The sequence below is a fragment of the Microbacterium sp. SA156 genome (assembly GCF_049065455.1).
In the GTDB taxonomy this organism is placed as follows: domain Bacteria; phylum Actinomycetota; class Actinomycetes; order Actinomycetales; family Microbacteriaceae; genus Microbacterium; species Microbacterium barkeri.
This window is the reverse complement of record NZ_JBAKGU010000003.1, coordinates 54462-111609: the sequence shown is the minus strand read 5'-3', so window position 1 is coordinate 111609 and position 57148 is coordinate 54462. Positions and strand designations below refer to the sequence as shown.

The following is a 57148-nucleotide window of genomic DNA, read 5'->3' as shown; positions in this document are numbered from 1 at the left end:
GTCACACCCGATGCCGAGAAGGTCTTCCACATCGCGGCACAGGCTCAGCGCGCGATGCGCGCGGGCGTCACGACCGTGCGGGACCTCGCGGGCGACGCGCTGCAGCTCGCCGTGAGCCGGGTCTTCGACGACGGGGTGCAGATCGGCCCGCGCGTGCGGGTCCACGGCCAGGTCGGCATGACGGCCGGGCACGGCGACCTCTTCATCCCGCCTCACTACCCGCATCGCGCTCCCGTGGCCGACAGCCCAGACGAATGCCGCAAACTCGTGCGCCAGTGGGCTCGCCAGGGCGCGCACGGCATCAAGATCTACGCGTCGGGCGGCGTGCTCTCGATGGGGGACCGGGTCGGATGGCGGAATCAGACCGACGAGGAGATCCGCACGGTCATCGACGAGGCGCACGCACTCGCGATGCCCGTCGCGGCGCACAGCCATGACGCCGCGAGCGCACGCCGCGCGCTCGAGGCCGGCGTCGACTCGATCGAGCACGGCACGGGGCTCGTGCCGGAGCTGTGGCCCCTGGTCACCGGCCGCGACGTGCCCGTCGCCCCGACGCTGCTGATCAACGACCGGCTCGCGGATGGCACGGTGCCGGTGAGCGCCGAGGCGCGCGAGAAGGCGGCGGCGGTCGTCGCCGAGCGCGACGCGAACTTCGCGGGCGCCGCCCAGGCGGGCGTGCGCTTCGTGCTCGGCACCGATGCGAACGGCGTCATGGTGCGCTTCGGCGAGCAGCACGCCGAGGTGCGTCTGATGGCGCGCATGTTCGGCTGGTCTGCTGAGCGCGCCCTCGTGTCCGCGACGAGCGACGCGGCCGACGCGATCGGGATGGGTGACCGCATCGGCCGTCTGCGGCCCGGTTTCGCCGCCGACTTCGTCGTGGTCGACGGCCGTCCGTGGGAGGACGCCTCGCACATCGACGTCGACCGCATCGTCGCCGTCGTCTCCCGCGGACGCCTCGTCGCCGGCTCCCTGCCCTCCTGACCCCCCTGCACCACCTCCCCTCGAGAGGATCCACCGTGAACTCATCACCTACGCGCCGCGTGGCGCTCGTCGCCGGCTCCGTCTTCGCGCTCGGCGCGCTCCTCGCCGGCTGCGCCGCGGGCGGCTCTGAGTCCCAGGGCGGCGGCACGCTCGTCTTCGCCGTCGAGACCGACCCGAGCTGCATCGACCCCCAGCAGCCCACGGTGACCCAGGCGCTCTACATCGGGCGCCAGGTCGTCGACTCGCTCGTCGACCAGGATCCCGAGACGGGCGAGATCGTCCCGTGGCTCGCGGAGTCGTACGAGTCGGCCGACGACATGACCTCCTTCACGTTCACCCTGCGCGACGACGTCACCTTCAGCGATGGGACGGCGCTGACGAGCGACGTCGTCAAGGCGAACTTCGACGCGATCGTCGAGATGTCGGCGGACGGCTCGACGGCGACGCTCGCCGGCCAGTACCTCGCGGGGTACAGCGGCACGGAGGTCTCCGATGACCAGACGTTCACCGTGTCGTTCGACGCTCCCAACGCCGCGTTCCTGCAGGGAGCGAGCACGATGAGCCTCGGCATCGTGTCTCTCGCCACCACGGAAGAGACCCCGGAGGCGCGCTGCCAGGATGGCGTGATCGGCACCGGGCCGTTCGTCTACGACTCCTACGCACCCAACAGCGAGGTCTCGATGGATCGTCGCGAGGGCTACGCCTGGGCGTCCCCGCTGCGCGGTCACGAGGGCGACGCCTACCTCGACCGCATCGAGTTCGCCGTCGTCACGGAGGACAGCGTGCGCGTGGGCGGGCTGCAGTCGGGCGAGTTCGACATCGTCGGAGAGCTGCCGTACGCCGATGAGCCCCGCATCTCGGAGGAGGGCTACTCGATCTACGCGAAGGCGAACCCGGGCATCCCGACGAGCCTCATCCCCAACCTCGAGAGCGCCGTCCTCGCCGACGACGCCGTGCGCCAGGCCATCCAGCTCGGCATCGATCGCTCCGAGATCACCGAGACGCTCGGCTATGCCGGCGGTGACGTCCCGACCAGTGCGCTCTCGAGCGGCACCTCCGGATACACGAGCCAGGCGGATGCTCTCGCCTATGACCCGGACGCCGCCATCGCGGTGCTCGAGGCGGCAGGCTGGACGGAGGGAGCGGACGGCATCCGCGAGAAGGACGGCCAGCGTCTCACCTTCACGGCGACCGGCTTCTATGAGCAGCAGATGATGGAGCTCATCCAGCTGCAGCTGAAGGAGATCGGCGTCGACATGCAGATCGACTTCACCGACGCAGGCGGGTTCTTCGGCGCGATTGCGGAGCGCAGTTACGACGTGCTGTTCGCGGCGCTCACGCGCACCGGCCCCGACGCGCTCGCCGTGATGTTCGAGCAGGCAGCGCCGTCGCACTGGGCCGTCGTGGACGACGCCGACCTGGAGGCGATGCTCGTCTCGCAGGCGGCGACGAGCGACGAGACCGCGCGTCAGGCCATCCTCGACGACATCCAGGCGACCGTGATCGACCAGGGCTACCTCTTCCCGATCCTCGAGGTCTATCAGCTGCACGCGTCCCAGCCGGAGGTGACGGGCTTCGCGTTCGACTCGGCGTCGCGCTTCCACCTCTACGATGTGGAGCTCGGCTGACATGACCGCGGCGGGAACGTCACGGGGCGCCGACCTCCTCAGGCGGATCGGCGCGCCCCTCCTCCAGTTCGTCTTCGTGGTCTGGGCGACCTACACCGTGACGTTCCTGCTCATCCGCGTCCTGCCCGGCGATCCCGTGCTCGCCGCGCTCGCGGTGCAGTCGGGAGATGCGACGACCGTCGACCCCGAGCAGCTCGCGGCGCTGCGTGAGGAGGCCGGGCTCGCGGGCGGCCTCCTCGAGCAGTACCTCTCGCAGCTCGGCGGACTCCTCACGGGAGACCTCGGCACGTCGCTCGCCACGGGGCGGCCGGTCGCGCAGATGATCGCGGACGTCGTGCCGGGCACACTCGTCGTCGCGGCGCTCGCGCTCGTCATCGGGGTCGCGATGTCATTGGTCATCGGCTTCCTCGCGTACCTCTCGCCGTGGCGCTGGCTGCGCGAGACCCTCGTCCAGCTGCCGCCCCTCGGCGTCGCCGTGCCTGCGTTCGTCACGGGGCTCGTGCTCATCAGCGTGTTCTCGTTCGGGCTCGGATGGCTGCCCGCCTCGGGCGCGCGCTCGCCGCTCAGCGTCGTGCTTCCCGCCGTCACGCTCGCCCTCCCCGTCGGCGCCATCTTCTTCCAGGTCTTCTCCGCGGCCATCCGCGAGGCCGAGTCGAGCGCGTACGTCTTCACGGCCGATGTGAAGGGCCTCTCGCGACTCGCCGTCTTCGGGCGGCACATCCTGCGGAACGCGCTGCTGCCGTCGGTGACGAGCATCGGCCTGCTCATCGGCTTCCTCGCCGGTGGAACGGCGGTCGTCGAGACAGTGTTCTCGCGCGACGGCATCGGGCGCGTCGTCGTCGCCGCCGTGCAGGCGCGCGACGTCAACGTCATCCAGGGCGTCATCATCGTCGTCGCGGTGGTCTACGCGCTCACGGCGCTGCTCGTCGACCTGTCGTACCCGCTGCTCGATCCGCGGCTGCGCCCCCGCGGGCGGACACGCTCCGTGCGCGCGGAGCCGGCTTCCGCGGTCGCCGCGGTCGACACCCCCGCTCGGAAGGAGGAGCTCCGATGAGGGCCCGCCTGCTGCGTCCGACGACGCTCCTTTCTCTCGCGATCGTCGCGCTCGCCGCGGTCATGGCCCTTGCGCCGCAGCTGCTCGCGCCCGGCGATCCGCTCGCGGGAGATCCGTCCGTCCGTCTCCTCGCGCCGGGCGGCGGGCACCTCTTCGGCACCGACGCGCTCGGCCGAGACGTCTACACGCGCGTCGTGCACGGGGCCTTCCTGTCGCTCGCGGCCGCGACGGCCGCGGTGCTCGTGGGAGGTCTCGTCGGGGGAGCGGTCGGCCTCGTGTGCGGCGCCCTGCGCGGACGCGTCGGGCGCGTCGTCGACTTCATCGTCATGCGGTTCGTCGACGTGCTCATCGCCGTGCCCGGCATCCTGCTCGCTCTCATCGTCGTCGCCACGCTGGGGTTCGGCCCGTGGAGCATCGCGCTCGGCGTCGGCCTCGGCGCCGCCGGCAGCTTCGCCCGCGTCATGCGCGCGCAGGTGCTGCGCGTGCGCGGCGAGGAGTACGTCGAGGCGGCGGCGACGCTCGGCGTGAGCCCTCTCGCCGTCCTCGGCCGGCACATCCTGCCGAATGCGATGCGTCCTGTGCTCGCGATGGCCGCACTCGAGCTGGGCACGGCCATCCTGTCGGTCTCGACGATCAGCTTCCTCGGGTTCGGCGCGCAGCCGCCCGCGCCGGAGTGGGGCGCCCTTGTCAGCGACGGCCGCGACTACATCGCCACCGCCTGGTGGCTGACGGTGCTCCCGGGTGCCGTCATCGTCTGCGTGGTGCTCGCCGTCACCCGCATCGCGCGCGTGATCGGAGTGGAACGATGAGCGACGACATCCTCCGGGTAGAGGGCCTCCAGGTCGCCTACCGCACCGGGCGGCGCGAGGTGGAGGCGGTGCGCGGCGTCGATCTGCGCGTGCCGCGGGGAGGCATCGTCGCGCTCGTGGGCGAGTCGGGCTCGGGCAAGAGCAGCGTCTCGCAGGCGCTCGTGCGCCGACTGCCGGAGAACGGACGGATCGCGGGCGGTGCGGTGCGCTTCGCGGGCCTCGACCTCGCGCGGGTGCGCGAGCGAGAGCTGCGGCGCATCCGCGGCGGACGCATCGGCTTCGTGCCACAGGACCCCAACGCCTCTCTCAACCCCGTCCTGCGCATCGGCGAGCAGATCGCCGAGGGCCTGCGCCTGCACGTGCGGATGACTCGGGCGGATGCCGCCGCGCGCGCCGTCGAGATCCTCGGCGAGGTGGGTCTGTCGCGGCCGGAGCTGCGCGCGCGCCAGTACCCGCATGAGCTGTCGGGCGGCATGAAGCAGCGCGTGCTCATCGGCATGGCGTGGAGCTGTGACCCGGAGCTCGTCATCGCCGACGAGCCCACGAGCGCCCTCGATGTCACCGTGCAGCGTCGCGTGCTCGACCAGATCGAGGAGCTCGCGGCATCTCGCGGCACCGCCGTGCTGCTCGTGACGCACGACCTCGGCGTCGCGAAGGACCGCGCTGACCGCGTCGTCGTGATGCAGCAGGGGCTCGTCGTCGACGAGGGCACGACCGACGAGGTGCTGGGATCCCCGCGCACCGGCTACACGCGCGAGCTCGTCGCGGCGGCGCCGGGGCTCACCAGTCGTCGCCTCGAGCCGACGATCGTCGGCGACTCGACGCCGGCGCCCGACGGGCCGCCGCTCCTCGAGATCGAGGGCCTGCGGAAGACGTTCGGCGACGTCGTCGCAGCCGACGGCGTCTCCTTCGCGGTGCCGGAGGGCGAGACGGTCGCACTCGTGGGCGAGTCGGGATCGGGCAAGACGACGACGGCGCGTATGGCCGCGCGCATTGTCGACGCCGACGGCGGGCGGATCCTCTTCCGAGGCGCTGACATCACGGCCCTTCGCGGCGCGGGGCTGCGCGAGTGGCGGCGCGAGGTGCAGGTCGTCTATCAGAACCCGTTCGGCAGCCTCGACCCGCGGATGAGCATCGAGCGGATCGTCTCCGAGCCGCTGCGCGCCTTCGGCATCGGCAGCAGGGCGGAGCAGGCTCGGCGCGTGCGCGACCTCCTCGCCTCCGTGCGGCTCCCCGGTGACGTGGCCGAGCGCCTGCCGGCCGAGCTCTCGGGGGGACAGCGGCAGCGGGTCGCGATCGCCCGGGCGCTCGCGCTGCAGCCGAAGATGCTCGTGCTCGACGAGCCCGTCTCGGCACTCGACGTCTCGGTGCAGACGCAGATCCTGCAGGTTCTCGTCGACCTGCAGGCGCAGCTCGGGCTCGGCTACCTGTTCATCACGCACGACTTCGGCGTCGTCCGGCAGATCGCCGACCATGTCGTGGTGATGCGGGCGGGGCGCGTCGTCGAGCAGGGACCCGCGTCCCGAATGCTCGTGACTCCTGGTTCGGATTATGCCCGCGAGCTGCTCGAGGCGGTGCCGGGGAGCGTGCCGTCGCGACGATGACCTGAGGCGCTCAGTCGTCGTCGCGGTTGCGGCGGATGTACTGCCAGACGAACGCGACGAGGGTGCCGGCCGTGATGACGAACGTCGCGGCGAAGAGCAGGTCGCGCTCGGACATCCTCACACCCCCGCGTCGAGCTCGGCGCCGCCCTCGCCCTCGACCTCGGGGTCGAGCAGCTCCGCGACCGAGGTGACGATCTCGTCGGGCCGGAACGGGTACTGCTCGATCGAGGTCCGCGTGCTGATGCCGGTCATGACGAGCACGGTGTGGAGCCCCGCCTCGATGCCCGCGACGATGTCAGTGTCCATGCGGTCGCCGATCATGCCCGTGTTCTCGCTGTGCGCGCCGATCCGGTTGAGGGCCGACCGGAACATCATCGGGTTGGGCTTGCCGACGATGTAGGGCTCCTTGCCGGTCGCCTTCGTGATGAGCGCGTTGATCGCGCCCGTCGCGGGCAGCACGCCCTCAGCGCTCGGCCCGGTCGCGTCGGGGTTCGTCGAGATGAAGCGGGCGCCGTTGTTGATGAGGCGCACGGCCTTCGTGAGCGCCTCGAACGAGTAGTTCCGGGTCTCGCCGACGACGACGTAGTCGGGATTCGTCTCGGTCATGATGAACCCGGCCTCGTGCATCGCCGTGAGGATGCCGGCCTCGCCGATTACGAACGCCGAGCCGCCGGGGCTCTGCTGCTTGAGGAACGCCGCCGTCGCGAGGGCGCTCGTCCAGATGTGCTCCTCGGGGACGTCGATGCCCGAGCCGCGCAGACGGGCCGCGAGGTCGCGGGGCGTGAAGATCGAGTTGTTCGTGAGCACGAGGAACGGCGTGCCGGTGTCGCGCCACTGCGCGAGCAGCTCGGACGCGCCGGGGATGGGCTGCTCCTCGTGCACGAGGACGCCGTCCATGTCGGTCAGCCAGCACTCGATCTCGTCGCGTCGCGCCATGGCATCAGCCTAGAGAGCGCGCGGCTCGGCCGCGACGCTCCGCGCGCCGGACGCGGTTTCCGGCGCGCGCTCGCGGCATGCTCCCGAAGGCATGCCGTTCGGCGTATCTTCGTCTCGTGACCGAACACGCGCCCCGGAGCTGGGATCCGGCGCGCCTGCCGGATCAGACCGGCCGCACCTACCTCATCACGGGCGCCAACGCGGGTCTCGGCTACTTCGCGAGCGAGCAGCTCGCGCGCGCAGGCGCCCACGTCATCCTCAGCGGGCGCAGTCCCAACAAGCTCGCCGCAGCGCACGACGCACTCGAGGCTCGGGTGCCCGATGCCTCGGTCCAGACCCTCCTCCTCGACGTGAGCAACACCGGGTCGATCCGCGCGGCGGCCGCGAGCGTGCGCGGCGGCCTCTTCAAGCGGCAGCGCCTCGACGGCGTGCTGCTGAACGCGGGCATCGTGCACACCCCGCGGCAGCGGGAGACGACCCGCGACGGCCGCGAGCTCGTCCTCGCGACGAACGCCCTCGGGCACTTCGTGCTCGCTGCCGAGCTGCTGACGACGCTGTCGAAGTCGGCGAGCCGCACCTGGACGCCGCGCATGGTGTGGCTCGGCAGCATGTCGACGCGCATGGGCGCATACGACCCCGTCGACATCCAGCTCGAGCGCGGGTACCACGCGTATCGCGCCTATGTGCAGTCGAAGGTCGTCGTCCAGGCGCTCGGAATCGAGGCCGATGTCCGCCTGCGCGACGCCGGAGTGCCCGTCGAGAGCGTCGTCGCGCATCCCGGGTACTCGATCGGCGGGCGCACGCCGCGCGTGCAGGGCGTGAACGAGCCGAGTGCGTGGAAGCGCTTCAAGGATGGCCTCCAGGCCCCGATCGCGCAGTCCAAGGAGCGCGGGGCGGCCTCGCTCGTGCGCGCACTCGTCGATCCCGCCATCACGGGCGGCGAGTACTGGGGGCCGCGCCTCATCACGCGGGGTGAGCCCACCCGGCAGCAGCCCTCGCGCACGTCGTCGGACCCCGAGGTGCGCCAGCGGATCTGGGAGACCTGCGAGCGGCTCTCGGGCATGGAGTGGCCCTTCGCGCGCGCGGCGCGCCTGGCCGGCCGCTGACGCGTCAGCTGCCCGCGATCCCTGCCTCGTAGGCGAGGATCACGAGCTGCACGCGATCACGCGCCCCGAGCTTCTGCAGGAGCCGCCCGATGTGCGTCTTCACGGTCGACGACGCGAGGTAGAACCGCGCGGCGATCTCGTCGTTCGTGAGGCCCTCGGCGATGGCCGCGAAGATCTCGCGCTCTCGCGGCGTCAGCGCGTCGAGCTCGGCGGATGGCCGCGGTGCGGCGTGCGCGGTGAACTGCTCGATCATCCGGCGGGTGACGCTCGGCGCGAGCGCGGCGTCGCCCGCGTGCACGGCGCGGATCGCGCCGAGGAGGTCGGCCGGCAGCGCGTCCTTGAGGAGGAAGCCGCTCGCTCCTGCGCGCAGGGCGGCGAACGCGTACTCGTCGAGGTCGAAGGTCGTGAGCACGAGCACACGGGGGAGGGGCCCCGCGGCCGCGATCCGCTCGGTGGCTGCGATCCCGTCGAGCTGCGGCATGCGCACGTCCATGAGGATGACGTCGACCCTGCCGTCGCGTGCCACGGCCACGGCGTGCTCGCCGTCCTCGGCCTCGGCGACCACCTCGATGTCGGGCTGGGCGTCGAGCACCATCCGCAGCCCCATCCGCACGAGCTGCTGGTCGTCGGCGATCGCGACGCGGATCCGCTCCCCGGTCATCCCTGCTCCTCCTTCAGCTGCGCGCGCAGCAGCCATCCGCCATCCGCCGTCGGCCCCGCGTCCACGTGACCCGCGTACAGCGCGGCGCGCTCCCGCACCCCGATGATGCCCGTCCCGCGCCCGGGAGGCGCGGTGCTCTGTCGCGCGGGCGCGTCGTTGCGCACCTCGACGGTCACGATCCCGTCCTCGCGGCGGATGGTCACGGCCGCGTACCGCGCGCCCGGCGCGTGCCGGAGGGCGTTCGTGAGGCCCTCCTGGACGATCCGGAAGACCGCGAGCTGCAGGGCGCGGTCGGCGATCGGCGTGCCGATCCGCGTGAGGCGGACGGGGAGGCCCGTCTCGCGGAAGCGCTCGGCGAGGAGCTCGAGATCCGCGTCGCCCGGCTGCGGGGCGAGCTGCGCCGCCTGGTCGGGCGCGCGCAGGACGCCGAGCAGACGCCGCATCTCGGCGAGCGACGACCGGCCGGTCTCGGCCACGAGGCGCATGGCCTCGGCGGCGCGCGGCCCGCCCGTCTCGGCCTGCGCCGCCGCCCCCTCGGACAGGGTCACCATCACCGTGAGACTGTGCGAGACGATGTCGTGCATCTCGCGCGCGATGCGCGCCCGCTCGTCCGCGACCGCGAGCTGCGCGCGCTGGTCGCGCTCGCGCGCGAGGTCGGCGGCCCGCGCGATGATCGCGTCGATGTACCGGCGGCGGTTGCCGACCGAGAGCCCGAGCAGGGTCGGGACGAGGTAGACGATCGCGTTGGGGACGGCCGTGGCCGCGGGGCTGATGTCGGGGTCCTCCGGGAGCACGGCACCCGAGAGGGTGAGCCACGTCGCTACGCCGGAGACGATCACCGTCACCGCCGCCACGATCCCGTAGCCGATCCAGGTGCGCCGCGGGGTGCTGTGGACGCCCAGCGCGTAGAGCGCGACGAAGACGGCGAGATGGCCGCCCATGCTGAAGGGGAGCGGCAGGACGGCCAGGCTGCCGCACACGATCGCGGCGATCAGGGGGCGCTCGCGCCGCACCACGAGCGCGACCGAGCCGACGGCGATGGAGGCGGCGGCGCCCGCTGCCGACCATCCGTCGAGAGGGAAGTCCTCCGGGACCGCGGCCGCGAGGACGAGCGTGAGCAGGGCCGGCGCGATCTGGCACGTGAAGACGATGAGGACGTCGACGATCCGCGGATGGCGATCGACCCATCGCCGGATGACGCCGGGAGGGCGGGGGAGGGCGAGGTCCAGCCCGCCCGTCCTCGTCCCCTCTGCGCTGCTCACGTCTCCGACCCTATGCGGATGGCCCCGTCCCGCGCGGGACGGGGCCATCGGTCCGATGAGCGGATGGTCACGCGTCGCGGCGGCGGACCACGGCCATCCCGGCGACGAGTGCCGCGATCGGCCACACGAAGGCGATCGCGATGTCGCGGACGGTCTCGCCGTCGACGTCTGCGTTCGGCGTCATGAGGGCGTCGCCGGCGGGTGCCATGAGCGCGTCGTGGATCGTCGGCGCCCATTCGAACGGCAGCGTCAGCAGCACGGTCGGGAGCACGAGGAGGAACACGAGCACGAGCGTGACCGACCAGGTCTCGGAGCGCAGGAGCGCCGCGACGCCGAGGGACAGCACGCCGACGAGCGCCGTGAACAGCGCCGCGCCGACGATCGGCAGCAGGATGGCCGTGAGCGCGTCGTCGAGGGCGGGCTCGACGCCCCAGACGGCGCCGACGGCGACGACGCCCGCGAACGACAGGAGCAGCGAGGCGAGCGACCACGCGAACGTGCTCACGGCGACGACCACGGCCTTCGCGCCGACCGTCGCGACGCGGCGCGGTGCCGCGGCCAGCTGGGTGCGGAGCGAACCCGTCGCGTGCTCCTTCGCGAAGACGCCCACGCCCACGAGCACGGCGATGATCTGCGCGACGGTCGCGGCACCGAGGGTCATCATGAGCGCGGGCGGCGCGCCCGCCGGGTCGCCGTTCACGGCGAGGAGCAGGGCGGTCATGCCGACCGAGACGGCGAGCACGAGCACGGTCCCGACGACGAGCGAGGCGATCGTGCCGCGCAGACTCGTCAGGCCGATCCACTCGGCGCGGACGAGGCGGGAGAAGGTCAGGCGCGGGGCGCCGAGAGAGGCGGTGCGGCGCGGAGCCGCGGCAATGGCGGTCATGGGAACTCCGTTCAGGCCGCGAGAGCGGCGGGGTCGCTGCGGTACTCGACGGCGTCGCCGGTGAGAGCCAGGTAGGCCTCCTCGAGCGAGCCGCGCAGGGGGACGAGCTCGTGCACGTCGATGTCGGCGTTCACAGCGACGCGCGTGATCTGCGCCGCGGGCAGGCCCTCGACGTCGAGCGTGTCGGCGGCCGCCTGGGTGATGGCGACGCCCGGGTCGGCGAGGAGAAGCCCCAGCCGGCGCGCGTCGGACGAGCGGACGCGCGTGCGCTCGCGCTCGGATCCGCGCAGGAAGTCGCCCACGGGCGCGTCCGCGAGGATGCGGCCCTTGCCCAGGACGATGATGTGGTCGGCGGTCTGCGCCATCTCGCTCATGAGGTGCGAGGAGAGGAAGATCGCGCGCCCCTCGGCCGCGAGCGAGCGGACGAACCCGCGCACCCAGTGCACGCCCTCGGGGTCGAGGCCGTTGACGGGCTCGTCGAGGATGAGCGTGTGCGGGTCGCCGAGCATGGTCGCGGCGATCCCGAGGCGCTGGTGCATGCCGAGCGAGAAGCCGCCGATGCGGCGCTTCGCGACTCCGGCGATGCCCGTGAGCTCCATGACCTCGGCGACCCGGGCCATCCCGATGCCGTGCGTCGCGGCGAGCATGCGCAGGTGCGCCTCCGCCGTGCGCCCCGGGTGGACGGCCTTCGCGTCGAGGAGCGCTCCGACCTCGGTCATGGGAGCGGCGTGCTGCGCGAACGGGCGCCCGTTCACCGTGACCGAGCCGGCGTCTGGCCGGTCGAGGCCGACGATCATGCGCATGGTGGTCGACTTGCCCGCGCCGTTGGGCCCGAGGAAGCCGGTGACCTGCCCCGGCCGCACCTCGAACGAGATGCCGTCGACGGCGGTCTTGGCGCCGAAGCGCTTCGTGAGGTTCTCTGCCGTGATCATGCCTCCGACGCTACGGAGGACAGGTGCCCTGCCGCGTCGGCGCGGAGGCGGATGTTCGCGGGGCGGTGCGGTACTGCGGTACTACGCCGTCAGCCAGATCACGTCGGCCGCACCTTCGGGCAGCACGACGTCGTCGCCGTCGAGCAGCACGCCGCGCTCGGTGACCGCCACCTCGCGGCCCACGTCGATGCCGGCACCCTCGATCTCGCGCAGGAGCTCGGGGTCGCGGTCGCGCACGCGCAGCACCCGGCCGACGTGCCCGACCGGGGCATCCGCGAGCAGGACGAAGGCCTCGCGCTCGATCTGGCCCTCGGCATCCGGGATCTTGTCGCCGTGCGGATCGAGCGACGGGCGCCCGAGGCGCTCGTCGATCCGCTCGAGCAGCCGGTCGCTCAGCGCGTGCTCGAGGACCTCGGCCTCGTCGTGCACCTCGTCCCAGCCGTAGCCCATCTCGCGCACGAGCCACGTCTCGATGAGACGGTGCCGGCGGATGATGCCGATCGCGCGACGCTCGCCCTCCTCCGTGAGCCGCACGGCGCCGTAGGGCACGTGCGAGACAAGGCCGGCTGCCGCGAGCTTCTTCACCATCTCGGTCACGCTCGACGGGGCGACGCCGAGCTTCCCGGCGAGCACCGACGGCGTGATGGGGTCGTCCTGCCACTCGGTGTGCGAGTACACCGTCTTGAGGTAGTCGTCCGCCGCGGGTGAAGCCACGCGATCAGCCTACGGCGGCGCGCTGCGGTCGTGAAAGAGCTAATGTCTTGACAAAAGGAATGAGCGATCGTAGCGTGGTGTGGTCCCGTTCCCGCGACGTCGTCGTCGCCCGTGCCCCGGAGGTCGTCGATGACCGCATCCCCCGTCCGCGAGATCGGCGTCGGCCTCGTCAGTGTCGGCTGGATGGGCCGGCTGCACAGCCGCGCCTACCGCGCGCTCCCGCTGGTCTATCCTGAGCTCGGTCTGCGGCCGCGCCTCGTCCAGGCCGCGGATACCGCGGAGGCGGGCCGCTCGTACGCGACGGATGTGCTGGGCTACGAGAGCGCCGTCGCGGACTATCGCGAGGTGCTCGCGAACCCCGACGTCGACGTCGTCTCGATCTGCGCGCCGAACTTCCTGCATGCCGAGGTGGGCGTCGCGGCCGCGCGGGCGGGCAAGCACATCTGGATCGAGAAGCCCGCGGGCCGCGGCGCGCACGAGACCGCCGCCATCCGCGACGCCGTCGTCGACGCGGGCGTGCAGTCGGCCGTGGGCTTCAACTACCGCCAGCCGCCGGCCATCCAGCGGGCACGCCAGCTGATCGGGGAGGGCGCCCTCGGCCGGATCACGAACGTCCGCGGCCGCTTCTTCGGCGGGTTCAGCGCCGACCCGCAGTCGCCGCGTGCGTGGCGCTTCGTGCGCGAGACGAGCGGATCGGGCGTGCTCGGCGACCTCATGGGTCATCTCGTCGACCTCGTGCACTTCCTGCTCGGCCCGATCGGCTCGGTGACCGCGTCGACCGGCACATTCATCACGGAGCGCCCGGGCCTTGCCGGGACGCCCGACGAGGGGCGGATGCTCCCGGTCGAGAACGACGACTACGCGAACATGCTGCTGCGCTTCGACGACTCCGCGCTCGCCGCGGGGGCGCTCGGCACGCTCGACGCCTCGTGGCTCGCGGTCGGACCCAAGGCCGAGTACGCGATCGAGGTGTTCGGCACCGAGGGCTCGCTGCGCTGGGACTTCGAGCGCCTCAACGAGCTCGAGCTCGCCATCCGCCGCCCCGGCGAGAGCCTCGGGTACACCCGGCTGCTCGCCGACGAGACCTTCCCCGAGTTCGCGCGCTTCCAGCCGGGGTCCGGCACGTCGATGGGCTACGACGATCTCAAGACGATCGAGGCGAAGAAGTTCCTGCTCGCGGTGGCGGGTCAGCCATCCGACACCTCGACCATCCACGACGGGCTCGCGTCGGCGCAGGTGCTGACCGCGGCCGAGGAGTCGGCCGCCTCGGGGCAGTGGGTCGAGACCCCCGTGGTCCCTGGACACACGGGTCACGTGCGCTGAGCGGGCTCGGGCAGCGGCCCGTGTTGCGTGGGTGTGCGTGTGCGTGTGCGTGTGCGGATTCGGATGGCTGGGGCTGGTGTTGTCGGGTGGGGCCGACACGCGCACACGAGCCCCACGGGTCCGACAGGAGGACCGGGCGCCGGGCCGTCCGTCCGTGTGCGGATTCGGATGGCTGGGGCTGGTGTCGCCGGGTGGGGTCGACACGCGCACACCAGCCCCACGAGTCCGACAGGAGGACCGGGCACCGGCCGCTGTGCGCTGACACCCGGTAGCCTCATCCGGTGACGGACCCGCAGCCCGAGCCCCACCGCGAGGCGTCGACGCACGGCGTCGGGCCCTGGCCCGGCGCGTGGCCAGAGGGCGATCACTACGACCCCGAGCTCCTCGTGAACGGCGATTCGCGCAATGTCGTCGACCGGTACCGCTACTGGCGCATGGAGGCGATCGTCGCCGACCTCGACACGCGCCGCCATCCGTTCCATGTCGCGATCGAGAACTGGCAGCACGACATGAACATCGGGTCGATCGTCCGCAGCGCCAACGCGTTCCTGGCCGAGTCGGTGCACATCATCGGCCGCAAGCGCTGGAACCGGCGCGGCGCGATGGTGACCGACCGCTACCAGCACGTCGTCCACCATCCGGATGTCGCGTCGTTCGCGGCCTGGGCCGCGAACGAGGGGCTCCCGATCATCGCGGTCGACAACGTGGGCGACGCCGTGCCCGTCGACAGGGCCGAGCTGCCAGAGCGCTGCGTGCTCCTCTTCGGCCAGGAGGGGCCGGGTCTGACGGACGAGGCGCTCGCCGCGGCGTCGGGGCACATCGAGATCACGCAGTACGGCTCGACGCGCTCGATCAACGCCTCCGCGGCGGGTGCGATCGTGATGTACGAGTGGGTCCGGCGGCACGCGCGCGACGCGTGACGCCACCCCTCGACGCGACCCGCGCGCGGGCGTAGCGTGAGCGGCGTCAGCGACCGTCGACGCCGAAGGAGTCCGAAATGGCCGAGCTCGCCCCCATCCAGCCGTGCCTGTGGTTCGACGACAACGCGCGGGAGGCGATGGAGTACTACGTCTCCGTCTTCCCGAACTCGCGCATCCGAAGCATCGAGGAGTACCCCGACGAGAAGCTCGACGCCCACTTCACGGGCATGAGCGGGAAGGTCCTCAACGGGCAGTTCACGCTCAACGGGGTCGACTTCGTGTGCCTCGACGGCGGACCGATCTTCACCTTCAACGAGGCCGTCTCGTTCGTCGTCTCGTGCGACGGGCAGGAGGAGGTCGACCGCTACTGGGAGGCGCTGTCGCACGTGCCCGAGGCCGAGCAGTGCGGATGGTGCAAGGACCGGTTCGGGGTCAGCTGGCAGATCATCCCGCGCAACATGGGCGAGCTGGTGAGCAGCCCCGCGGCCATCCAGGTGATGATGCAGCAGAAGAAGGTCGTGATCGCCGAGCTCGAGAGCGCCTGAGCTACGCGGCCTGCTCCATCCACGCCCTGCCGCGGATGCGCGCGCCGAGCGTGACGCCGCGCGCGAGCATGTAGACCCCATAGTAGGTCGCGGAGAGCCACGCGAGCGCTCCCGGTCCGGATGGCGAGAGCCACGCGAGCGCGATGAGCGCGGGCAGGTAGGGGAGGAGGTTCAGGCCTCCCGCGATCGCGAGGTAGCGGGCGTCGTTCGCGCCCATGAGCACGCCGTCGAGCACGAACACGAAGGCGCCGATCGGCTGCGAGACCGCGAGCACGAGGAGCGCGGGCTGGATGTCGGCGGCCACCTCCGCGTCGCCCGTGAAGACGACGCCGATGACGCCCGACAGCGCGGCGATGACGACGCCGGCCGCCACGCCGCCCCACACGCCCCAGAGCACGGTGCGGCCGAGCACGAGGCGCACCTGCCGCGGGTCCCTCTCGCCGAGCGCCTTGCCGACGAGGGCCTGCGCGGCGATCGCGAGCGCGTCGAGCGCGAACGCCGTCGTGGAGAAGATCGTGAAGACGACCTGCCATCCGGCGAGCTCGCGCGTGCCGAGGTCGGTCGCCACCCAGACCGTGCCGAGCGTCGCGACGCGCAGGCTCACGGTGCGCAGGAACATCCATCCGCCCGAGCGAGCGGAGCCGCCGAGCCCCTCGCGGTGCGGACGGATCGTCGCGCGGTGGCGTCGCGCGAGCCGCCCGATGACGACGACGTAGGCGCCGACCATGCCCCACTGCACGAGGACGGTTCCGGCCGCCGACCCGGCGACGCCCCATCCGAGCCCGTAGATGAGCAGCCAGTTCACCCCGGCGTTGAGCGTGAAGCCCGCGCCCGCGATCCACAGCGGCACGATCGTGTTCTGCAGCCCGCGCAGGAGGCCCGTCGCGGCGAACACGATGAGCATCGCGGGAAGACCCCACATCGAGATCCCGAGGTACGCCTCGGCGTGCCCGGCGACCGCGGCGTCCGGCGAGAACGCCGCGACGAGCGCGGGGACGGCGAAGGTCCCGGCGACCGCGAGGACGGCGCCGATGCCGAGCGCGAGCCACATGCCGTCGATGCCGACCGAGACGGCCGCGCGGACGTCGCCCGCGCCGAAGCGGCGCGCGACCGCGGGGGTCGTGGAGTACGCGAGGAACACCATGAGGCCCACGATCGTGGTGAGGACCGCCGACGCGATGCCGAGGCCCGCGAGCTCGTCGATGCCGAGGTGCCCGACCATGGCCGCATCCACCGCGAGGAAGAGCGGCTCGGCGATGAGCGAGCCGAGAGCGGGGACCGCGAGCCGCAGGATGTCGCGGTCGAGGGAGCGGCGGGCGGTCACCATCCGAGCCTAGGACGGAGGCGGGACGCGAGCGCGGCGCCGCGTCCGGGGCTGTGCATACGATGGAGCGCATGACGGCTGCATCCCTCCCCTCCGGTATCGCCCTCGACGAGCTCAGTGAGGAGATCCGGCCGCAGGACGACCTGTACCGCCACGTCAACGGCGCCTGGATCGATCGCACGGAGATCCCGGGCGACAAGGCGCGCTGGGGCGCCTTCCACCAGCTCGCCGAGCAGGCCGAGAAGGACGTGCGAGCGATCGTCGAGGAGGCGCAGGCCGCGGTGCCCGGCACCGAGACGCGCAAGGTGGGCGACCTCTACTCGAGCTTCATGGACACCGGGCGCATCGCCGCGCTCGGGGCTGCTCCGCTCGTCCCGCTCCTCGAGCGCGTCGACGCGGTCTCCGACGTGGCATCGCTCCTGCGCACCGCAGGCGAGTTCGACCGCGAGGGTCTGGGCGGCCCGATCGGCGTGTTCGTGGAGCCCGACCCGGGCGACCCCACGCGCTACGTCCCGTTCCTCGTCCAGTCGGGCATCTCGCTCCCCGACGAGAGCTACTTCCGCCTCGAGAACTTCGAGGGCACGCGAGCGGCGTTCCGCCGTCACGTGGAGCGCCTGCTCGAGCTCGCGGGCGTCGACGACGCCGCGGGCCAGGCCGAGCGCCTCTACGCGCTGCAGAAGGACATCGCGTCGCATCACTGGGACAACGTCCGCAGCCGCGACGCCGTCGCGACCTACAACCTGAAGTCGTGGGACGAGATCCAGCAGCTCGCGGGCGTCGACCTCGCGCCGTGGCGCGACGCGGTCGCGCCGGGCAGGCCCGAGGTGTTCGCCGAGGCGGTCGTCTACCAGCCCTCGGCGCTCGAGGGCCTCGGCTCGCTCCTCGTCGCCGAGCGCCTCGACGACTGGAAGGCGTGGCTGCGGTTCCAGGTCGTGCACGCCCTCGCGCCGTACCTGTCCGACGACTTCGTCGATGAGAACTTCGCCTTCTACGGCACCGAGCTCACCGGCGTGCCGACCATCCGCGAGCGCTGGAAGCGCGGTGTGTCGCTCGCGGAGGGAGCGCTGGGCGACGCGATCGGCCGCGTCTACGTCGAGCGGCACTTCCCGCCGAGCGCGAAGACCGCGATGGACGAGCTCGTCGGCAACCTCACCGAGGCGTACCGCCAGAGCATCTCGACGCTCGAGTGGATGAGCCCTGCGACGCGCGAGAAGGCGCTCGAGAAGCTCGACACCTTCACCCCGAAGATCGGCTATCCCGCGAAGTGGCGCGACTACGACGCCGTCGAGATCACCGCGACCGATCTCATCGGCAACGTCCGCCGCACGAACATCGCCGAGCACGACCGGCAGCTCGGCAAGGTCGGCAAGCCGATCGACCGCGACGAGTGGTTCATGACGCCGATGACCGTGAACGCGTACTACAACCCGCTCATGAACGAGATCGTCTTCCCCGCGGCGATCCTGCAGCCGCCGTTCTTCGACGCCGATCGCGACCCCGCGGCGAACTACGGCGGCATCGGCGGCGTCATCGGGCACGAGATCGGCCACGGGTTCGACGACCAGGGGAGCCGCTACGACGGGACCGGGGCGCTCAACGACTGGTGGACCGAGGAGGACCGCGCCGCCTTCGAGGAGCGCACCCGGTCGCTCATCGAGCAGTACAACGCCCTCGTCCCGCAGGGCCTCGACGCGTCGCACACCGTCAACGGAGCGCTCACGATCGGCGAGAACATCGGCGACCTCGGCGGTCTCGGCATCGCCCTCAAGGCCTACGAGCTGTCGCTCGGCGGCGAGGAGGCGCCGGTCGTCGACGGCCTGACCGGTGTGCAGCGCCTTCTGCTGTCGTGGGCGCAGGTGTGGCAGCAGAAGTCGCGTGAGGCCGAGACCATCCGCCTCCTCACGATCGACCCGCACTCGCCCAACGAGTTCCGGTGCAACCAGATCGTGCGCAATGTGGACGCGTTCTACGCCGCCTTCGACGTCCAGCCGAGCGACGCGCTGTGGCTCCCCGAGGACCAGCGCGTGACGATCTGGTGAGAGTTCGCTGAGGGCGGCTCCCGCGCGGGCATAATCGAGACACACCTGCATCCATCGCGGAGCGGGCGTCGCCGAGAGCCCCCCGACGTCGCCGCTCGCGGGTGCGAGCGGATGGGAAGGGACCCGTGGCCATCGAGCCTCAGAAGGAAGCCGTCTCGCTGCGCGGCGAGCGTCGGGAGGCGCGCCGCCTGCGTCGCCGTGCCATCCTGCAGCCGACCTTCACCGCGACGCTCCGCTCGATCGAGGCCCTCGTCGCGGCGGACGCCCGTGCCGGCGTGCACGTCGTCGACCTCGACCGCGAGACGGTGCTGCTGAGCGGAGACGACCACGTGACCCTGCCGGTCGGCGGCGTGGGCACGGTGCCGCTGCTCGTCGAGGCCGCCGCGCAGTTCGACGCCGGAGAGCTGGATCCCGACGAGATCGTCGCGCGGGATCCGCTCGACCCCGTGCGGATGTCGGGGGTGTGGCGGCACCTGCGCACGCGCGAGCTCCCCGCCGGCGACCTCGCGATCCTCGCCGCCACGACCGACGACGCGCTCGCCGCGAACGCCCTGCTGGACCGGGTCGGGCACGAGAGGGTGACCCGGCGCTTCGTCTCACTCGGGATGCCGCGGTCGGCCCTGCTCGACCACTTCCGCGAACGGCGAGGGCCGGATGATGCCCCGCACGTCGCGCTCGGAACGGCGCGCGAGTTCGCGCGGCTCTTCGCCGACATCGTGTCGGGTCGCGTCGTGAACGCCGCGGTGAGCGCGCAGGTCGCGGAATGGCTGACGCAGGGTCACGATCTCAGCCTCGTGGGCAGCGCGACCGGGCTCGACCCGTTCGCCCACGACGACGACCCCCACGGGCTCCTCTTCCTCAATCGCACGGGCAGGGCGCCCGACGTGCGCGCCGAGGCCGGCGTGCTCGCGGGAGCGCGCGGCGCCGTGGCCTACGCGCTCTTCGTCGAGTTCGACGACGCCGGGATCCTGCACCGCGACCGTGCGCACGAGGCGTTCCGGGCACTCGGCCGCGAGCTCATGGAGTACGTCGTCTGAGGCACGCCGCGACGCCTGACGGCCCCGCGCGCACCGGGAGTTCACCGACATCCGTAGGCTGGACGGGTGCGGTTCGAATCGGGTGCCCCTGACGTCCGGCCCTTCCAGGTCGATCTCCGCGGGGTCGTCGACCTCCTGAGCCGCCACATCTACTCCAGCCCCCAGGTCTTCCTGCGCGAGCTGCTCCAGAACGGCCGGGACGCCATCCGCGCGCGCCGCGACCTCGACGGAGGGGCTCCCGCCGGCGTGCTCGAGATCGAGCCGGCCGCCTCCGGACGCCCCTTCCGCTTCCGCGACAACGGCGTGGGCCTCACGGCCGAGGAGGCCGCCGAGCTGCTGTCGACCGTGGGGCGCTCGTCGAAGCGCGACGACCTCCTGCAGGCCCGACGCGCGGACTACCTCGGCCAGTTCGGCATCGGCCTGCTGAGCTGCTTCATGGTGGCCGACCGGATCGTCGTGCGCAGCCGATCGGCGAAGGGCGCCCCCGCGATCGAGTGGATCGGCGACGCGTCGGGGCAGTTCGGCATCCGGGAGCTCGACCCGGAGGAGACCGCGCGGATGGCCGTGGGCACCGAGATCGTGCTGGAGCCGCGCCCCGACGACGCGGCTCTGCTCGCGCCCGACCGCGTCCGGGCCCTCGCGACGCGCTTCGGGCAGTACCTGCCGGTCTCGGTCGCCATCCGCAACGACGACGCCACGCTCGACACCGTCACCCGCACGCCCGTCTTCCTCGGGGCCGCGGCGGATGAGCCGTCCGACGCGCTCCTCGCGTTGGGCACGGAGCTGCTCGGCCGGCGGCCGCTCGACGTCATCCCGCTCTCCGTCCCGGGGACGGGGACGGAGGGCGTCGCGTTCGTGCTCCCGTTCGCGCCGCCTCCCGGTGCGCGCCAGGCGAGCACGGTGCACCTGGGCCGGATGCTCGTGAGCGAGCACCTGGACGGCCTGCTGCCCGACTGGGCCTTCTTCGCCCGATGCGTGCTCGACACGACCGGGCTCTCGCCGACCGCGAGCCGCGAGGCCTTCGTGGAGGACCCCGCGCTCGAGCACACGCGCGAGCAGCTGGGTGCCGCCATCCGCGCGTGGATCCTGCGGCAGGCGACCACCCGGCCGTGGAAGTTCCAGGAGTTCCTCGCCGTGCACCAGCTCGCGCTCAAGGCGATGGCGGCTCACGACGACGAGCTCGCGCGCACGGTGCTGCCGTGGCTGACCGTCGAGACGTCGGCGGGCGACATGACCATCGCCGACCTGACCCGGCGGCACGACGCGGCGCGCTACGCCGAGACGGTCGACGAATTCCGCCAGGTCGCGGCGATCGTGCCGTCCGACGCTCCCGTCGTGAACGGCGGATACGCGTACGACGCCGCGCTGCTGCGGCGGCTGCCCGAGCTGCTGGACTTCCCCGTCTCGCGGGTCACCGTGAGCGAGCTCCTCGACGAGCTCACGCCGCCGCCGCTCGCCGAGCGGGCGAGGGCCGTCGCGCTCGAGGAGCGGGCCACGGCCGCGCTGGCCGAGGTGGGCTGCTCGGTCTCGGCTCGCGGGTTCGCTCCCGCCGAGCTGCCCGCGCTCTGCGTCGTGGATCCCGAGGTCGTGCGCCGCATCGAGCGCGACAGCGCGCGCGAGGTCGCATCCGGCGGGATCTGGGGCGACGTGCTCGGCGACGTGAGCGCCCTCATCGAGGAGCGCCGTCGCGAGGACGGCAGGGAGGCGGCGACCGTGCGCCTCTGCCTGAACTGGGCGAGCCCGCTCGTCGCGCGCCTCGCAGCGCTCGGCGACGACCTCGTCTTCGACCGCACGGTCAAGCTGCTGTACGTGCAGGCGCTGCTCGCGTCGCATCGGCCGCTCACCGCGGCCGATCGCCGGATGCTGACGTCGGCGATGAACGACATGGTGACCCTGAGCGTCGGGATCGCCGGAGACCTCGAAGGGGAACAGGCATGAGCGCACCCGGAAGCCGCAAGGCGCGGAAGATCGAGCGGCTTCTCGAGGAGGCGGCGGAGCTTCCGGTCGGACCGGAGGAGCGCGCGCTGCTCGACGAGGCCGTGCGGCTCGCCGACGAGGCAGGAGAAGAGGAGCTCGCCTATCGCGCGCGCATGCACCTCACCCCGTCGGCGCACATGGCGGGCGACACCGACACGATGCTCGCGTCGTTCGGATGGTGCGTCGGCAAGCACGATGCGGACCCCGTGCGCTTTCCGATCGACCCCGGCGTGCACGTCGACCTGCTGTTCCAGTACAAGTGGATGGCCGGGCGGCTCGCGAGCAACAGCCGGTTCCCGCGGGAGCGCGTCACGGCGCTGCACGCCGACATGGAGCGGCGCTATCGCGAGGCCGGCGTCGGCCAGACCGGCGTCCTGCAGTCCCGGCACGACGTCGCGCTGCTGCTCGGCGACCCGGATGCGGCCGCGCGCTTCCTCATCGAGCGCGACGGACTCGAGCGAGACGACTACTCGCACTGCGAGGCGTGCGTGCGCTCGAGCGACGCGACCTTCGCCCAGCTGCGGGGAGACGATGCCGAGGCCATCCGGCTGTGGGAGGAGATCCTCGAGCAGGGCCTCTCGTGCGGGGAGGAGCCCGAGTTCGCCGAGTCGGAGGCGCTGCTCCCGCTCCTGAGGGCGGGGCGCGTCGAGGAGGCGCTCGCCGCCCACGCCCGCAGCTACCGCGCGGCGCGGACCAACCCGGACGGCTTCCCCATCATCGCCAACCACCTCGTCTTCTGCGCGGTGACCGGCAACCTCGCGCGCGGGCTCCAGCTGCTCGAGCGGCACATCGACGGGCTCGCGCACGACCCCTTCCACGAGGCGAACCACTTCTCGGGACTCGCCGCCGTCGGCGTCCTCCTCGACGCGGTCGTCGAGGCGGGCGAGGGAGCGACCCGGGTGCGCGGCTCCGACCATCCGACGCTCGAGCCGCTCCTGGGCGCCGCGGACGGACCGCGGACCGCGGGCGAGCTGCGGGATGCCGCCTGGTCGGCCGCCGAGACGATCGCGGCGCGCTTCGACGCGCGCAACGGGAACGACTGGTTCGCCCGCACGCTGGCCGGCAAGCGGGCCCTGAGCGCGCAGCGCTGGGAGGCGCCGTTCGGCGGCGAGAGCTACGCGCCGCCCGTCGTCGCCGACGCCGAGCCCGCTGACGCGGCCGGATGGCTGACGCGCGCCCGTCGGCGCCTCTTCGCGGCCGACCTCGATGGCGTGCGGGCGGCCGTCGCCGCAGGCCTCGCGCTCGGAGAGGGCGACCACGATGCCGAGCTGCATCGCGTGCTCCTCTACGCGCAGCTCGAGAGCGGCGACGACGAGGCCGCCCGGGCCACTCTGGCCCTGCGGACCGCGGCCCTGCGCGCCCACGGTCTCGCCGAGCACGCGGACCTCGAGGAGCGTCTCGGCCTGCTGCTGCTCGGCCGGTGCACCCCCGACGACATCCCGGTGCTCGAGGCGGAGATCGAGCGCGCACGCGCCGCGCACCTGCCGTCGACGGTCGTCGCCGACCTGCTCATCACGATCGGCGCCGCCCGCCTGCGCGCCGAGCAGCCCGAGGCCGCGCTCGCCGCTCTCGACGAGGCGGAGGTCCTGCTCCCCGCCGGCGACCCGCTCCTGCTGCGCCACGCGCTCGAGAGCGAGCGGCTCCAGGCGCTCATCCAGCTCGGACGAGCGGACGAGGCCGACGCGCTCGCCGCGTCGCGCATCGACCACCCCGCGAACGCAGGGTGGCCGCTGTTCTCCGAGCTGCGCCTGCGCGCCCAGGTGCTCGGCGGTCAGGGGCGCTTCGACGAGGCGCTGGGCTTCGCGGAGCGGCTTCTCGCGGAGTCGGTCGCGATCGACGTCGCGGGCCTCATCGCGTCGTCGGCACAGCTCACCGCCATGATCCTCAGCGACCTCGGGAGGCCCGAGGAGGCCGCGGCGCGCATCGAGTTCGCCGTGCGCCACGCCGAGCGCGCTGAGCTGCCCACGGTCGGCCTGCGGTTTAACCTCGCGCGCATCCAGCTCGAGGCGGGTCAGGCGGCCGCCGGCCTGGAGAACCTCGAGACGGTCTACCTCGAGGAGAAGGCGACGGGCGCGGCTCCTGAGGCGGTGGCCGAGACCGGTCTCCATCTCGGGCACGCCGCCCTCGCGAACGACGAGCCGGGGATGGCGTACCGCGCATGGAGCGAGGCGATCGACCTCGCGGAAGGGGCGGAGGCCTTCGGGCTGGCCGCCGAGGCGGGCTCCGCACTCGGCGAGCTGCTGCTCCGCTTCGGCGACCCAGACGCACGCGACGTGTTCGAGCGCGCGCTCGAGCACGGGCGGCGCGTCGAGGGCTTCCGGGGGATGCCGGCGCTCCTGCACGGGATGGGCCGCGCGCGGCTGATGGGCGGCGACGAGGCGGGATTCGCGGACCTCGACGCGGCGACCGCGCAGGCGGAGGCCGAGGACGCGGTCTGGTACGCCGCGAACGTGCAGGACACCAAGGGGCGCTTCCTCGTCGACGTCGGCCGCCTCGACGAGGGCGTGCGCGTCCTCCTCGCCTCGGCCGACGTGCTCGCGCGCGAGGGCGACGTCATGACGGCAGCGGGCGGCGAGGTGTACGCCGCGCGCGGTCTGGCGGCGGCCGACCGCGCCGACGAGGCCGTCGCGGTGATGGCGAGCGCCCGCGACCGGGTGTCCGTCGGCACGGCAGCGCACACGGGGATCAGCCTCGAGCTCGCCGATCTGCTCGACGGGCTGGGCCGCGGCGCCGAGGCGGCGCAGGTGCGCGCGAGCGTCGCGTAGGGGCCGCCGCGCACGGGTGCCCAGGTACCGCTCAAGGCCTGCGTGGCAGGATGGAGCGAATGAGCGGAACTGAGAAGAGCCGCCGTGAGCAGAGCGCGCCCCTGAAGCCATCGGGGCCCGCCGACGCGGCGAAGAGAATCGTCCGTGACATCGCCGACCCGGCACCGCAGGGAGTCCACCCGGCGCTCATCCCCGGCATCGGGGTCGAGCAGACCGGCCGTGATTTCCGGACGGACCGGGTCGTCTTCGGTGCGGCGATCGTCGTCACGATCGCGTTCATCGTCTGGGGCGTTGCGGCAGGAGACAACCTCGCGGGCACCGCCTCGAGCGTGCTCTCGTGGGTGATCGAGTACGTCGGGGTGTTCTTCACCGTCATCGCGACGGTGGTCCTGGCCTTCATGCTGTACATCGGCTTCAGCCGGTTCGGCCGCATCCGGCTGGGGCGCGATGACGAGGAGCCCGAGTTCTCGGTCTTCTCCTGGATCTCGATGCTCTTCGCCGCCGGGATGGGCATCGGCCTCGTCTTCTGGGGCGCAGCCGAGCCGCTGACCTTCTTCGAGTCGCCGCCTCCGAACACGGCGGAGGCGGGCACCGTCGAGGCGATGCACACCGCCCTGACCCAGGTGCTCTACCACTGGGGCCCGCAGGCCTGGTCGTTCTACGCGCTCGTCGGCGGCGCGATCGCGTACGGCGCGTATCGCCGCGGGCGCACGCCCCTCATCTCGTCGATCTTCGCGCCGCTCCTCGGCGAGCGGCGGACGACGGGTCCGGTCGGACGCACGATCGACGTCTTCGCGATCATCGTCACGCTGTTCGGCACGGCCGCGTCGCTGGGCCTCGGCGCGCTGCAGATCGGCCACGGCGTCGAGCTCATCTCGGGCATCGGCGAGGTCGGCAACGGCCTCCTCATCGGCGTGATCGCGGTGCTCACGGCGGCCTTCATCGCTTCGGCGGTGTCGGGCGTCTCGCGCGGCATCCGCGCGCTCTCGAACATCAACGCCGTCGTCGCGCTGCTCCTGGCGTTCTTCGTCTTCTTCGTCGGCCCGACGATGCTCATCATCAACATCATCCCGTCGGTCGCCGCGCAGTTCCTCACCGACTTCACGACGATGGCCGCGCGCTCGGGCTCGCAGGGGCCCGAGGTGCAGGCGTTCCTCTCGGGCTGGACGATCTTCTACTGGGCCTGGTGGATCTCGTGGTCGCCCTTCGTGGGCATGTTCATCGCGAAGATCTCGCGCGGCCGCACGCTGCGCCAGTTCGTGTCGGTCGTCGTCGTGGTGCCGTCGGTCATCTCGTTCATCTGGTTCGCGATCTTCGGGACGACCGCGATCGACCAGCAGATGAACGGCGCCGGGCTCGAGGTCTCGCCGCCCGAGAGCGTGCTCTTCGGCGTGCTCGGCAACCTCCCTCTCGCGGGCGTGACGACGGTCATCCTCGCGGTGCTCGTCGCGATCTTCTTCGTGACCGGCGCCGATTCCGCATCCCTCGTGATGGGAACGCTGTCGCAGCGCGGCAACCCCGAGCCGACGCGCTGGGTGACGATCGTCTGGGGCGCCCTCGTCGGCGTCATCGCGGCCATTCTCCTCGTGTCGGGCGAGGAGGGGAGCGGCCTGACCGCGCTCCAGAACGTGACGATCATCGCCGCGCTGCCGTTCGCCGTCATCATGGCGCTCATGATGGTGGCGTTCATGAAGGACCTGCACCGCGACCCGCTCATCCTCCGCGACGAGTACGCCGAGCGCGCCGTCCGTCACAGCGTGCGCACGGGTCTCGAGGAGTACGGCGACGACTTCGCGCTCGTCCCCGCTCCGTACGACCACTCGAGCGACGACCTCGCGTGGGTGGAGCCGGTCGTGGACGAGGAGTTCACGGAGCTCTACGCCAAGACCGAGGCGATGCCGATCGTCTCCGACGAGAGCGAGCCCGATCTCGGGGGCTCGGCCGCGCCGGGCGGCGACCGCCTTCCCGAGGACGAGCGCGACGAGGAGCGCGACGACGAAGGGCGCAGGGCGGAGGTCTGACGACCTCGGAATGCGACAGGGGCTCGGCTTCGGCCGAGCCCCTGTCGCGTTCCGGAGGTGCGCTACGGGCGCGCTCCGACCATCCGCTCGCGCACCTCGCGTCGCAGGACCTTGCCGACGAGTGAGCGCGGCAGCTCGTCGACGACGTCGATGCGCCGCGGCACCTTGTAGGCGGCGAGGTGCATGCGGCAGAAGTCGCGCAGCGCCTCGGGCTCCGCGGCCGCGCCCTCGCGGAGCACGACCGATGCGCCCACGGACTCCCCGCCCTGCCCGCGCGGGAGCGACACGACCGCTGCGTCGACGACGTCGGGATGCGACAGGAGCGTCTCCTCGACCTCGCTCGGCGAGACGTTGAACCCGCCCGTGATGATGAGCTCCTTGAGCCGGTCGACGATCGTCACGAACCCGTCGGGTGAGACCGTCGCGATGTCGCCCGTGCGCAGCCATCCGCCCTCGAGCAGCGCCGCGCGCGTCTCGGCGGGGCGCTGCCAGTAGCCCGAGAACACCTGTGGCCCGCGCAGGAGCAGCTCGCCCGCCTGGCCCGGAGGCAGGTCCTTCGTCGGGTCGTCGGGGTCGACGACGCGGATGTCGGTGCTCGGGAACGGGACGCCGACCGTCCCGGGGCGGCGCGTGGGTCCCATCGGGGTGCCGAGCGCGACGGGGGAGGACTCGGTCATGCCGTAGCCCTCGACGAGCACGCCGCCGCTGATCTCCTCCCAGCGGCGGACGGTCGCCGTCGGCAGGCTCATCGCGCCCGAGATGGCGAAGCGGATCGGGCGGAGGTCGATCGCGCCCTGCGCGGCCGCGCGCGCGAGGCGGTCGTAGATCGGCGGAACCGCCGGCAGGAACGTCGGCGGGCTCGTGCGCGCGGCCTTCGTGACGAGGTCGACGTCGAACGTCGGGAAGAGCACGAGGCGCGCGCCGATGCTCATCGCGAAGGTGAGGCAGAGCGTCATGCCGTACGCGTGGAACAGGGGGAGGACCCCGTAGAACGTCTCCGCACCCGGTCGGAGCCCTGGCACCCACGCCTCGCCCTGCATCGCGTTCGCGCGGAGGTTCCGGTGCGTGAGCATGGCGCCCTTCGGCGAGCCGGTCGTGCCGCTCGTGTACTGCAGGAGCGCGATGTCGTTGAGCGCGGGGCGGGGCGTCCTCCGCGACAGGCGTCGCGCGCCGACGATCGACTCCCAGGTCGTCACCCGGCGGGCGGATGGCCGCCGCGTGAGCTTCGCGCGGGCGGCGCGTGCCGACGGGAGGGGAAGGCGGAGGCCCAGCCGCATCGCGAACGGGAGCGCTCGCGTCAGATCGACGCTCACGATGCCCTCGACGCGCACGTCGTCGGGGAACCCCGCCACGGTGTCGTGCACCCTGTCCCACACGATCGCGAAGCGCGCGCCGTGGTCCTCGAACTGATGACGCAGCTCACGCGCGGTGTACAGCGGGTTGTGCTCGACGACGATGGCTCCCAGACGCAGCAGCGCGTAGAACGCGACCACGTGCTGCGGGCAGTTCGGCAGGACGATCGCGACGCGGTCTCCGCGTCGCACGCCGAGACGACGGAGGCCCTCGGCCGCGCGCTCGATCTGCTCGCCGAGCTCGCGGTAGCTCGTCTCGGCGCCGAAGAACTCGAGCGCGGTCCGGCGTCCGAAGGCGGCGACGCTCGCGTCCATCATGTCGACGAGGGTCTGGGTGACCTCGCCGATCTCGTGCGGCACCTCCGGCGGATACGCGGACAGCCAGGGCCGGGAGTCGTACGGAGACGTCATGACCCCACGCTAGCCGCGGCCCCTCTGCGCCACCCGGGTCTTGACAGGCGGCAGGGTCTTGACAGGCGGCCGAGTCGCGTCAGACGCGGGATGTCACCCAGCGCGCGAGCTGCGCGAAGAGCGCGCGGTGGCCATCCGAGGCCCACGACCGCTCGTCGTGGCCGAGCGCGTCGACGGCGACCCGCGACGCGCCGTGCGCGCGCACCCACGCGGTCGGCTGGCTCTCGCCCTCCGTCTCGTGCCGCGCCACGACCATCCGCTCGCCGAAGGCCTGCAGACGCGTGTAGCGCTCGTCCTCGACGTCGAAGTCGTCGATCCGCGTGCCGTCGGGCAGCGCGTCGCCCGCGATGCGCACGCGGTCGAGGGGCGGATGCCACGAGATGCCCGGCACCCACATCCCGCCGATCGCGCCCGGCCAGTCGGGGTAGTCGCGCAGCGAGGAGAGCGCCGCGTGCACGGCGATGACGCCGATCCCGCGCTCGAGCGCGGCGTGCAGGCCGTCGACGGAGGCCCCGGGGAGCGGCTCGGTCGTCTCGGATCGCCACGGGTCGCCCGCGTTCACGACGAGCAGGTCGACGCCCTCGAGCCGGGTCATCGCGCCGTCGACGTCCTCGTCGATCTCGACGTCGAAGCCCGCGTCGCGCAGGACATCCGCGATGAGCGGGCTGGTCTTCGTGTACGGATGCCAGGGGTCGGCGTAGCGGCCCGTTCCGGTGGCGATGAGCGCGCGCATGGGTCTCCTTCGTGTCCAGCCCGATGCTATCGGCCCGCCCAGGTCGGAGCAGAGAGCTCACCGTGTCTCACTCGCCGCGGGAATGGCGGCGGGATTCCCGCGGCGAGTGAGACATGCAGAGGGGGCAGAAGACCCGGGGGTCAGAGGGTCAGAACACGATGGTGTGGTTGCCGTGGCGGATGACCCGGTCCTGGGCGTGCCAGAGCACGGCGCGCGAGAGGACCGCGCGCTCGACGTCGGCTCCGCGGCGGCGGAGGTCGTCGGCCGAATCGGCGTGCGTGACCCGCACGACGTCCTGCTCGATGATCGGACCCTCGTCGAGGTCCTCCGTGACGTAGTGGCTCGTCGCGCCGATGAGCTTGACGCCGCGCTCCTTCGCCTTGCGGTACGGGTTCGCCCCGATGAACGCCGGCAGGAACGAGTGGTGGATGTTGATCACCGGCACGCCGACCTGCTCGAGGAAGTCGCTCGAGAGGATCTGCATGTACCGGGCGAGCACGACGAAGTCGACGTTGCCCTTCAGCAGCCGGACGATCTCGGCCTCGGACTGCGACTTGTCCGGCCCCGCCTGCGACGGCACGTGGAAGAACGGCACGCCGAACGAGCGGACGTCCTCGGCGGTCGTCGTGTGGTTCGCGATGACCATCGGGATGCTCACCGGCAGCTCGCCGCGACGATGGCGCCAGAGCAGGTCGAGCAGGCAGTGGTCGTCCTTGGAGGCGAGGATGGCCATCCGCTTCGGGATCGACAGATCGTTGAGCGTCCAGTTCATGCCGAGCGGCGCGAGCGTCGCGGTGAGATCGGCCTCGATCTCGTCCTTCGCGACCGGGAAGTTGGGGCGGTGGAACACGACGCGCTGGAAGAACTTCCCGCCCTCGGGGTCGGTCGAGTGCTGATCGAGCGACACGATGTTGCCCTGGTTGCGCGCGATGAGCGCGGCGATCGCGGCCACCACTCCCGACTGGTCGGGGCCGTCGACGATGAGGCAGGCGTGGTCGATCAGTTCTTCCCTCTGGGGCGTCATGCCCTCCATTCTCTCAGCGCCTCTCCGGGCATCCGTGCAGCGGCGACTCGCCGGATCCGCTACCGTGCCTTAGGTTAGCCAACCCTAAGTACAAGACAGGCATGGAGGATCACGCGAATGGCACGAGTTCTGCCGGAGACGAGCGGGAGCGCCGCGGGGGAGACAGCCGGTGCGACCGCGCTGCTGACGGATCGGACCGCGGACGAGTACGCGCGGCTCGTGCACGGCGTCGTCGACGCCGTCGCGGCGCGGTTCCGGACGACGACCGCCCCGTGCTCGGGCGCCGAGCGGCGGGAGCTCGAGGCGCTCGTCGATGCCGTCGCGCTCGACGACGACGGCATCGGCAGCGCGGCGGCCCTCCGCGAGGCCGACGAGCTCTACGCGCAGCACGCGGTCTGGTTCCACCACCCGGCCTACGCCGCGCACCTCAACTGCCCGGTCGTCCTCCCGGCCGTCGCCGCCGAGGCGATGCTCGCGGCGATCAACACCTCGGTCGACACGTACGACCAGTCGCTCGTCGCGACGCTCATGGAGCGGCGCCTCGTCGCCTGGACGGCGGAGCGGATCGGATTCGCCGACGGCGACGGGATCTTCACCTCCGGCGGCACGCAGTCGAACCTGCAGGCGCTCTTCCTCGCGCGGGAGAAGGCGCTGCGCGGGGTCGACGACCGCGGACGCGCGATGGCGCGGCTGCGCGTGCTCACGACCGCCGCGAGTCACTTCTCCGTCGCCCGGTCCGCGCACCTTCTCGGGCTCTCGGCCGACGCGGTCGTGCCGGTCGGGGTCGACGCGGACGGGCGGATGGATCCCGCGGCGCTCGCGCGGGCGCTCGCGGAGACGACCGGCGCGGGCGGGGTCGTCATGGCCGTCGTCGTCACCGCGGGCACGACCGACCGCGGCATCGTCGACCCCATCCGTCCGGCGGCCGGTCTCTGTGACGCATACGGCGTGTGGCTGCACGTCGACGCGGCATACGGCGGGGGCCTGCTCGTGTCGCCCACACGGCGCGGGCTGCTGGACGGGATCGAGCGTGCGAGCTCGGTCACGGTCGACTTCCACAAGACGTTCTTCCAGCCCGTGTCCTCGAGCGCGCTCATCGTGCGCGAGGCGACCGACCTCCTCGCCGCCGCATGGCACGCCGACTACCTGAACCCCGCCGAGGAGGCGCGGGCCGACGACGCCGACCCGAACCAGGTCGACCGCTCGCTGCAGACCACGCGGCGCTTCGACGCGCTCAAGCTGTGGACGACCCTGCGCGCGCTGGGCCCCGACCGGGTGGGGCGGATGTTCGACGACGTCTGCGCGCTGGCCCGCCGTGTGCGCGAGCGCCTCGACGCCGACCCCGAGCTGCGCCCGGTCGGCACGACCGATCTCAGCACGGTGCTGTTCCGCTACCAGCCGGATGGCGTCGACGACGCGACCGCGGACCGGCTCGTCCCGCTCGTGCGCCGCGTGCTCTTCCAGTCGGGCCGCGCCATGGTCGCCCGGACGGTCATCGACGGCGTCCCGTGTCTCAAGCTGACGCTGCTGAACCCCGACGCCACCCTGGCGGACATCGAGGCCGTGCTCGACCTCGTGCGCGCGACGGCGCACGGGCTCCTCGCGGGCGACGCGCTCGCGACGCGCGACGATCCGCCGTGCCGCGACGTCCATCCGCGCCTCCCGCGCCTCGCCGAGGAGGACGGCCGATGAGCGCGGTCCGCGATCTCGTCGGGATCGGCATCGGCCCGTTCGGACTCGGGCTCGCCGCCCTCGCGCAGCCGCTGCCCGACGTCGATGCCCTCTTCCTCGACCAGGCCGACGGCTTCCGGTGGCATCCGGGCATGATGATCGACGGCGCGACCATCCAGGTGCCGTTCCTCGCCGACCTCGTGACGATGGCCGACCCGACCTCGCCGTACTCGTTCCTCGCGTTCCTGAAGGCGACGGGGCGGCTCTACCCGTTCTACATCCGCGAGTCCTTCTATCCGCTGCGGTCGGAGTACGACGCCTACTGCCGCTGGGTCGCGGCGCAGCTGCCGACGCTGCGCTGGCGCCGCTGTGTCGTCGCCGTGGAGGAGGCCGGAGACCTGCTCCGCGTCCGCGCCGAGGTGCGCGGGCCGGATGGCGGGGTGCGCGGCATCGAGGAGCATCTCGCGCGGCACGTCGTCCTGGCCGTCGGCACGCGGCCCGTGCTGCCGCCGGCTCTCCAGGGGCTGTCCGGCGCGGGCGCAGGCCCGGTCGTCCACTCCGCCGAGTACCTCCCGAACCGCGCAGCGCTCCTCGCGAGCGGCGCGGTGACGGTCGTCGGCAGCGGGCAGTCCGCCGCCGAGGTCTACCGCGACCTGCTCGAGGCGCGCGAGGGGCGGGTGGACTGGGTCACGCGCTCGCCGCGGTTCTTCCCGATGGAGTACACCAAGCTCACGCTCGAGATGACGTCGCCCGAGTACACCGACCACTACCGCTCCCTTCCCGAGGAGCTGCGCGAGCGTCTCGGCCGCGAGCAGCGCGGGCTCTACAAGGGCATCAGCGCGGACCTCGTCGACGAGATCTACGACACCCTCTACCGGCTGTCGAGCGCGGACGGCACGGTGCCGTCGACGCTGCTCACCGACACCGAGGTCGTCGACGCGCGCCATGACGTCGAGACGGGCGAGCACGTGCTCACCCTGCGCCACGCGCAGCTCGATCGGACGCACGAGCACCGCACGAGGGCCGTGGTCGCCGCGACCGGCTACCGCGCCGAGGTCCCCGACTTCCTCGACCCGGTCGCGCATCGCGTGCGCAGGGATCGCCGCGGCCGCCTCGACGTCGCGCGGACGTACGCCGTCGACGACGCCGAGCGCATCCACGTCGTCGGCGGCGAGGAGCACACGCACGGCGTGACGGCGCCCGACCTCGGCTTCGGGCCCTGGCGGGCGTCGGTCGTGCTCGCCGCCATCACGGGCCGTGAGCCGTACCCGATCGAGCGGAGGATCGCCTTCCAGACCTTCGGCGTCCCCGGTGACGGCGCGGCGACGGATGGCGCGGCGCGCGTGCTCGAGGAGGCGGCGCGATGAGCGCGACGGCTGTCTCCGCCCGGCTCGCCGTCGAGATCGAGCCGATCGATCCCGCGCGCGATGCTGCGCGCCTGCAGCGGTGGCTCGCGCACCCGCGCTCGCGCTTCTGGGAGATGGCGGACCTCGACGTCGCGCAGGTCCGCGCGTACCTCGAGACGATCGCGGATGACGCGAGGCACGGGGGATGGCTCGGGCGCGTCGACGGGGAGGCCGCGTTCTACGTCGAGACCTACGAGCCCGATACGCTGCTCCCGCCGGACGTGTTCCGCGCCGAGCCCGGCGACATCGGCATGCATCTCCTCATCGCGCCGCCTGCGGGCGACCCGACGACGGGCTTCACGTCGGCCGTCATGCGCGGGGTGATGCGCTTCTGCCTCGGCACGCCGCAGGAGGGCGGACTCGGCCGGAGCCGGGTCGTCGTCGAGCCCGACGTGCGCAACGAGCCGATCCTCGCGAAGAACGCCGCAGCGGGCTTCCGGGTGCTCGGGGAGGTCGACCTCCTCGCGGAGGGGCGGGTCAAGCGCGCCGCGCTCAGCGTCTGCACGCGCGACGACTTCTCGGCGAGCCCGCTGGGCGCCGGCTGGGCGGGGGAGCGCTCGCCGCTGCCGCACCTCACCGCCGACCTGGCGGCGCACGCGCATCGGCACCTCGTCGTGAAGGCGCTCTCGGAGCTCTCCCACGAGCGGCTCATCGCGCCGACGCCGCTCGCGGACGGGCGGTGGGAGGTGGCCGAGGGCGACGTGCGCTACACCTTCCGCGCCCGCCTGCTCCCCCTCGAGCACTGGGCGATCGACCCCGCGAGCATGCGGCGCGAGCGCGACGGCGCCGAGCTCGAGCTCGACGTGCTCGACCTGATCCTCGAGCTCCAGCCGCGCCTGGGCATCCCCGATCAGCTCCTGTCGGTGTATCTCGAGGAGCTCTCGTCGACGCTCGCGAGCGCGGCCGGCAAGCGTCTGCGCGCTCTCGAGGGCGCGGCGCCCACCGCCGAGGGCCTGCTCGAGGCGAGCTTCCCCGAGACGGAGGCGGCGATGACGGAAGGGCATCCGGGGTTCCTCGCGAACAACGGGCGCATCGGGTTCTCCCACGCGGACTGGAGCGCGTTCGCGCCCGAGAACGGCCGCCGCACGCGCCTCGTGTGGGTCGCGGCGGCCCGCGAGCACACGCACCTGTCGCTCGGGCGCGGTCTCGACGAGGCGACGCACCTCGAGCAGGCGCTCACGGCCGACGAGCGGCGCGCCTTCGCGGAGCGCCTCGCCGACGCGGGGCACGACCCCGCGGGCTTCCATTTCCTCCCGCTCCACCCTTGGCAGGCCGAGCACCGCCTCCCGGTCACCTTCGCCGCGGACGTCGCGCGCGGTCACCTCGTCCTCCTCGGGCGGAGCGCCGACGAGTACCAGGCGCAGCAGTCCATCCGGACGTTCCTCAACCTCACGCGACCCGGCGCTCCCTATGTGAAGGTGGCCCTGGCCATCCAGAACATGGGCTTCCTGCGCGGCCTCTCGCCCGCGTACATGCGCGACACCCCCGCGATCAACGACTGGGTCGCCGACACCGTCGCGTCGGACGCGACCTTCGCGGAGGCCGGCTTCGCCGTGCTGCGCGAGCGTGCGGCGATCGGGTACACGGGCGACGTCTACCACCGCACGCCGACCCCGAGCCCCCACCGGAAGATGCTCGCGGCGCTGTGGCGGGAGAGTCCCGTGCCGCTCATCGGCCCGGGGGAGCGCCTCGTCACGATGGCCGCCCTGCTCCACCGCGATCACGAGGGCTCCGCCTACGCGACGACCCTCATCCGGGCGTCGGGTCGATCGCCCGAGGAGTGGCTGCGGGCCTACCTCCACGCGTACCTGCGGCCGCTCGTGCACGGCGTGCTCGGCCACGATCTCGCGTTCATGCCGCACGGCGAGAACCTCATCCTCGTGCTGCGCGAGCACACCGTCGCGCGCGCGTTCATGAAGGACATCGGCGAGGAGGTCGCCGTGCTCGGTCCGCGCGGCCTGCCGCCGGAGGTCGAGCGCATCCGCGCCGAGGCGCCGGGGAGCGAGAAGGCCCTCGCGATCTTCACCGACGTGTTCGACGGCGTCCTGCGGCACCTGTCGGCCATCCTCGACGTCGACGGCGTGCTGCCCGCCGCCGCGTTCTGGCGGCTCGTGGCCGAGTGCCTCGACCGCTACGAGGGCGACCACCCCGACCTCGCGCGCGGGCTCGCGGGCGACGTCGACCTGAGGGCCGGGTCCTTCGCGCACTCGTGTCTCAACCGCCTCCAGCTGCGCAACACGCTCCAGATGGTCGACCTCGCCAACCAGGCGGAGTCGCTGCTGTACGCCGGCGAGATGCCGAACCCGGTGGCGCGCGTCTGATCGTCGCGCGAGGGAGGGGAGCGCCCGAGCCCCTCCCTCGCGTGACGGGCCGTTCCCAGGGGCGGGTTCCCTAGACTGGACGTGTCCCTTCGCACGCACGAGGTCCCATCACCATGCCCGCACGTCAGCCGTTCGCCCCGAGCACGCGCCACGTCCAGCTGCTGCGCGCGCTCATCGCGGCGCTGGCGGCCCTCATGGTGACCTTCTCGCCCGATCACTCGGCCGCGGTCGGGCTCTCGGTCTTCAGCGGGTGGGCGATCGCGACCGCCGTCGTGCTGGGGCTCGGCACCTGGATGGTCACGCCCGCGGGGCAGCGCGTCCTGCCCGCCCTGCTGGCCTTCGCGCACCTCTTCGCCGGCATGGCCGCGGGCATCACGAGCCTGCGCGGCCCCGCTCTCTACTTCGTCGTCATCCCCGTGTGGGCGCTCGTCGCAGGAGCGCTCGAGACCGGCCTCGGCGTCGCCCAGCGCCGCCGAGGGGAGAGGGTCATCGCGCGCGACACCCTCACGATCGGCGTGCTGACCCTCGTCATCGGCGCGGCGACGCTGCTCGTGCCCTCGGGATACGCGCTCGACTACTTCATCGAGGACGCCGGACGCACCTTCACCCTCACCGGCGAGATCATCGCGGTCGGCCTCTTCGGGGGCTACGCGGCGATCGTCGCGGTGTTCCTCGCGATCGCCGGGTTCTCGCCCGCGTCGCCGTCCGCCGCGTCGGCGGAGACCGCAGCACCCATCAGCGGGGGCGACCCCCGCACCTCGGAGGACCGTCCGTGACCGACAAGCCCACCCGACGCGCGCTCATGCGCCCTGTCCAGCTGCTCGCGATCGCCTTCGGGTCGGCCGTGTTCGCGCTGCTCGTGGGCGCCATGTCGATGGGGGCGTTCACGCAGCAGCCCATCGAGGTCATCTCCCAGGCGTGGACGGTCGCCTCGATCATCGCGGGCATCGTCTTCATCGTCGTGCTGCTCGTCGTCGCGATGCTGCTCCTCGTGGTCGACCCGGCCGATGTGACGAAGACGATCGACCGCCCCGTGCTCCTCCCCGACGAGGACGAGCCGGAGGCGAAGTAGCGCCCCGCGCCACTGCGCCACCGCGCCACCGCCGCCCTGCGCCGCGCCACCGCCGCCCCCGCGCCCCGCGCCCCCGCCGAGCGCAGGAGAATCGCGCGGCAGCAGGACGTCGTCGCCGAATCCATCCTGCTGCGGACGGATTCTCCTGCTCTGGCGCGTGCGACCCCCGCGCTCAGAACCGGGACGAGCTGCCGGAGCCCGAGAAGCTCCCGCCGCTCGAGCCGTACCCGGTCGCGCTGCCGCCGCTCGAGAACGAGGACGACGACGCGGCGCTGCGGTCGCTCTCGACCTGCGTGACGCCGGCCGAGTAGCCGGCGCTCAAGGCCACGGGGCTCCAGTACTGCCCCGGCGTCGACACCGTGTCGAGGATCGAGCCCGTGCGGGCGCGGTTCGTCTGGCGCTCGCGCTCGAGCTCGGCCTCCATCGCCTCGCGCTCGGAGTCGGCCTGCGCGAACGCCGCGATGAGGGCGCGCGAGTGATCGGCGAGCAGGTCCGAGAGCCGCGCGCGCAGCGCCTCCAGCGCGGCGAGCGCATCGCCCGGCTTGAGGGAGCCTGCGCGCAGCCCGGCGCCGAGCCGCTCGAGCTCGGCCTCGGCCTCCGCCCGGAAGGCCGTGAGCGCGTGAGCGGTCGCGAGCTCCGCGGCCGCGGGGTCCTCCACGAGCGCCGTGATCCCCGCGAGGTCCTCGCGCACCGGATCGACCTGCGCCGCCCACGCGCGCTCCCACGTGTGCGACTTCGTGAGGAGCGCCGCGGCGTGCACGATCGCGTCGTCGACGAAGTCCATCTCGGCCGTCTCGTCGGCGAACCGGCGCGCGGCCTCCACGGCTTCGGCGCGCGAGCGCTCCTTCTTCGTGAGCGCCTCGATGCGTCGCTGCTCCTCGAGGGCGCGGTGGTAGCGGGCCGAGAAGTCGTGGAAGCGCTGGTCGAGCCGCTGCGCGTACGGCGAGTCCGACGGCAGCGTGCGCGCCGCGAGCTCGGTCGTGTCGAGGTCCATCGTCACGCGGGTGAGATGCTCGCCGCCGCGCGTGAGCGCCGTCGCGACCTTCTCACGGCGGCTCGCGCGGACGCCGAGGGCGATGAGCCACGCGCCCACAGCCGCGCCCCCGCCCACCCAGCCTGTGACGATGACGGCGGGCGAGGCGTACCACGGGCGCTCGATGATCCCTGCGGCGGCCTCGACGCCGTCGATCACCCCGCCCGTCCAGTCGCCCGCGCGGAACGCGTCCTTCGTCGCGTCCTGGATGGCCGCCTGGTCGTCGAGCGACACGGCGCGGTCCTCGCCGAAGTACGTCCCGACCTGTCGGCCCTCGGGGTCGAGGGCGAGGAGGAACAGCCCGTCGGCCCACTTCTGGCCGTTGTCGGTGATCCACTCGGGATGGCTCTCGCGCGCGTACGCGAGGACGCGCTCGTTCATCTCATCGGAGGCCTCGCCCTCGTAGGTGTAGATCGCGACGGTGGTGGGCGCGTAGAAGTCGATCTCGTCGAGCGCGTCCTCGAGCTGCGGCAGGTAGAGGCGGCCGGCGGTGTCCTCGACGACGAGGTCGCCGTCGTCGAGGGAAACGGCCTGCGCGGCGGTCGCGCCGCCGAGCGCGGTCAGGGCGAGGATGGCGGTCGCGACCGCCGCGCGCATCCATCGGGACATGGGACCTCCCCGGTCGTCGTCGTGACCACCCTAGGCGCGCGCCCGGCCGCGCGGATCCGCCGCACGACGGAGGTCAGCACCCCTGCGCGAGATCCTCCGGGGCCGTCACCGCGACGTCCTCGCCCCATCCCGCGAACGAGAAGCGGCCGTCGCCGGAGCCATCTCCCGCGAGGAACTCGAGAGGGAGCGGCGCACCCACGGCCGCGACGGTCAGGTGCCCGGTCGGGCTCTCGCTGCCGCCCATCACGAGCTCCGCCGTCTCGGCGTCGGCCGCGGGCGGCATGACGGCGACCTCCTCGGCGCTGCGCAGGAGCTGCTCGACGAGCAGCGACGGATCCAGCAGCGGCTGCCAGTCGTCGAGCGCGCTCGCGGAGGCGAGGCACACGAAGCCGTCCCGCGCCGCCGCGAGCCCGCTTCGCTGCGCGAACGCGTCGTTGCCGCGGACGTACGCGGCGCCCTCGGCGACGACGACGTCGAGCGCGAGGTCGCCGGCCGCGAGACTCGCCTCGTACGACTCGGGGTCGCCCGCGAACGTCACCGACACCGTGCGCCCGGGCGAGGGCGGCGTCTCGGGATCGTCGTGCACGACGAGCTCGGTGTACGACCCCTCGTAGCGCACGTCGCCCGCGGCGCGCACCGCCTCCGCGATCTCCGCGATCGCCTGCTCTCCCGGGATGAGCCAGAGTCCGTTCCCCGGGTGCGCGGGGTCGTAGGCGCCGAGGTCCACGCCCTCGAGCGGCTCCGCCTCGACGCCCGCGGCGCCCGAGCAGCCGGCGAGCGCGAGCGCAGTCGCCGTGAGCACGAGGGCGGCGGCGCGCCGTCTCATCGCTTCGCCTGCGCCACGCACACGCTCTGCGCGCCCTCGCGGGCGAGGGCCGCCGCGTCGAGCGCGACGGGCTGGTCGGCGAAGGCCGCTGCGCGCACGACGAAGCACGTGTCGCTCTCGAACGCGCCCGTCGACTGCGGCAGCCAGACCTCGGTGCTCTCGATCACGAACTGGCTGAGGTCGGTCGCCGTGCCGTCGCCGTGCACGGCGTAGACCGAGTACGCCGCGTCGGGGCCCTCCCAGTCGAGGTGGGCGTTGCCGTCCTGCACGGTGAGCGCGATGTCCGAGACGACGACGTCGCTCGAGAGCATCGCGCTGACGACCATCCATGCGGCCATCCCGAGCATCGCGAGGATCGTGAGGATGGCCGAGACGAGGAACGCGGGGTGCCGCCACCACCGCTTGGGGCGCTGCTGGCGCGCGGTCAGCTCGGGGAGCGGCCATCCGCCGCGGCCGAGAGGCGGCTTCGGGCCGTCGGCGCGCAGGCGGGTCTGCCCGGCGTCGGTTCCGATCGCGGGCGGCGGGGCTGCGGATGGCGCGTTCATGGGATCCCGTCGATTCTCGCGCACGACCGGATGGGCGGAGGTGGGGAGTACTGCCCCCAACGACACCGGGCAGCCCGACCTAGCATGGGAAGCCGCCGCGTCCGCGCGCGGCGAGGCGACGGAGAGGAGCGACGCATGCGCCGCAGCCTCGCCGTCCTCGCGCTCGCCGCGGCCTCTGCCGCGAGCCTCGTCGCGCCGGCCGCCGCATACAGCGGGCCGAACGCGATCGCCATCCCGTATCTCGATGAGAAGGCGGTGAACACGCCGGAGGGCTGGACCGTGACGGACTGCGCGCCCGTGCTGGCCGCGTCCGACCTCGTCGTCGCGTGCGCGGCGGACGGGTTCCTCCTGCGCGCGGAGGAGTACGACCCCGACTACGGCAGCGACATCGTGCCGGTGCCCATGACGAACGGGCGCACGACGACGACCATGGAGTACGTCGTGTCTCTCGAGGCGCCCGAGGCGCCGTCGGTCCCGTCGGCCGCCTACCCGCATCCGGTCGCGGCCGGCGGCACCCTGCTCCTCCCCGTGAGCGACCTCGGGGCGACGTGCCTCGTCTGCAGGGGAGGCGGTCGCCTGGAGGTCTTCTCCGTCTCGCCGTCCGATGTCGCCGAGGTCACGGCCACGGAGACGCACCTCGTGATCCGCCCGAAGGCCTCGTTCGACGGCCCGCTCGAGGTCACGGTGCGGATGGCCGACCAGTACGGCACCTGGTCGGAGCCCGCGACTATCACGGTGCCGGTGTACCGCGCCGAGCGGCCGCCCGTGGCGCAGTCCGTGCATGCGCCGCTCACGCCCGGGGAGGTCTCCGAGTTCGATCTCGCGGGGCTCGTGGCGACCGACCCCGGTGCACGTCTGTCTCTCGTCTCGTGCGGCGACGCCGTGCACGGGACGGTGGTGTGCGGCGCCGACGGCATCGCGCGCTATCTGCCCCGCGACGGCGCGCGCGCCGATCAGTTCAGCTTCCACATCGCGCAGGGCGGCGCGCAGGCGACCGGCTCCGTGACGCTCTCGCTCCCCGACGGCGACCTGCCCACGGAGGGCCTCGTGTCCGCCCAGCCGGTCGAGCCCGCGGAGCGGGTGCCGCGCGCCGAGCTCGAGGCCGCGCAGCAGGCGCAGCGCGACAAGGAGGTCGAGGCCGCGGAGGCGCGTGGCGAGGAGCCGCCGGCAGAGGACGAGGACGTCGAGCTCGTCGGCCTGCGCGTGCCCCTGCGTCTCGCGCCGGCGACGCCCGTGGAATCGGAGCGCTCCGCGGGCGTCTTCCGACCGCTCGGCGCGCTGCTCGACCGGGTGGGCGCCCGATGACCCCGAAGACCCCGAACGACCGAGAGGACGCGAGCCGATGAGCGTGCGCCTGACCCTGCAGACGACGCCCGCGCAGGCCGATTCCTGGCTGCTCGACGTCGACGAGGCGACGACGGTCGGCGAGGTCGCCGAGTCGCTCGGCGTGAGCCCGCAGCTGCTCGCGGGCGGCGCAGACCCGGCGACGTCGCTCGCCGGGGCCGGTCTGCTCTCCGGCGCGGTCATCCCCGACCGGGCTGCGCCCGAGCCCGACCCGCGCACCGTGCGCCTGGAGATCGTCGGCGGTCCGTTCGCGGGCCAGACCGTCCCCGTCGAGCGCGGGCAGGCGCTCACCGTCGGCTCGGGCGAGGGCGACGACGTGCGCGTCGTCGACCCGGCGCTCGCACCCGCCCACCTGACGATCCAGATCGCCCTCGGCGGGCCATCCGACCCCCTCCTCGCGACGATCACCCCGGCGGCCGGGGCGAAGACGCTCGTCAACGACGTCGCGATCACCGCGCCCGAGCGCATCGTGCCGGCCGACCTCGTCCAGATCGGCAGCCTCGTGCTCCGCATCGGCATGGCGCCGCACGCCGACGCCGACCTCACCGACACGATCGGGGGCCGAGGATTCAACCGCCCGTCGCGCGTCCCCGCGCGCGCGGTGCAGCCGTCCATCCAGCTCCCGGGCGACAAGCCGGACGACCCCGATCAGTCGCCTCTGCCGTGGCTGTCGGCCGTCATCCCCGTCGTGCTCGGCGTGACCATGGCCATCCTCTTCCAGCGGCCCGTCATGCTGCTCATGGCCGCGGCGAGCCCGATCATGGTGATCGGCTCGTTCCTCACGCAGCGCAAGCTCGCGCAGAAGAAGGGGCTGAAGACCGAGCAGCAGTGGATCGACGAGGTCCGCGTCGCGGGTGAGCGCATCCGCGATCTCGTCAAGCGCCAGCGCCTGGCCGCCTGGTACCGGCTGCCCGACCCCGTGGTCGTGCGCGACATCGTCCTGCGCCCGCTCTCGCGTCTATGGGAGCGGCGCAAGGCCGACGACGACGCCATGGCGCTGCGCGTGGGCGTGACCGAGATCGACCTCGACGTGCGCTTCGAGGGCGGCGGCCGCGACCGCGGCGCCGAGCAGCGCGTCGGCGTCGGGCCCGCGCCCGTGGCCGTCGACTGCCGCGCGGGCGTCGTGGGCGTGGCGGGGCCGGCCGACGCCGTGCGGTCGCTCGCGCGCTCGATGGTGCTGTCGTTCGCGGCGCTGCGCAGCCCCCGCGACGCCGAGGTCATCGTGCTGTGCGACGACGGCGCGGAGGCCGAGTGGGGGTGGACGAGCTGGCTCCCGCACGCGCACACCGCCGAGCACGTGCCCGCCCTCATCGGCAACGACGACGACACGCGCCGCGAGCGGCTGCGGGAGATCGCCGTCGCCCTCGACGTGCGCATGCGGATGGCCGGCCAGCGCGGCTACGAGGCGCCCACCGACGTGCTCGTCGTCGTCGACGGGGCGCGCCGCTTCCGCATGCTGCCCGGCATGGTGCCGCTGCTCGAGCACGGAGCGCAGCACGGCATCCACGTCCTCGCGCTCGACAGCGACCGATCGCGCCTGCCCGAGGAGGCGACGAGCGTCGTGGTCGTCGACCCGTCTGATCCGTCGATGGCGTCGCTCGAGCGGCCGGGCGGCTACTTCCCGTCGGTGCTGCTCGACGGCGTCTCGGTGCCGCAGTGCGAGCGGATGGCCAGGGCGCTGTGCTCGCTCGAGCACGTCTCGGGGGTGGGCGACGAGGCGATGCTGCCGACGAGCGTGCGGATGGTCGACCTCCTCGGGATCGACCTCGAGGATCCGTCGCCGCTCGTGCGCCGCTGGAACGCGCAGCCGCGCAACACCTACGTCGTGGTCGGCGCGAACGCCGACGGGGAGTTCGCCCTCGACATCTCGCGCGACGGCCCGCACGCCCTCGTGGCGGGAACGACCGGATCGGGCAAGTCGGAGTTCCTGCAGGCGCTCGTCGTGGGCCTCGCGATGGCCAACCGGCCGGACGCGCTCAACTTCGTGCTCATCGACTACAAGGGCGGGTCGGCGTTCGCCGACTGCGAGCGCCTGCCGCACACCGTCGGCATGGTCACGAACCTCGACGCGCGCGAGACCGAGCGCGCGCTCGCGTCGCTCGACGCCGAGCTCAAGCGCCGCGAGCAGGTGCTCCGCGAGATGGGCGCGAAGGACGTGGACGCCGCGTGGGCGAAGGATGCCGAGACGGCAGCCCGCCGCGGTCTCGCGCGCCTCATGCTCGTGATCGACGAGTTCGCCGAGCTGCGCACCGAACTGCCGGAGTTCATCGACGGCCTCGTGCGGATCGCCCGCGTCGGCCGCTCGCTCGGCGTCAACCTCGTGCTGGCGACCCAGCGGCCCTCCGGCGTCGTCACGCCCGAGATGCAGTCGAACATCAACCTGCGCGTCGCCCTGCGCGTGACCGATCGCAACGACTCGTCCGACGTGCTCGGCTCGGGCGAGGCCGCGCTCATCAGCCCGTCGACCCCCGGGCGGGGCTTCGTGCGCCTGGGGCCGTCGGCGGCGCCGATGGGCTTCCAGACGGCGCGCGTCGCGGGCATCCGCCCCGGCGCCGTGCGCGCGACGAAGGTGCTGCCGCCCAAGGCGCCGATCACGTGGGATGCGCTCGGCTTCCCCGTGAAGTACCCGCCCGCTGCCGCGCACGCCGAGAACCACGACCACGACGACACGGATCTGCGCGCGCTCGTGAACCTCATCACGGCCGCGTCGGACCAGCTCGGCATCGCGAAGAATCCGAGCCCGTGGCTCGTCCCGCTGCCGGTGACGCTTCCGGTCGAGCGGTTCGAGGGGGAGGCGCTGCGGGAGACCGAGATCGTCCTCGGCCTGGAGGACGTGCCGAAGGCGCAGGCGCAGCGCACGCTCACGTGGGACATCGCGACCGGCTCGCACCTGCTCTTCGCGGGCGGGGCCCTGTCGGGTCGCACGACGGCGCTGCGCACGGTGCTCGCGCAGGTGGTCGAGCGGGTCGACCCGGGCGACGTGCACCTCTACATCGCCGACTTCGGCAACGGCGCCCTCCTGCCGCTCGCGGACGCCCCGCACTGCGGCGCGGTCGTCACCCAGCTCGACAGCGACCGGCTGCCGCGCCTCATGCAGCGCCTCCTCGAGGACCTCCAGCGCCGCCAGACGGTGCTCTCCAGCGCGGGCGTCGGGCACATCTCCGAGCAGCGGCGGAACGCGCCGGAGGCCGCGCTGCCCTTCGCGATCGTCGCGGTCGACGGCTGGGAGCGCCTGCTCTCGTCGATGGGGCCCGACCAGCTCCTCGCCTTCCGCGAGCAGTTCATCCGACTCCTGCGAGAGGGCCCCGCCGTGGGCGTGCGCGTCGTGATGACGGGCGACCGCGGCATCTTCGGCGACAAGGTCACGAACTTCGTCGACACGCAGTACGTGCTGCCGGTGCGCGACATCGCGGACTATCGCGCGGCGGGCATCCACGCGAAGGATGTCCCGACCGATCTCCCGCAGGGACGCGTGCTCTTCGGCGCCGAGGCGGCGGAGGCGCAACTGGCCGTGCTCGGTCGCGACACAAGCGGCGAGGCCCAGACGACGGCGCTGCGGCGCGTCGTCGAGCGCGTGCGCGACGCGTTCGACGAGCGCGGGGGAGCGACCGGCCCCGAGCCGTTCCGCGTCGACCCGCTGCCGAAGTACATCGCGCTGTCGGCCGTGCGCGACCTCCCCGTGGCGGAGGGCGACGACCCCGACGGCATCGTCGTCGCGGTCGGGGGCGACCGACTCGCGCGCTGCACGCTCACGTGGCCGGGCGACGGCGGCTTCGTCGTCTCGGGCACGCGGCGCTCGGGGCGCTCGTCGACGCTCGCCGTCATCCTGCGCCAGCTCGCCGAGCGCGGCGACCACGCGGTGGTCGTCGCCCCCCGGCCCTCGCCGCTCAGCGATCTCGCGCGCGACATGGGTGTGCCGGTCATCGAGAGCGCGGCACTCACCCCGCTCGAGCTCGACGAGGTGCTCGCGCCCTTCCCCGGGGTCGTGACGTTCGTGGTCGACGACGTCGAGCAGCTCAAGAACGCCCCGCTTGACCACGCCCTCACGGGCGTGCGGCACCGTGCCGTCTTCATCGTGGCCGTCGACGCCGAGTCGACGTCGACCCTCTTCGGCGGTCCGTTCGTCGAGGCCAAGCGCTCGCGGCGCGCGATCGTGCTCCGCCCGGAGGCCGCCCTGTACGGCACCCAGGCCGCGGGCGCGGCCATCCCGAAGTTCATGCTCGGGCAGGTGCCGATCGGCGGCGGGGTGCTCTCCACGCCCCGCGGCTGGCTGCCCGTCCGCGTTCCCGACATCCGCCAGTGAGGAGCTGACATGGCATCGGCACGCTGCGCGTACTGCGCTGCGACACTCGAACCCAGCAGCATGTACTGCCTCGCCTGCGGGCAGCTCGTCCTCACCACGCGCGCCGACCGCGCCGCCGACGACGGGTGGGAGCCGACGGAGCGCTCGGCGGCGCCGGCACCCGCGGAGCCGGCCGCGGCTTCGAGGGCCGGCACCGCGCCATCCGCCCCCTCCTGGACGCCGCCCGACATCGCACCGCCCGCGACCCGTGCCGCGGCCCGGGCGCGCGAGGCCTGGGGCGAGCGGGTCCGACTCGTCTTCTCGACAGGGGAGGACGTCATCGTCTCGGGCAGCGCGGTCATCGGGCGGCGACCCGAGCAGACTGCTGCGACCCTCGGGGCACAGGCCGTGGAGGTCGCCGACACGACCCGGTCGATGTCGCGCGTGCACCTGTACCTCGAGCTCGAGCGGGGCACCCTGCGGGCCGGCGACGCCGGTTCCGGAAACGGCTCATCGCTGCGCCGCGGCGACCGGACCATCCCGCTCCCTGTGGGCGAGGACCGCGTCGAGGTGCGCCCGGGCGACGCCCTCCGCGTCGGCGACGTCGACATCGCGCTCTCGCCGGCCTGAGCCGGTGGTGGTGCCGGTGGTGGCGCGGCTGCCGGTGGTGGCGCGGCTGTTGGGGTCGGCGCCGGGGTGGCGGTGCGGCTGCCGGGGTCGCAGTTCGCGGCCGAGTTCGGCCGTTTGGGGCCGGGAAGTGCGACCGGAGTGGCGGTGCGGCTGCCGGGGTCGCACTTTGCGGCTGTATTCGGCCGTTTGAGGCCGGGAAGTGCGACCGGGATCAGGCGCGACGGCCGCCGAGCGCGTCACGCACGCGTCGGACGAGCTCGCGCGGATTCGCCAGCAGCGGTGCGGTGACCTCGACGACCGTCCATCCCGCTGCGCGCAGTGACGCGATGCGCTCCACGTCGCGAGCCCACGAGGCGCCGTGCAGCATCCCGAGGTACTCGATCGCCACGCGCTCGCGGCGGTAGAGCATGTCGACGCAGGCGAGGAATCGTCCGGAGTCGTCGAACACGTCGCCGTTGAGCTCCGGCTCCGGCAGTCCGCCGCAGACGAGCTCGAACCGGACGCGCGATTCCTTGGGCGACCAGGCGTCGGGACGGATCCATCCGACCGCCTCGCGCAACCTGACGATTCCCTGCCACCGGCCGGTCGCGAGCGCGGCCTCGAGCTGCGCGACGGTAGCGAGGGGAGGTCGTCCGGGCGTCGGCCGGCCGACGCCTTCGCGCCAGACCCGGCAGAAGAAGTCGCCGAGAGCGATGAGATCCGGCAGCGGAAGCGTTCCGAGGCCGGCCCAGGTCGTCGCCGGCGAGGTGACGAGCAGGCCGGCGTGCTCGCGGAGCGACGTCATCTTCGCCTGCGCGCGGTGCCGGATGACGCCTCGAGCGCGAGGAAGCGCCATCGGTCCGATCACCCCCACGTGGACGCCGAGGTGCGTCTCGTCCGCGACAGCTCCGTCCGGCGTGAACACCAGGGGCAGCGGCGCGCCCCAGACCGACGCTGCCGTCTCGCGGCAGAAGAAGTGGCCGGGATGCAGGCGATGCGCGTACGCCCTGGCGAGTCGGAGCCGCTGCTGCCGCTGCCGTTCGTAAGGGTCCTCGACCTCGAGCGGAGCCAGGTCGACCGTGCGGATGCCGCGAAACGGGCGCCCGAGATCGGCCGCGCGCAGGCGCTTCTCCCCGACGCCCAGCGCGCGTGCGTCGCGCACGGCGAAGGTGTCGCCGAGATCCTGCGGGAGGTTCATCCGGTGCCGGCCCATCTCCTCACCGTCGCACCAGCTCGCCGAGGCGCGTCCGCGTTCTCCACAGCCACCGCGACCCCTGGCTGGCAATCCCCGAACGTTCCGGTCGCAGTTCGCGGCCCCCATCGTCGATTTGGGGCCGCAAACTGCGACCTGGGCGGTGGTGGCGCTCTTCCCGGGGGCAGATCCCGGCGGATCCCGGCGGATCCCGGCCTATCCGGGCGGATGTCGGCGCGTCGACGACGGCGCTGTGCAGAGGGCGTCGAGGCGCGTCCGGGAGACGCCCTTCGCGTCGACGCCGGCGACATCCCCTGCCGCCGGTCCGCCGGCTGCGCTTGGGCACTCCTCCCCACAGACGGATTTCGGGCCCGCGGCTAGCGTGGAGGCGACCCCGATCATCTGGGGTCAGGGGGCACGACTTCACCGCGCAGCGCGGTCACACCACGGAGGAAGAAATGGCAGAGATCAAGGTCACATCCGAGTCGCTCGCCAGCGTCGCGGGACAGCTCTCGAGCGGATCGCAGTCGATCGAGTCGCAGCTGTCGAACCTCAAGTCCCTCGTCGAGGGCCTCATCGCGGGCGACTGGAACGGCCAGGCGTCGCAGAGCTTCAACGAGCTCTACTCGCAGTGGGACCAGGCGGGCATCCAGCTCAAGGAGTCGCTGCAGGGGATCAGCGACCTCCTCAACCAGGCCGCGCTCTCGTACGAGGACAGCGAGTCGGCGATCGCCGCGACGTTCAACGGCTGATCCGTCGCGGTCGTCGGCGTCCGCGCCGACGACCGCGCCTGCGTAGGGGGCTTCCATGGTGCAGTTCAGGGTGCGGGCCGAGTCGCTCGCCGAGGTCGCGGGCCTTCTCGGCTCGGTGATCGCGACGTTCGACGGCAACATCTCGTCGGTCGACTCGCAGGTCCAGAACGCGCTTCAGAACTGGAAGGGCGACGATGCCGAGTCGTTCCGGCAGAACTGGTCGCGGTTCGTCGCCCTCTCCGAGCAGGTGCGCCTGTCGCTGACCGGGCTGCAGAACGGCCTCATCTCCGCCGGCGTGAGCTACGACACGACCGAGAGCGGGCTCCGCCAGGGGATGGCGCAGACGGTGCCGAGCGTGCAGGGCCTGCGCAAGCACGCCGTGCAGTTCGAGGAGGGCGTCGCCCGAGGCGAGGCCCGCGCCGAGGACATGGCCGAGTTCTTCGGCCGCGACTACGCGGGCGACGACGAGGTCGAGCGCTTCGGGGGAGGCGCTCTCGGTGGCTCGAAGGGCCGCTACACGGGTGGCGGCTCGGGCGACACCGACGGCGACGGCGACGACGACTCGATCGGCACGACGCCGTTCCTGTCGGACGAGTCGGTCGAGGAGCTGCACGGCGACGACAGCGAGCTCGAGGCGGGCTTCGTCGAGACCGAGGACGGCGTCGTGCAGAAGCCCGAGGACGACGTCGACGCGGGCTCGGACGGCGACGCTGCCTCGGATGGCGGTGCGCCAGCGGATGGCGGCGCGGGCGCGGGCGAGGACGCCGCCGGGCTCGACGCCGAGGGGCAGCCGGCTCCCGCCGATCTGCCGCCGGCTGCGGACTCGTCGATCCACGGCGACGCGGTCCCCGCCGAGTTCGAGCGGCTCGCGCCGGAGCAGCGCGCCGAGGCGCCATCGCTCGATGCGCCGTCCTTCGAGGCCTTCGTCGGCGAGCAGCGGGTCGAGGCCCCGTCGCTGCAGGCCGAGTCGCTCCGGGCCGAGATGGGCGCCGTGAGCTTCGAGAGCCCGTCGCTGCAGGCCGAGTCGCTGCAGGCCGACGTCGAGCTCTCGTTCGATGACACGCAGGGGGAGCGATGACCGATCAGCAGGCCGATCCCGCCGAGCTCAAGGCGCTCGAGCAGGCGATGACCGAGCTCGTGGGCTACTGCGACGCGCTCCGGAGCGGGGCGTCCGGGTTCGCGTACATGCTCCCGAACGAGTGGCAGGGGCCCGCCATGCAGGCGTTCCTCGGCGCGTTCAACTCCTGGGCGCTCGGCGCCGAGGCCATGCGCCTGAGCGCGGAGGGCCTGCAGAAGCAGGTGCACGCCGCTCAGGTCGCGTACGAGACCTCGGTCGACGCCATGGAGGACTACTGGTCGACCCTCGCGGCGGCTCTGGGATAGGCACGATGTCGAAAGAAGTGAAGATCACCGCGGCCACGATCGAGGCCGACGCCGCCACGTATCGGAACGCCGCGCAGCAGCTCGAGTCGGCCGTCTCGGTGGCGAAGGGGTCGCTGAGCGGCGTCGCGGGCATGGCCGGCGACGACAACGCCGCCGAGGACTTCGCCGGCGGCGGCGACGACGGCTACGACGCGACGGCCACAGCCGTGCTCCAGTCGGTCCAGAGCATCGCGAACGGCTACTGGATCATGGCCGCCGCGCTCGAGAACACCGCGCGGATGTACCGCGCCGCGCAGTCTCCCGGTGCGGGTCAGACTCCGACGATCGAGAAGGCGACGGCGACCGAGGTCAAGGACGAGAAGGGCATCGACGCCCCCTCGGCTCTCGGCCCGGGTCTCCCCGGCGTGCTCGGCGAGTTCCAGGAGATCATCGAGTGGGGCCTCCAGCAGGTCGGCGTCGTGATCCCCACGGGCGACGAGGACAAGCTCGCGCGCGGATCGACCGCGTGGATCACCCTCGCGACGACGGTGCGCACCTGCGGCACGACCGCCGACGGCGCGCTCTCGTGGATCGGCGGCATGAGCCTGCCGCAGCAGGCGATGGTCCAGACGTCGCACGACGGCCTCCGCGCCTCCACGACCGCGATCGCCGGCAACGCCGAGAGCCTCGCGACGCGCATCGACGACTTCGTCGAGCAGCTCAAGATCATGCGCGAGCAGCTGAAGGACTTCCTGCAGCAGATGGCGCTCGAGCTCGCCGTGGATCTCGCGATCACGGGCATCCTCGGCGCCCTCACCTTCGGGCTCGGCGCGATCGCGGGCTCCGCCAAGGCCGCCGCGACCGTCGTGCGCTGGGCCATCAAGATCAAGAACCTCATCGACAAGCTGAAGAACGCTCTCCGCGCGATGCGCGGGGCGCGCGGGGTGACGGCACGCGCCGCGCTCGCCGCGGGCCGTGAGGGCCTCCAGTCGGCGATCTCGAGCTCCGTCTCGACGGCGATCATGAACGCCGCGCACGACGAGAACGACCCGTCCTATCAGCAGCAGGATGTCGGCACCGCCTTCATCTCGGCGTTCGCGGGCGGCGCGGTCGCCTCCCCGGTCTCGCGCGGGCTCGGCGGATCGGGCGGCCCCGGCTTCCGGAGCGGGCTCCGCCAGGTCGGCGGCGAGACGGCGGGCGGTGCACTCGACGGCCTCGCGAGCGGCGCGGTGGATGCCGCGATGAACGGCACCGAGTTCAACCCGCTGAGCGCGGCGGTGGGCGGCATGATCATCGGCGGCGTCATGTCCACCGGCATGCGCGGCGGCACGAGCGCCGTGAACGCGGGCCGGAACGCCCTCGGGCTCAACAACGGGCGCACGGTGACGCCGAACCCGGCCGGCGACACGAGCGGCAACGCCTCGCCGAGCCAGAACGCGGGCACGACGACGAACCTGCCCGACAGCCCGGCCACGGGCGGAAGCGTCGGCGGCGGATCGTCGAACGGCGGCGGCGGGACGGGCCGCACCGACTACGACGGTCCGACCCCCGGCGGCGTGGGCAGCGGCGGATCGACGACCACCGGCGGCGGCGGAGCGGGCACGTCGGACTACGACGGCCCGACCCCGGGCGGCGGAGCGGATGGCGGCGGCGCGGGAGGCGACGGCGGTCACGTCGACGTGCCCACCGATGCGAGCCCCGACGCGCCGGCCGAGCTCCCGGGCGACGGCCCCTCGGCCGAGACCCCGGAGAACGGCTCTGCCCCGGAGAACGGTGCGGGCGACAGCGGCACGGATGGCACGACGCCCGACGCGACGCAGAGCACCCCGGAGACCACGTCGCCCGACGGCACGACTCCCGAGAGCGCGCCGCCGGATGGCGCGACCCCGGAGAGCGCGACGCCGGATGGCACGACTCCCGACGGCGCGACGCCGGACAGCGCGACGCCGGACAGCACGACTCCCGAGGGCGCGACGCCGGATGGCACGACTCCCGAGGGCACCACGCCGGAAGGCACGTCGCCGGACGGCGCGGCCCCGGACAGCACCACGCCGGATGGCACGACCCCGGAGAGCGCGACGCCGGACAGCACGACTCCGGACGGCACAGCCCCCGAGGCCACCTCCCCGGAGGCCACCTCCCCGGAGGCCACCTCCCCGGAGCCGGGCGCGCAGACGGATTCTCCGTCGGACGGCTCGGCGGAGTCCCCTGCGGCGGGCGATTCGGACGCATCGCCCGAGAGCTCGACAGACTCCGCCTCGAACGCAGACGCCTCGCCGCAGGAGAGCTCGACGAGCACCGAGTCGCCCGACTCGAGCACGGACGCCGCTGCGGACAGCGACCAGACGCCCGCTGCCGCGGCCGCCGGTCGTGCATCGACGCGCGAGACCGACGCGGCGCCGGCCGATGCGGATGCCGGGCAGAGCGCGGGCGACGGCGCCGGAACCGAGGCCGCGACCTCGGCCGAGTCTGACGCCGACGCGTCGTCCGACGCCGATGAGTCAAGCCACGCCGACGACTCCGGTGACACCGAGGAGTCCCGCGACGGCGAGAGCGACCAGCAGGACGCGGACCAGCAGGAGGCCGAGGAGGCTGCCGCGGCCGGAGCGGCTTCCGCCGCCGCGGCGGCGGGCGTTCTGGCCGCCCCGCGCGCGATGCCGTTCCGTGGGGCGGGAGCCGGAACCGGCAGCGTCGCCGGCGGTCATGGCGCGGGTGCCGGCAACGGCTCTTCGTCGTCCGGCGACTCGTCGTCCAGCGACCCGATGAGCTCGCCGGATCAGTTCGGGAACGGGTGGGATCGCGCGCAGAGCCCCGTCGGGTCGAACCCGATCGATCCGGCCTACGGCGCCCCGCGGGGGCCGGGCAACAGCGGGCAGCTCGATCCGCGGTACACCCACCCGGGCGCGGTCCGCCCGGACGTCCAGCACCTCGTCACCGACCCCGGTGCCCCGTACGGGCGCGACGACGCCGGCAATCCGCTCTCGCAGGCGGACTGGGAGTCGCGGTACACCGACGCGAACAACCGGCCCGTGTATCCCGGCAACGACGGCGGCGACCCGGGGTCGTATCGGCACATCACCGACCTCGACGTGTTCCACCAGAACTACGGCGGGCAGCTCGATCGCATGGGCGGTCCCCAGGGCGACTACTTCTCGCTTCCCGGCACGCCGTTCGAGGCGCGCGCCCTTCCGCCGGGCAACCTCCGCGCGGACTACACGATCCGCGATCTCGTGAGCCTCCCTCCGGGCGGGCGGATCGAGGTCTCCCGGATCGCGCCGGCCTTCGGGCAGCCGGGCGGCGGCCTGCAGGTGCGCATCCTCGACGGCAGCGGCCGGCCGATGTCGCAGGAGGCTCTCGAGCGCGGCGGCCACCTCCGCGATCCCGATGCCCCGGACGCGTCCGACGGATCGAGCACGCGGAACGGCGCCGCGACCGGACACGACGCGGACGCCTCGGATGGCGGTGCGGACGCCTCGGATGGCGGTGCGGACGCGGACGAGACGAGTGCGGCCTCCGACGACCAGTCCGCGGCCCAGGAGGGCGAGCGCGACCCGCGGTCGCCCTCGCCCGAGGACAGCCCCGAGCAGATCCGCGACAAGATCGACGAGGCGCTGGGGCAGTCGAACACGGGCTACGACCCGTACGACCTCTCGAACGGGTACGCCGAGAACTGCGGGAACGTCGCGGCGAACATGCACGACTTCCTGAGCGGCCAGCCGATCCGGGATGCCGACACCGGCACGCTCGACATCGATGAGATGGAGTCACGCACGGGGCTGCCGCAGACCCCGATGACGCCGGAGCAGATCGAGGCCACGCTGCGCGCTCAGGGACCGGGCTCCCACTGCGTCGTCGGCGTCGACCGCGGCGACGACCTCGACGGGCACTGGTTCAACGCGGTGTTCGACGGCGAGCAGGTCTGGGTCGTCGACGGCCAGGACGGCACGCGGTCGCCGTGGCCGCCGGACGAGCCCGACGCGACGAACTGGGACGCGTCGATCGACCCGTCCGACGTCGTCGACGGAGGCGACGGCGCGGATGCCGGCGCCGACGGGGACGGCTCGGGTGGGGACCGGACGGGCGGGCGGCGGATGCAGCCCGTGCACACGGGACAGGACGCCGCGGGCCGGCACACGTACACGGTCGACTGGGATCGTCCGAGGACGCCGTTCGCGAAGCAGAGGGGGCTGGAGCCGAACGCCGTCTACGAGGTGAAGGGCCGGGGGACGTTCTACACCGACGCTTCCGGCACGGTGACCCGCGTGGAGACCTCGTACAGCTCGGACGGACTGAATCCCGACCTCCACAATCCGCAGCCGAATACGACCTATGTCGTGACCACGGAGAACGGCAACAGCACCCACACGTTCGAGACGGACCATCGGGGCCGGACGATCGAAGCGCACACCGACAGCCTCGACTTCGACGACGCGCGCCGATCGGAGAGCGTGCAGAGCCGTGTCGGTCGGCAGGGCGGAGCCGACTACGACGGCGGGCACCTGTTCGGCAATCAGTTCGGCGGCGGCGGCGAGAGCGTCAACCTCGTCGCGATGCTGCGCGACGTCAACCAGAACAGCGGAGCGGACAGCTTCTACGCGCTCGAGCAGCACTGGGCCGACCTCCGCCGCGCCCACCCGCAGACGCCGATCGAGGTGCGGATCTCGCCGATCTACGATGGGAACGCCAAGACGCCGGATGTCATCCAAGTCCGCTGGACGGAGAACGGACAGGTGAAGATGAGGGAGTTCTTCAATGACGACATCTGATGACGCGGCGGTCGAACCTCCCTTCCTCGTCGAAGCGCGGCTCCGAGAGGAGATCGCGAGGACCCTCGCGAGCGCCGCACCCGACGACTGGGAGGCCATCCGCTACCGCGCCGCGGCCGTCGCCGGCGTCGCGGATGTGACGATCTCCCTCGTGCGGGACGGACGCGAGGAGCCCTTCCTCGACGCTCCGTCGGTCGCGCTGCCACGGAGGCGACTCCGCGCGGCGATGTACCGGCCGGGCGAGGGGACCTGGTTCTCGCTCGAGCTCGAGGTGTCCCGGAGCGGGTCGGTCGAAGCCCGATACGACTACGACGGCGAGCCGGCCTTCCACGTCGCCCCGGCGGCGAGTGCATGGGTGCAGGACCAGGAGCGGTTCCCGCGCGATCCGGAGAACCAGCCGGACTGGCTGAAGCGCAAGCTCGAGGAGGCGTCGTCGTGAGCGGCGCATCACCCTCTCCGGCGCAGCAGCGTCTCATCGACGTCGGTGTGGCGTACTGGCGGCGGATGGTGTCGGAGGACGCTCCGCTCGGCGTCGAGCTGCTGCCGGACGACGATGCGGTCGTCGTCTCGCACGCCGTGCGCGGCGGAGGGCGGATCTACGTCGCCGCCGATGAATCCGTCCTGTTCGCGGGGTCGGGGGCGCCCCCGCACGAGGCGATCGAGGTCTTCCGGTCGGGGCGGCGCACGCCGCCGGAGCAGTTCCGGCCGCGCGACGGCCGCCGGTGACGATGCGCACGAGCTTCTCGGCGCCTCCGCCCCACGGCCCGGACGCGCCCCTCGTCGACGAGGCCGAGCTCGACATCTGGGGCGCGCGTGCGATCCGGCATGCGTCCTGGGCGAGAGAGCTCCTCGGCCGGCTCGCGGCGCAGCGCGGGGAGCATCTCGACCGGGAGAGCCTCCGCTACGCGGTGACAGCGGGTCCGGACGAGCTCGCGGCCGTGTGGGCAGCGGGGCACGCCGTCGTGTACGTCGCGCCCGACGGCTCCGTGTGGCATGCGGACGCGGAGAGCGTGCGCCGAGAGGACTACGAGGACTTCGCACGGGGAGAGCGGACGCCGATCGAGCGGTTCGGCGCGCCGGCCGACACGGGCGACCTCGCCCGGTCGGCGATCCCGGGTCTGGCCGAGGATCTGGCCGCGCGCGCGGGACTCGACGTCCTCCCGCGCCGAGCAGGGGTGCTGCTCGCGGTGGGCGACATGGAGTTGGAATGGCTCATCGCGGAGGAGGACGGCGTGCTCGTCGCCTTTCGCGTCGAGCGGGGCTCCGCGCGAGAGCTCGCGCGATCGTCCGACGCGTCCGTCGTGGTGCGCGCTGTCGAGTCCTCGCTCGGTCTCCTGGGCGACTGAACGGCCCTCAGCCGTCGACGCGGATCCGCTCGAGCGCTCCGCTGACGACGAGATCGCGGATGCCGACGAAGTCCTGAGCGAGCGTGCAGCGGAGGCCTCCGCCGCGCTGGCCGAACCAGGGCTGGGCGATCTCGACGCGCACGAGCACGTTCGACCGGGTGAGGAACGCATGCCGTTCCGAGCCCTCGGGCAGCACGCCGACCGGCGGGAGAGAGCGTGCTTCGTAGGCCGTCCCGTAGGGGAAGAGCATCGTGCCGTCGAGAGCGCCGATCCGGTCCAGCGCGACGCCCGACGGCAGCTCGATGAGGAGCGAGCCGTTCGCCGCGCGGTCCTGCAGATCGGCGAAGTGCGCCGTCGCATCCTGCACGGCGCGCTCGACCTCCGCCTCCGGCAGTGTCGTCTCCTCCGGGATCGGGCGGTCCAGGTACGCGAGCAGGAGCGTGGCGGCGGCGTCCCCGTCCGGCGCCGACCCGAGCGCGAAGGCGCGCCCGTAGTCGACGGTCTCCAGCAGCCATCCGTCGGCGTCGGGGGAGAGGCGCAGCGCACCCTCCAGCGCGGGGCCGTCGTCTCCGGGCAGGATCACCGCCCGAGGGTGCACGGATCGGCGCGCGAGTTCCTGCCGCAGCGTGTCGAACATGCCTCGAGCCTAGCCAGCGCGCCCGCCGGGCGCGGGTCTCCGGCATGGGCAGGACGACCCGCTGGCGCGCCCGTCCCGGGTGCCGCGCATGCGCATGGGCTGAACTCCCCATGCCGCGGACGGGGAGCGGATGGCCCGCGCCTCTAGCATGGAGGATCGCGAATGCCGTCGCGCCCGCGCGACGGCGAGGCAGGACCCACGGAGCGGAGCAGGACTGTGTCGACGACCGCGGACACCCTCGCGCAGCGCTGCGAGCGGCTGCGCGAGCCGGTGACCCAGCTGACCGCCGTGAGCATCGGCGCTGCGGTGAGCCCGACGGGCATCGCGGAGGCGCTCGTCGCGGCGCGCGAGGTGCAGGCCATCCTCGAGGATGACAGCTCGGCCATCGAGCCCGGAGCCTTCGCCGACTGGCTCCCGACGGCCCGTTCGACCGTGCGCGGCATGGTCGAGGCGCTCGAGCGCGGCGACGCCGCGGAGTCCTACCGGCTCTTCACCGACCAGTCCACGGGCTTCTACCGTCTCGCGCTCGGGTGCGCGGGATTCCCGGGGTGGTGAGGATGGCCCTGCAGGAGATCGAGCGCGGGCTCCTCCGCGCGCAGCCCGAGCGGTTCGCGCAGGAGCGCTCGCGACAGAAGCTCGTCGGGTACGGCATCGCCGCGGGCGTGCTGCTGCTCGCCGCGATCATCGGCACGGCGAGCCTGCCCGCGTTCTGGGCGCACTTCAGCGGGATGGCGCAGGCCGGGTACGACCCCGTGCGCCCGTTCCGCGGCGCGGGGATGGGGTTCGTGGGGGTCGTGATCGCCCTCGTGTTCCTGTGGCTCTTCGGCCTCCTCTTCGCCCATGCCGCGATCTTCCGCGCACGCAACTGGGTCGAGCGCGCGTCGGGTCACCGCATCCGCACGGGCCGGACCGCCCGGTTCGGGGACGTCGGCGCGTACGACCGCTGGCTCGCGCAGATCCAGTCCGGCGGCCTCGCGTCGTTCCCCGACGCGGCCGGCGGCGCCGGCGCGGGGAAGGCCATCCTGCAGACCGTCGAGGATCGCGAGGGCGGCCGCGTCTTCGTGTGGCTCGAGGCGGCCGACGGGCGCCACGCATCGTTCGAGTTCGAAGGCGCGCCCGCCCGGGCGCTGATGACGCCCGCGGGGTGACATGAGCGGCTGGGCGATCATCGACGCACGGGAGGCGGCGCCGGAGCCGACCCCCGTGAGCGTCGACCGCGCCGCTCAGCTCGGCCTCCGGGCCGCGCCGCTCGGGCGCCGCATCGGCGCGGCGGCGATCGACGCCCTCCCGGCCGCCGTGTTCGCGGCGCCGGTCGCGCTCGCTCCCCGCGC

General features: G+C 72.9%; 47 protein-coding genes (2 of these 47 only partly in view). 32 read left to right on the top strand and 15 right to left on the bottom strand.

Translation table 11 applies throughout. The features are described 5' to 3' along the window. The 5 genes in view from ACOWU6_RS04060 to ACOWU6_RS04040 are tightly spaced (at most 35 nt apart) and all read left to right on the top strand, a layout consistent with a single transcriptional unit that may run on beyond the window. Positions 1 to 981 carry the 3' portion of an amidohydrolase family protein gene (locus ACOWU6_RS04060; RefSeq protein WP_421074808.1) on the top strand. Its footprint begins 222 nt before the window's first position, so only the last 981 of its 1203 coding nucleotides appear in the window; its start codon lies beyond the left edge, outside the window; it ends in the stop codon at positions 979 to 981. A gap of 35 nt (positions 982 to 1016) precedes the next feature. After that, positions 1017 to 2609, top strand: coding sequence for an ABC transporter substrate-binding protein (locus ACOWU6_RS04055; protein ID WP_421074807.1), 1593 nt, complete (start codon positions 1017 to 1019; stop codon positions 2607 to 2609). A 1-nt stretch (position 2610) separates the two neighbouring features. Beyond that, complete coding sequence (locus ACOWU6_RS04050) at positions 2611 to 3663, top strand: ABC transporter permease (RefSeq protein ID WP_271172579.1); 1053 nt, start codon at positions 2611 to 2613, stop codon at positions 3661 to 3663. Next, on the top strand, positions 3660 to 4472 hold the full coding sequence (locus tag ACOWU6_RS04045; RefSeq protein WP_421074806.1) for an ABC transporter permease: 813 nt from the start codon (positions 3660 to 3662) through the stop codon (positions 4470 to 4472). Before ACOWU6_RS04050 ends, ACOWU6_RS04045 begins: the two co-directional genes overlap by 4 nt. After that, positions 4469 to 6076, top strand: a complete 1608-nt coding sequence (locus tag ACOWU6_RS04040; protein WP_271172581.1) for a dipeptide ABC transporter ATP-binding protein — start codon at positions 4469 to 4471, stop codon at positions 6074 to 6076. The genes ACOWU6_RS04045 and ACOWU6_RS04040 overlap by 4 nt, the downstream gene beginning before the upstream one ends. A gap of 117 nt (positions 6077 to 6193) precedes the next feature. Here the strand turns inward: ACOWU6_RS04040 and ACOWU6_RS04035 are convergent, their stop codons facing one another. Further along, positions 6194 to 7012 (bottom strand): HAD-IIA family hydrolase, encoded by an 819-nt coding sequence (locus ACOWU6_RS04035; protein ID WP_282978413.1) that lies wholly within the window; start codon positions 7010 to 7012, stop codon positions 6194 to 6196. Between the two features lie 116 nt (positions 7013 to 7128). Between ACOWU6_RS04035 and ACOWU6_RS04030 the strand changes: the two genes are divergently transcribed. After that, the gene (locus ACOWU6_RS04030; RefSeq protein WP_421074805.1) at positions 7129 to 8118 is read left to right on the top strand and encodes an SDR family NAD(P)-dependent oxidoreductase; all 990 of its coding nucleotides are present in this window, start codon (positions 7129 to 7131) and stop codon (positions 8116 to 8118) included. Between the two features lie 4 nt (positions 8119 to 8122). On the opposite strand, the gene ACOWU6_RS04025 is transcribed toward ACOWU6_RS04030, so the two are convergent. From ACOWU6_RS04025 to ACOWU6_RS04005, 5 genes are all read right to left on the bottom strand, one after another. Then, positions 8123 to 8779 (bottom strand): response regulator transcription factor, encoded by a 657-nt coding sequence (locus tag ACOWU6_RS04025; protein WP_324013240.1) that lies wholly within the window; start codon positions 8777 to 8779, stop codon positions 8123 to 8125. Continuing rightward, on the bottom strand, positions 8776 to 10041 hold the full coding sequence (locus ACOWU6_RS04020) for a sensor histidine kinase (protein ID WP_421074804.1): 1266 nt from the start codon (positions 10039 to 10041) through the stop codon (positions 8776 to 8778). Before ACOWU6_RS04020 ends, ACOWU6_RS04025 begins: the two co-directional genes overlap by 4 nt. A gap of 67 nt (positions 10042 to 10108) precedes the next feature. Continuing rightward, a complete protein-coding gene (locus ACOWU6_RS04015; RefSeq protein ID WP_421074803.1) occupies positions 10109 to 10927 on the bottom strand; it encodes a hypothetical protein in 819 nt (272 codons plus the stop codon). 11 nt (positions 10928 to 10938) lie between these two features. Further along, entirely contained in the window at positions 10939 to 11859 is a 921-nt protein-coding gene (locus ACOWU6_RS04010; RefSeq protein ID WP_421074802.1) for an ABC transporter ATP-binding protein, read from the bottom strand. An 81-nt stretch (positions 11860 to 11940) separates the two neighbouring features. Beyond that, on the bottom strand, positions 11941 to 12573 hold the full coding sequence (locus ACOWU6_RS04005; protein ID WP_271172588.1) for a metal-dependent transcriptional regulator: 633 nt from the start codon (positions 12571 to 12573) through the stop codon (positions 11941 to 11943). A gap of 129 nt (positions 12574 to 12702) precedes the next feature. On the opposite strand from ACOWU6_RS04005, the gene ACOWU6_RS04000 reads away from it, so the two are divergent. From ACOWU6_RS04000 to ACOWU6_RS03990, 3 genes are all read left to right on the top strand, one after another. Beyond that, positions 12703 to 13896 carry a Gfo/Idh/MocA family protein gene (locus ACOWU6_RS04000; RefSeq protein ID WP_421074801.1) on the top strand — a complete coding sequence of 398 codons (1194 nt, stop codon included), beginning with the start codon at positions 12703 to 12705 and terminating at the stop codon, positions 13894 to 13896. 281 nt (positions 13897 to 14177) lie between these two features. After that, positions 14178 to 14816 carry a TrmH family RNA methyltransferase gene (locus ACOWU6_RS03995; RefSeq protein ID WP_421074800.1) on the top strand — a complete coding sequence of 213 codons (639 nt, stop codon included), beginning with the start codon at positions 14178 to 14180 and terminating at the stop codon, positions 14814 to 14816. A gap of 77 nt (positions 14817 to 14893) precedes the next feature. After that, positions 14894 to 15361: a VOC family protein gene (locus ACOWU6_RS03990; protein ID WP_421074799.1), complete on the top strand. Its 468-nt coding sequence runs from the start codon at positions 14894 to 14896 to the stop codon at positions 15359 to 15361. A gap of 1 nt (position 15362) precedes the next feature. On the opposite strand, the gene ACOWU6_RS03985 is transcribed toward ACOWU6_RS03990, so the two are convergent. Next, positions 15363 to 16688, bottom strand: a complete 1326-nt coding sequence (locus ACOWU6_RS03985; protein ID WP_421074798.1) for an MATE family efflux transporter — start codon at positions 16686 to 16688, stop codon at positions 15363 to 15365. Between the two features lie 68 nt (positions 16689 to 16756). Here ACOWU6_RS03985 and ACOWU6_RS03980 point away from each other — a divergent pair, with 68 nt between their 5' ends. From ACOWU6_RS03980 to ACOWU6_RS03960, 5 genes are all read left to right on the top strand, one after another. Then, positions 16757 to 18724 carry a M13 family metallopeptidase gene (locus tag ACOWU6_RS03980; RefSeq protein ID WP_421074797.1) on the top strand — a complete coding sequence of 656 codons (1968 nt, stop codon included), beginning with the start codon at positions 16757 to 16759 and terminating at the stop codon, positions 18722 to 18724. 125 nt (positions 18725 to 18849) lie between these two features. Further along, positions 18850 to 19761 carry a serine hydrolase gene (locus ACOWU6_RS03975; RefSeq protein WP_421074796.1) on the top strand — a complete coding sequence of 304 codons (912 nt, stop codon included), beginning with the start codon at positions 18850 to 18852 and terminating at the stop codon, positions 19759 to 19761. Positions 19762 to 19827: 66 nt separating this feature from the next. Continuing rightward, positions 19828 to 21699, top strand: coding sequence for an HSP90 family protein (locus ACOWU6_RS03970; RefSeq protein ID WP_421074795.1), 1872 nt, complete (start codon positions 19828 to 19830; stop codon positions 21697 to 21699). Further along, the gene (locus tag ACOWU6_RS03965) at positions 21696 to 24503 is read left to right on the top strand and encodes a hypothetical protein (RefSeq protein WP_421074794.1); all 2808 of its coding nucleotides are present in this window, start codon (positions 21696 to 21698) and stop codon (positions 24501 to 24503) included. The genes ACOWU6_RS03970 and ACOWU6_RS03965 overlap by 4 nt, the downstream gene beginning before the upstream one ends. Before the next feature lie 59 nt (positions 24504 to 24562). Next, positions 24563 to 26524, top strand: a complete 1962-nt coding sequence (locus ACOWU6_RS03960; RefSeq protein ID WP_421074793.1) for a BCCT family transporter — start codon at positions 24563 to 24565, stop codon at positions 26522 to 26524. Positions 26525 to 26586: 62 nt separating this feature from the next. Here ACOWU6_RS03960 and ACOWU6_RS03955 read toward each other — a convergent pair whose 3' ends face one another. The 3 genes from ACOWU6_RS03955 to purU form a co-directional block, all read right to left on the bottom strand. Next, on the bottom strand, positions 26587 to 28287 hold the full coding sequence (locus tag ACOWU6_RS03955) for a long-chain-fatty-acid--CoA ligase (protein ID WP_421074792.1): 1701 nt from the start codon (positions 28285 to 28287) through the stop codon (positions 26587 to 26589). 79 nt (positions 28288 to 28366) lie between these two features. Next, the gene (locus ACOWU6_RS03950; protein ID WP_421074791.1) at positions 28367 to 29020 is read right to left on the bottom strand and encodes a ThuA domain-containing protein; all 654 of its coding nucleotides are present in this window, start codon (positions 29018 to 29020) and stop codon (positions 28367 to 28369) included. Between the two features lie 148 nt (positions 29021 to 29168). Continuing rightward, a complete protein-coding gene (gene purU, locus ACOWU6_RS03945; RefSeq protein ID WP_271172600.1) occupies positions 29169 to 30044 on the bottom strand; it encodes a formyltetrahydrofolate deformylase in 876 nt (291 codons plus the stop codon). 117 nt (positions 30045 to 30161) lie between these two features. Here purU and ACOWU6_RS03940 point away from each other — a divergent pair, with 117 nt between their 5' ends. The 5 genes from ACOWU6_RS03940 to ACOWU6_RS03920 all read left to right on the top strand — a co-directional run bounded on the left by ACOWU6_RS03940 (position 30162) and on the right by ACOWU6_RS03920 (position 36514). Then, positions 30162 to 31736 carry a pyridoxal phosphate-dependent decarboxylase family protein gene (locus tag ACOWU6_RS03940; protein ID WP_421074790.1) on the top strand — a complete coding sequence of 525 codons (1575 nt, stop codon included), beginning with the start codon at positions 30162 to 30164 and terminating at the stop codon, positions 31734 to 31736. Then, positions 31733 to 33082, top strand: coding sequence for a lysine N(6)-hydroxylase/L-ornithine N(5)-oxygenase family protein (locus ACOWU6_RS03935; protein WP_421074789.1), 1350 nt, complete (start codon positions 31733 to 31735; stop codon positions 33080 to 33082). The genes ACOWU6_RS03940 and ACOWU6_RS03935 overlap by 4 nt, the downstream gene beginning before the upstream one ends. After that, positions 33079 to 35442, top strand: coding sequence for a GNAT family N-acetyltransferase (locus ACOWU6_RS03930; RefSeq protein WP_421074788.1), 2364 nt, complete (start codon positions 33079 to 33081; stop codon positions 35440 to 35442). The genes ACOWU6_RS03935 and ACOWU6_RS03930 overlap by 4 nt, the downstream gene beginning before the upstream one ends. A 113-nt stretch (positions 35443 to 35555) precedes the next feature. Continuing rightward, on the top strand, positions 35556 to 36218 hold the full coding sequence (locus ACOWU6_RS03925) for an acyl-CoA synthetase (RefSeq protein WP_421074787.1): 663 nt from the start codon (positions 35556 to 35558) through the stop codon (positions 36216 to 36218). Continuing rightward, complete coding sequence (locus tag ACOWU6_RS03920; protein ID WP_271172605.1) at positions 36215 to 36514, top strand: amino acid transporter; 300 nt, start codon at positions 36215 to 36217, stop codon at positions 36512 to 36514. The genes ACOWU6_RS03925 and ACOWU6_RS03920 overlap by 4 nt, the downstream gene beginning before the upstream one ends. Before the next feature lie 172 nt (positions 36515 to 36686). On the opposite strand, the gene ACOWU6_RS03915 is transcribed toward ACOWU6_RS03920, so the two are convergent. From ACOWU6_RS03915 to ACOWU6_RS03905, 3 genes are all read right to left on the bottom strand, one after another. Further along, entirely contained in the window at positions 36687 to 38156 is a 1470-nt protein-coding gene (locus ACOWU6_RS03915; protein WP_421074786.1) for a DUF5129 domain-containing protein, read from the bottom strand. A 73-nt stretch (positions 38157 to 38229) separates the two neighbouring features. Then, positions 38230 to 38982: a hypothetical protein gene (locus tag ACOWU6_RS03910; RefSeq protein ID WP_421074785.1), complete on the bottom strand. Its 753-nt coding sequence runs from the start codon at positions 38980 to 38982 to the stop codon at positions 38230 to 38232. Next, positions 38979 to 39527, bottom strand: a complete 549-nt coding sequence (locus ACOWU6_RS03905; protein ID WP_271172608.1) for a hypothetical protein — start codon at positions 39525 to 39527, stop codon at positions 38979 to 38981. Before ACOWU6_RS03905 ends, ACOWU6_RS03910 begins: the two co-directional genes overlap by 4 nt. Before the next feature lie 135 nt (positions 39528 to 39662). Between ACOWU6_RS03905 and ACOWU6_RS03900 the strand changes: the two genes are divergently transcribed. The 3 genes from ACOWU6_RS03900 to ACOWU6_RS03890 are packed head-to-tail and all read left to right on the top strand — an operon-like array spanning position 39663 to position 45783. Next, positions 39663 to 40832: an Ig-like domain-containing protein gene (locus ACOWU6_RS03900; RefSeq protein WP_421074784.1), complete on the top strand. Its 1170-nt coding sequence runs from the start codon at positions 39663 to 39665 to the stop codon at positions 40830 to 40832. 37 nt (positions 40833 to 40869) lie between these two features. Continuing rightward, on the top strand, positions 40870 to 45174 hold the full coding sequence (locus ACOWU6_RS03895; RefSeq protein WP_421074783.1) for an FtsK/SpoIIIE domain-containing protein: 4305 nt from the start codon (positions 40870 to 40872) through the stop codon (positions 45172 to 45174). Between the two features lie 9 nt (positions 45175 to 45183). Continuing rightward, a complete protein-coding gene (locus ACOWU6_RS03890) occupies positions 45184 to 45783 on the top strand; it encodes a hypothetical protein (RefSeq protein WP_421074782.1) in 600 nt (199 codons plus the stop codon). A gap of 211 nt (positions 45784 to 45994) precedes the next feature. Here the strand turns inward: ACOWU6_RS03890 and ACOWU6_RS03885 are convergent, their stop codons facing one another. Next, entirely contained in the window at positions 45995 to 46975 is a 981-nt protein-coding gene (locus tag ACOWU6_RS03885) for a hypothetical protein (RefSeq protein ID WP_421074781.1), read from the bottom strand. Between the two features lie 437 nt (positions 46976 to 47412). Here ACOWU6_RS03885 and ACOWU6_RS03880 point away from each other — a divergent pair, with 437 nt between their 5' ends. The 7 genes from ACOWU6_RS03880 to ACOWU6_RS03850 are packed head-to-tail and all read left to right on the top strand — an operon-like array spanning position 47413 to position 55180. After that, a complete protein-coding gene (locus tag ACOWU6_RS03880; RefSeq protein WP_271172613.1) occupies positions 47413 to 47706 on the top strand; it encodes a WXG100 family type VII secretion target in 294 nt (97 codons plus the stop codon). A 55-nt stretch (positions 47707 to 47761) separates the two neighbouring features. Next, entirely contained in the window at positions 47762 to 48784 is a 1023-nt protein-coding gene (locus ACOWU6_RS03875) for a WXG100 family type VII secretion target (RefSeq protein WP_421074780.1), read from the top strand. After that, positions 48781 to 49089 (top strand): hypothetical protein, encoded by a 309-nt coding sequence (locus tag ACOWU6_RS03870; protein WP_282978450.1) that lies wholly within the window; start codon positions 48781 to 48783, stop codon positions 49087 to 49089. The genes ACOWU6_RS03875 and ACOWU6_RS03870 overlap by 4 nt, the downstream gene beginning before the upstream one ends. A gap of 5 nt (positions 49090 to 49094) precedes the next feature. Beyond that, positions 49095 to 53834: a DNA/RNA non-specific endonuclease gene (locus ACOWU6_RS03865; protein ID WP_421074779.1), complete on the top strand. Its 4740-nt coding sequence runs from the start codon at positions 49095 to 49097 to the stop codon at positions 53832 to 53834. Then, the gene (locus tag ACOWU6_RS03860; protein ID WP_421074778.1) at positions 53821 to 54273 is read left to right on the top strand and encodes a hypothetical protein; all 453 of its coding nucleotides are present in this window, start codon (positions 53821 to 53823) and stop codon (positions 54271 to 54273) included. The genes ACOWU6_RS03865 and ACOWU6_RS03860 overlap by 14 nt, the downstream gene beginning before the upstream one ends. Beyond that, a complete protein-coding gene (locus ACOWU6_RS03855; RefSeq protein ID WP_282978456.1) occupies positions 54270 to 54560 on the top strand; it encodes a hypothetical protein in 291 nt (96 codons plus the stop codon). Before ACOWU6_RS03860 ends, ACOWU6_RS03855 begins: the two co-directional genes overlap by 4 nt. After that, positions 54557 to 55180, top strand: a complete 624-nt coding sequence (locus tag ACOWU6_RS03850; protein ID WP_421074777.1) for a hypothetical protein — start codon at positions 54557 to 54559, stop codon at positions 55178 to 55180. The genes ACOWU6_RS03855 and ACOWU6_RS03850 overlap by 4 nt, the downstream gene beginning before the upstream one ends. Before the next feature lie 7 nt (positions 55181 to 55187). Here the strand turns inward: ACOWU6_RS03850 and ACOWU6_RS03845 are convergent, their stop codons facing one another. Then, a complete protein-coding gene (locus ACOWU6_RS03845) occupies positions 55188 to 55817 on the bottom strand; it encodes a TNT domain-containing protein (RefSeq protein ID WP_421074776.1) in 630 nt (209 codons plus the stop codon). A 216-nt stretch (positions 55818 to 56033) separates the two neighbouring features. Here ACOWU6_RS03845 and ACOWU6_RS03840 point away from each other — a divergent pair, with 216 nt between their 5' ends. The 3 genes in view from ACOWU6_RS03840 to ACOWU6_RS03830 are tightly spaced (at most 2 nt apart) and all read left to right on the top strand, a layout consistent with a single transcriptional unit that may run on beyond the window. Further along, the gene (locus ACOWU6_RS03840; protein ID WP_421074775.1) at positions 56034 to 56372 is read left to right on the top strand and encodes a hypothetical protein; all 339 of its coding nucleotides are present in this window, start codon (positions 56034 to 56036) and stop codon (positions 56370 to 56372) included. Between the two features lie 2 nt (positions 56373 to 56374). After that, positions 56375 to 56965, top strand: coding sequence for a hypothetical protein (locus ACOWU6_RS03835; protein WP_271172622.1), 591 nt, complete (start codon positions 56375 to 56377; stop codon positions 56963 to 56965). A gap of 1 nt (position 56966) precedes the next feature. Continuing rightward, positions 56967 to 57148, top strand: the start of a protein-coding gene (locus ACOWU6_RS03830) for an RDD family protein (protein WP_421074774.1). The gene runs 856 nt beyond the window's last position; 182 of the gene's 1038 nt are visible here — the first part of the coding sequence; its start codon is at positions 56967 to 56969; its stop codon lies off the right edge, out of view.

What these genes read in the sequence shown, in the direction of transcription:
- ACOWU6_RS04050 (WP_271172579.1), top strand. Translation starts at nt 2,611, where the DNA reads ATGACCGCGGCGGGAACGTCACGGGGCGCCGACCTCCTCAGGCGGATC.
- ACOWU6_RS04045 (WP_421074806.1), top strand. Translation starts at nt 3,660, where the DNA reads ATGAGGGCCCGCCTGCTGCGTCCGACGACGCTCCTTTCTCTCGCGATC.
- ACOWU6_RS04040 (WP_271172581.1), top strand. Translation starts at nt 4,469, where the DNA reads ATGAGCGACGACATCCTCCGGGTAGAGGGCCTCCAGGTCGCCTACCGC.
- ACOWU6_RS04035 (WP_282978413.1), bottom strand. Translation starts at nt 7,012, where the DNA reads ATGGCGCGACGCGACGAGATCGAGTGCTGGCTGACCGACATGGACGGC.
- ACOWU6_RS04025 (WP_324013240.1), bottom strand. Translation starts at nt 8,779, where the DNA reads ATGACCGGGGAGCGGATCCGCGTCGCGATCGCCGACGACCAGCAGCTC.
- ACOWU6_RS04015 (WP_421074803.1), bottom strand. Translation starts at nt 10,927, where the DNA reads ATGACCGCCATTGCCGCGGCTCCGCGCCGCACCGCCTCTCTCGGCGCC.
- ACOWU6_RS04010 (WP_421074802.1), bottom strand. Translation starts at nt 11,859, where the DNA reads ATGATCACGGCAGAGAACCTCACGAAGCGCTTCGGCGCCAAGACCGCC.
- ACOWU6_RS04000 (WP_421074801.1), top strand. Translation starts at nt 12,703, where the DNA reads ATGACCGCATCCCCCGTCCGCGAGATCGGCGTCGGCCTCGTCAGTGTC.
- ACOWU6_RS03990 (WP_421074799.1), top strand. Translation starts at nt 14,894, where the DNA reads ATGGCCGAGCTCGCCCCCATCCAGCCGTGCCTGTGGTTCGACGACAAC.
- ACOWU6_RS03985 (WP_421074798.1), bottom strand. Translation starts at nt 16,688, where the DNA reads ATGGTGACCGCCCGCCGCTCCCTCGACCGCGACATCCTGCGGCTCGCG.
- ACOWU6_RS03980 (WP_421074797.1), top strand. Translation starts at nt 16,757, where the DNA reads ATGACGGCTGCATCCCTCCCCTCCGGTATCGCCCTCGACGAGCTCAGT.
- ACOWU6_RS03965 (WP_421074794.1), top strand. Translation starts at nt 21,696, where the DNA reads ATGAGCGCACCCGGAAGCCGCAAGGCGCGGAAGATCGAGCGGCTTCTC.
- ACOWU6_RS03960 (WP_421074793.1), top strand. Translation starts at nt 24,563, where the DNA reads ATGAGCGGAACTGAGAAGAGCCGCCGTGAGCAGAGCGCGCCCCTGAAG.
- ACOWU6_RS03955 (WP_421074792.1), bottom strand. Translation starts at nt 28,287, where the DNA reads ATGACGTCTCCGTACGACTCCCGGCCCTGGCTGTCCGCGTATCCGCCG.
- ACOWU6_RS03950 (WP_421074791.1), bottom strand. Translation starts at nt 29,020, where the DNA reads ATGCGCGCGCTCATCGCCACCGGAACGGGCCGCTACGCCGACCCCTGG.
- purU (WP_271172600.1), bottom strand. Translation starts at nt 30,044, where the DNA reads ATGACGCCCCAGAGGGAAGAACTGATCGACCACGCCTGCCTCATCGTC.
- ACOWU6_RS03940 (WP_421074790.1), top strand. Translation starts at nt 30,162, where the DNA reads ATGGCACGAGTTCTGCCGGAGACGAGCGGGAGCGCCGCGGGGGAGACA.
- ACOWU6_RS03935 (WP_421074789.1), top strand. Translation starts at nt 31,733, where the DNA reads ATGAGCGCGGTCCGCGATCTCGTCGGGATCGGCATCGGCCCGTTCGGA.
- ACOWU6_RS03930 (WP_421074788.1), top strand. Translation starts at nt 33,079, where the DNA reads ATGAGCGCGACGGCTGTCTCCGCCCGGCTCGCCGTCGAGATCGAGCCG.
- ACOWU6_RS03925 (WP_421074787.1), top strand. Translation starts at nt 35,556, where the DNA reads ATGCCCGCACGTCAGCCGTTCGCCCCGAGCACGCGCCACGTCCAGCTG.
- ACOWU6_RS03915 (WP_421074786.1), bottom strand. Translation starts at nt 38,156, where the DNA reads ATGTCCCGATGGATGCGCGCGGCGGTCGCGACCGCCATCCTCGCCCTG.
- ACOWU6_RS03910 (WP_421074785.1), bottom strand. Translation starts at nt 38,982, where the DNA reads ATGAGACGGCGCGCCGCCGCCCTCGTGCTCACGGCGACTGCGCTCGCG.
- ACOWU6_RS03905 (WP_271172608.1), bottom strand. Translation starts at nt 39,527, where the DNA reads ATGAACGCGCCATCCGCAGCCCCGCCGCCCGCGATCGGAACCGACGCC.
- ACOWU6_RS03900 (WP_421074784.1), top strand. Translation starts at nt 39,663, where the DNA reads ATGCGCCGCAGCCTCGCCGTCCTCGCGCTCGCCGCGGCCTCTGCCGCG.
- ACOWU6_RS03895 (WP_421074783.1), top strand. Translation starts at nt 40,870, where the DNA reads ATGAGCGTGCGCCTGACCCTGCAGACGACGCCCGCGCAGGCCGATTCC.
- ACOWU6_RS03890 (WP_421074782.1), top strand. Translation starts at nt 45,184, where the DNA reads ATGGCATCGGCACGCTGCGCGTACTGCGCTGCGACACTCGAACCCAGC.
- ACOWU6_RS03885 (WP_421074781.1), bottom strand. Translation starts at nt 46,975, where the DNA reads ATGGGCCGGCACCGGATGAACCTCCCGCAGGATCTCGGCGACACCTTC.
- ACOWU6_RS03880 (WP_271172613.1), top strand. Translation starts at nt 47,413, where the DNA reads ATGGCAGAGATCAAGGTCACATCCGAGTCGCTCGCCAGCGTCGCGGGA.
- ACOWU6_RS03875 (WP_421074780.1), top strand. Translation starts at nt 47,762, where the DNA reads ATGGTGCAGTTCAGGGTGCGGGCCGAGTCGCTCGCCGAGGTCGCGGGC.
- ACOWU6_RS03870 (WP_282978450.1), top strand. Translation starts at nt 48,781, where the DNA reads ATGACCGATCAGCAGGCCGATCCCGCCGAGCTCAAGGCGCTCGAGCAG.
- ACOWU6_RS03865 (WP_421074779.1), top strand. Translation starts at nt 49,095, where the DNA reads ATGTCGAAAGAAGTGAAGATCACCGCGGCCACGATCGAGGCCGACGCC.
- ACOWU6_RS03860 (WP_421074778.1), top strand. Translation starts at nt 53,821, where the DNA reads ATGACGACATCTGATGACGCGGCGGTCGAACCTCCCTTCCTCGTCGAA.
- ACOWU6_RS03845 (WP_421074776.1), bottom strand. Translation starts at nt 55,817, where the DNA reads ATGTTCGACACGCTGCGGCAGGAACTCGCGCGCCGATCCGTGCACCCT.
- ACOWU6_RS03835 (WP_271172622.1), top strand. Translation starts at nt 56,375, where the DNA reads ATGGCCCTGCAGGAGATCGAGCGCGGGCTCCTCCGCGCGCAGCCCGAG.